This window comes from Micromonospora sp. WMMD729 (genome assembly GCF_049315225.1).
GTDB lineage: Bacteria > Actinomycetota > Actinomycetes > Mycobacteriales > Micromonosporaceae > Micromonospora.
On sequence record NZ_CP186059.1, the window covers coordinates 5,040,525 to 5,096,475 of the forward strand.

Below are 55,951 nucleotides of genomic sequence, written 5' to 3' on the forward strand. Positions count from 1 at the left end.
CACCCGGAACGGCGAGCAGGAGACGTAGTCCAGGCCGACGGAGTGGAAGAAGTGCACCGAGTCGGGGTCGCCGCCGTGCTCGCCGCAGACGCCGAGCTTCAACCCGGGGCGGGCCGCCCGGCCCTCCTCGGCGGCGATGCGTACCAGCCGTCCGACGCCGTCCCGGTCGATCGACTCGAACGGTGAGATGCCGAAGATGCCCAGCTCCAGGTACCGCCAGAAGAACGCGCCCTCGACGTCGTCGCGGGAGAAGCCCCAGCCCATCTGGGTCAGGTCGTTGGTGCCGAAGGAGAAGAACTCGGCGGCCTCGGCGATCTGGCCGGCGGTCAGCGCCGCCCGGGGTACCTCGATCATCGTGCCGATCAGCACCTCGACGCCGCTGTCCCCGACCACCTCGGCGATGATCTTCTCGGCCTCGGCGCGTACCGTCTCCAACTCCTGCACGGCCCCGACCAGCGGCACCATGATCTCCGGGCAGGCGACGCCGCCGGCGCGGACGACCGCGACGGCGGCCTCCGCGATGGCCCGGACCTGCATCGCGAACAGGCCGGGGATGACCAGGCCGAGGCGTACGCCCCGCAACCCGAGCATCGGGTTCTCCTCGTGCATTCGCCGGACGGCCGCCAGCAGCGCCTCCTCCTTGGCCACGTCCTCGCCACGTTCCTGGGCGACCGCGACGTTGACCGCGAGCTGTTCCAGCGGCGGCAGGAACTCGTGCAGCGGCGGGTCGATCAGCCGGACGGTGACCGGCAGCCCGTCCATCTCCCGGAAGATCTCCATGAAGTCGGCCCGCTGCAACGGCAGCAGCGCCGCCAACGCCGTCTCCCGCTCGTCGGCGTCGCGGGCCAGGATCAGCCGCTCCACCAGCTCCCGCCGGTCGCCGAGGAACATGTGCTCGGTGCGGCACAGGCCGATGCCCTCCGCGCCGAAGCGCCGGGCCCGGGCCGCGTCCGCGCCGGTGTCGGCGTTCGTGCGGACCGCCAGCCGCCGCTGTGCGTCGGCGTGCGTCATGATCCGGTGTACGGCCCGAACGAGGGGGTTGTCGACGTGCTCGGCGTCGAGGCTGCCCTCGAAGTACTGCACGACCTCGGACGGCATGACCGGCACCTCGCCCAGGTAGACCTTGCCGGTGGTGCCGTCGATGGACACGACGTCGCCCTCGTCGACGGTGTGCCCGGCCACCGTGAAGCGCTTCGCCGGGACGTTCACCTCGATCTCGTCGGCGCCGGAGACGCAGGTCTTGCCCATGCCCCGGGCCACCACCGCGGCGTGACTGGTCTTACCGCCCCGCGAGGTGAGGATGCCCTTCGCGGCGATCATGCCGTTCAGGTCGTCCGGGTTGGTCTCCCGGCGGACCAGGATCACCGACTCACCCTCGGCGGCCAGCTCGACGGCGCGGGCGGAGGTGAAGACCACCGTGCCGGACGCCGCGCCGGGTGACGCCCCGATGCCGGTGGCGACCGCCTCGAACTCGTGGTCGAGCTGGAAGCGGGGGAACATGAGCTGGGCGAGCTGTGCGCCGTTGACCCGGTGCAGCGCCTCGTCCAGGTCGATCAGGCCCTCGTCGACGAGCTGCCCGGCGATGACGAACGCGGCGGCGGCCGTCCGCTTGCCGACCCGGGTCTGCAACATCCACAGCTTGCCGCGCTCGATGGTGAACTCGATGTCGCACAGGTCCCGGTAGTGCTCCTCCAGCCGGGCCATGATCGACAACAGCTCGTCGTAGGAGGACTTGTCCAGCTGCTCCAACTCCTGCAACGGCACGGTGTTGCGGATGCCGGCGACCACGTCCTCACCCTGGGCGTTGGCCAGGTAGTCGCCGTAGATGCCCTGCGCGCCGCTGCCCGGGTCGCGGGTGAAGGCGACGCCGGTGCCCGAGTCGGGGCCGAGGTTGCCGAAGACCATGGTCACCACGTTGACCGCGGTGCCCAGGTCGGCCGGAATGCGCTCCTGCCGGCGGTAGAGAACCGCGCGCTCGGCGTTCCACGACTCGAAGACCGCCCGGATGGCCAGGTCGAGCTGCTCCCGCGGCTGCTGCGGGAACTCCCGGCCGGTGTGCTTGGCGAAGATCTTCTTGTACGCGTCGACCAGCCCGCGCAGGTCGTTCGCGTCCAGGTCCAGGTCGTTGTGCGTACCCTTGGCGCTCTTGATCTCGTCGAGGGCGTGCTCGAACTCCTCGCCCGGCACCTCGCAGACGGTCTTGCCGAACATCTGGATCAGCCGGCGGTACGAGTCCCAGGCGAACCTGTCGTTCTGACCCGCCTGCGCGGCGAGTCCCACCACGCTCTGGTCGTTGAGGCCGACATTGAGGACGGTCTCCATCATGCCGGGCATGGAGAACTTGGCCCCGGAGCGGACGGACACCAGCAGCGGGTCCTGCGGGTCGCCGAGGCGCTTGCCCATCTCGCGCTCCAGCGACTGGAGGTGCTCCTCAATCTGACCGGCCAGGCCGTCGGGCTCCCGACCGGTCGCGAGGTACGCCTGACACGCCTCGGTGGTGATGGTGAAACCGGGTGGCACGGGCAGGCCGAGGTTGGTCATCTCGGCGAGGTTGGCGCCCTTGCCCCCGAGCAGGTCCTTGAGCTCCTTGTTGCCCTCGGAGAAGTCGTAGACGTACTTGTGATCGTCGGTCTCTTGCGCTGCCACCAGAGCCTCCCACGCGCGCCGGATTGACACTTAACGAAGGTTCAGGGCGAAGGTTAAGCGAAGATCGGGTGGCCTGGGACCGGTCGGTGACAATTGGCACAGCCATCACGACTATCCGCGTTCGTACCGGTTTTTGGGAACGCTTCCACGAGCACGATCACGCAATTTCTCCGGTCCTCGTATTGTTGACGACACTGGTTCTGCCGAAGCTCGCTTTTGCCATATCCGACGCGAACTAACCCCTTCCGGAGCCTTCGTCGTGTCCTCCCTTCCGCTCTCCTCCCCCACCCCCGACCCCGCCGCCGAGCCGGTCGCGCTGCCCAGCCAGCACCAGCCGGAGGCCGGTGACCTGGCCGCGCTCGCGGCGCGGACGGCCGGTGCCGACCTGCTCGCCCCGCCGGTACGCCTCGACGACGTGGTGCCGGCGCCGGAGCGGGCCGAAGCGGACCCGACCGCGACGTTCACCCTCGACGGGGAGACCGCCATCCGGGTCACCGCCCACCCGGGCGCCCGGGAGGTGGCCGACCACCTGGCCGAGCTGCTCCGCCCGGCGACCGGGTTCCCGCTGCCCGTCACCGACACCCTCACGGCCGACCCGACCGGAACCCTGGCGCTCACCCTGGTCGGCACCACCCCGCCGCTCCCCGCCGCCGACCCCGAGCCCGCCGACCTCGGGGCGGAGGACTACCGGCTCGACGTGACCGCCACCGGGGTACGCGTCGTCGCCGACACCGCCACCGGCCTGTTCTACGGCGTCCAGACGCTCCGACAGCTCCTCCCGGCCGCCGTGGAGAGCCCCACCCCGGTGACCGCCCGTTGGGCGCTGCCCGGCGGGACGATCGTGGACCGACCCCGCTTCCCGTACCGGGGCGCGATGCTCGACGTGGCGCGACACTTCTTCGCCGTCGAGGACGTCCTGCGGGTGATCGACCACCTGGCCCGCTACAAGCTCAACCACCTGCACCTGCACCTCACCGACGACCAGGGCTGGCGCATCGCCGTCGACTCCTGGCCGAGGCTGGCCACCGTCGGCGGGGCGAGCGAGGTCGGCGGCGGTCCGGGCGGGCACTACACCACTGACGACTACCGGCGGATCGTCTCGTACGCGTCCGCCCGGCACGTCACCGTCGTCCCGGAGATCGACCTGCCCGGCCACACCAACGCGGCGCTCGTCGCGTACCCGCAGCTCGCACCGGACAAGGTCGCGCCCGCGCCGTACACCGGCACCGAGGTCGGCTTCAGCTACGTCGACCCGGCCGACGAGCGGACGTACGACTTCATCGCCGACGTGCTCGGCGAGGTCGCCGCCCTCACCCCGGGGCCGTGGCTGCACATCGGCGGCGACGAGGCGTTCAAGGTCAAGGGCAAGGTCTACACCGGTTTCGTGGAGCGCGCGCAACAGCTCGTCGCCGACAACGGCAAGACCGTGGTGGGCTGGCACCAGCTCGCCCCGGCCCCGCACCGCGACGGGCGGGTCCTGCAATGGTGGGGTACGGACACCGACGACCCCACCACCGCCGACGCCGTACGACGGGGCGCCCGGCTGATCGTCTCTCCCGGCAACCACGCGTACCTGGACATGAAGTACGCCGAGGACACCCCGATCGGACACGACTGGGCCGGCCTCATCGACGTACGCCGCGCGTACGACTGGGATCCGGGCACTCACGTCACCGACGTGCCCAGCACGGCCGTCCTGGGCGTCGAGGCCCCACTCTGGACCGAATCGGTCACCTCGCTGGCCGACATCGAGTTCCTGCTGCTCCCCCGGCTGCCCGCCATCGCCGAGCTGGGCTGGTCGCCCCGGGCGAAGCACGACTGGGCCGGCTTCCGGGACCGTCTGGCCGGGCACGGCCCACGCTGGTCCACCGCCGGGATCACCTTCCACCCCAGCCCCGAGATCCCCTGGCCGGCGACCCCCACCATCCCCCGCCAACACGGCGCATCCCAGGCGGACCCGACGACCCCCTGAAGGCGCGGCACCACCTGAGGTCGCCCAGCCGGGAGGCGCCCGGGGTCGCTGGCGGCGGCGCCTGGACGCCTGAGGTCGCCAGCCGGGGGCGTGATCGACTCGGGATCGCCGATGTCGGGGTATCCCGCACGCCCGGATACCCCGACATCGCCGACGTCGAGTCGATCACGCCTCGACCGACGACGGATGCCCCCATCGCCGGGTCGCGCAGATAGATCCACTCCAGGTCGGCGATCTGGGGGTGTCCCGGCTCGGGGATGCCCCCAGATCGGCGATCCGGTGACGATCACGCCGGTAAGCCTCGCGCGCGGCATCACGGATGCGAGGTCTGTCCCGTTCCGGCCGCCGGGTGCTGTGGTCGGCCACACCGTGCGGGCGGAATCGCGGGCCGGGCGGGGTCGTTATATCTGGCACGCCGCCGCGACCCCCGGCTCGACGGGTGGCCGCCGGGAACACCCGACGGGTCGGCGTCGTTACAAACCCCCGCACGGCCGAGCACCATGCTGGCTGGCCCGGGACGGAGTCGCCCCGGGAACACCCGCCAGGCCGCCGTCGTTACAACCCCGCACGGCCGAGCACCACCGGGCCGTCCCCCGGTCCCCGGCGCGGGAATGACCTGACGCCCCGGACCGTTGCACCACCTTCCGCGCAGACCCCTCTTGTCGGGTCGCCGGAGCAGATCCCCCTCACGAACTTTCCCCGCCCGGCACACCCCCCCGTGTGCCGCGCGCGTATCCCCCGATGAAGCAGAGGAGCACGCCATCATGCGTACCGATCTGATTCGTAAGACCGCCCTGACCGCCGCCGGCCTCGCCTTCGCCGGCGGCGCCATCGCCGGACCCGTCACCACCGCGTTCGCCGCCGAAAGCACCGCCAAGCCCGTGTCGCAGACCCAGACCGACCGCAAGGGTCACGGCGAGCGGCAGCTCGGCGTGCGGTACGAGGCCCAGCCGAACTTCTACTACTGCGGCCCCGCCGCGGCCCGTAACGCCCTGAGCGTGCAGGGCAAGGACATCAGCGTGGACGCCATGGCCAAGGAGATGGGCACCACCGAGGCCGGCACCAACAGCATCAACGACATCACCCCGGTCCTGAACAAGGAGACCGGCAAGACCGACGCCTACCACAGCGTCGAGATCAGCAGCCCCGACGCCGACGCCAAGCAGACCGACACGCTGCGCGCCGACATCATCCGCACCGTGGACAACGGTCGGGCCGTGGTCGCCAACATCGCCGGCACCAGCACCGACACCGACGGCAACACCCACTCCTTCGAGGGCGGGCACTACATCAGCGTCACCGGCTACCGCGACAACGGCAACATCGTCACCATCGCCGACTCCGCCGACCCGAACACCGCCTCCTACGACATCACCGTCGAGCACCTCGCCGACTGGATCGCCACCCGCGGCTACGCCACCAGCTGACCCGCACCACCACACCACCGACAAGGGCCGGACCCCACCACGGGGCCCGGCCCTTCAGCATGCCCAGATCACCGCGCCCCGCGCCCCGCGCCCCGCGCCCAAGATCCTCACAACATCACCGATACTGCTGCCTCGGACGCGCCGGAAGCAGCAACAACCCTGAAGTTGTGAGGATCTTGGCGCGGGGCGGTCGGGCGAGGGTCAGTTGGTGGTGCCACAGGTCCTTTGGAGCTGATGTCGTAGACGAATCAGCGTCCGCCCCCGGCTGAGACCAGGCGCGACCGAGGCGCGGCCAGGCGCGACCGAGGCGCGGCCAGGCGCGACCGAGGCGCGCGACCAAGGCGGCGACCTGGGGAGAAACAGGCCCGAGGCCCGTGCCCCACCCCGCCATCCACCGAAGACCGCGCGAGCGACATCGGCCCGGCAACGGCGGGAGGTGCCGTCAAGGGCCGAGCGGTGTCAGCCGCCGGAGTCGTCCATCTCCGCGCCCTCGGGGACGGTGTCGTCGTCCCGGCTGGCCAGCCAGCCGTCCGGCAGGGCGACCTTGCCCGGAGAGTTGGTACGGCCGCGCGGCTGACCCAGGGCGGTGACCGGGAACGGCTCGGTCGGGTCGAGCTTGCCCAGCAGGTCGTCGAGCTGGGCCAGGCTCTCGATCATCGCCAGCGAGCGGCGCAGTTCGCCGCCCACCGGGAAGCCCTTCAGGTACCAGGCGACGTGCTTACGGAAGTCGGTGCAGCCGTCCCGCTCACCTCGGGCCGGGTTGCGCGCGCCCGCCACGAACTGGTCCACCAGCAACTCGGCGTGCCGGCGCATGGTCACCGCCACCTCGCCGAGGGTGGGCAGCCGCCGCTCCGGGCAACCGGTGAAGGCGGCCTCCAGGTCGGCGAAGAGCCACGGCCGGCCGAGGCAGCCGCGACCCACCACCACGCCGTCGACGCCGGTGTGCGCGACCATCCGCAGCGCGTCGTCGGCCTCCCAGATGTCGCCGTTGCCGAGCACCGGCACATCGAGGGCCTGCTTCAGGGTGGCGATCGCGTCCCAGTCGGCGGTGCCCGAGTAGCGCTGCGAAGCCGTACGCCCGTGCAGGGCCACCGCGGCGACGCCGGCCTCCTGGGCGGCGAGCCCGGCCTCGACGTACGTCAGATGGTCGTCGTCGATGCCCTTGCGCATCTTGACCGTGACCGGCACTCCGGCGGGTGCGGCGGCATCCACCGCGGCCTTCACCAGGCGGGCGAAGAGCCGGCGCCGCCACGGCAGCGCCGCGCCGCCACCGCGCCGGGTCACCTTGGGAACCGGGCAGCCGAAGTTGAGGTCGATGTGGTCGGCCAGGTTGCGCTCGACGACGATCCGCACGGCGGCGGCGGTGATCTCCGGGTCGGTGCCGTAGAGCTGGAGGCTGCGGGGCTGCTCGTCGTCGCCGAAAGCGATCATGCGCAACGTCTTCGGGTTCCGCTCGACGAGCGCCCGGGTCGTGATCATCTCGCAGACGTAGATGCCGCCGCCCTGCTCCCGGCAGAGCCGGCGGAAGCCGACGTTCGTGATCCCGGCCATCGGCGCGAGCACCACCGGCGGTGACACCTGGTACGGCCCGAGGGTCAACGGGCGCAGCGCGGGCACGGTCGAGGCGGTCACCGCACAAGTGTACGGGGCCCCGACCGGCGCTTTCCGCGTCGGCCGGAGCCCCGTGCCCGGTGTCTCAGCAGCCGGGGAGGCGCTCGATCAGGTACCGCTCGACCTGGTCCAGGGAGACCCGCTCCTGACCCATGGTGTCCCGGTTCCGGACGGTCACGGCGTTGTCGTCCAGGGTGTCGAAGTCGACCGTCACGCAGAACGGGGTGCCGATCTCGTCCTGCCGGCGGTAGCGACGGCCGATCGCCTGCGAGTCGTCGAACTCCACCACCCAGCGCTTGCGCAGCAGCGCGGCGAGGTCCTTCGCCTTGGGCGACAGCGCCTCGTTGCGCGACAGCGGCAGCACCGCCACCTTGACCGGGGCCAGCCGCGGGTCGAACCGCATCACCGTGCGCTTGTCCACGCCGCCCTTGGTGTTCGGCGCCTCGTCCTCGTCGTACGCCTCGAGCAGGAAGGCGAGCACCGCGCGGGTCAGACCGGCGGCCGGCTCGATGACGTACGGCATCCAGCGCTCACCCTTGGTCTGGTCGAAGTACGACAGGTCGACGCCGGAGTGCTTGCTGTGCGTGGAGAGGTCGAAGTCGGTGCGGTTGGCGACGCCCTCCAGCTCGGCGAACTCGGTGCCGCCGAACTGGAACCGGTACTCGATGTCGACCGTGCGCTTCGAGTAGTGCGAGAGCTTGTCCTTCGGGTGCTCGTACAGGCGCAGGTTGTCCGCCGAGAGACCGAGGTCGAGGTACCAGTTCCAGCGCTCCTGGAGCCAGTACTCGTGCCACTGCTCGTCGGTGCCCGGCTCGACGAAGAACTCCATCTCCATCTGCTCGAACTCGCGGGTCCGGAAGATGAAGTTGCCCGGGGTGATCTCGTTACGGAACGACTTGCCGGTCTGCGCGATGCCGAACGGGGGCTTCTTGCGGGCGACCGTCTCGACGTTCTTGTAGTTGACGAAGATGCCCTGCGCGGTCTCCGGACGCAGGTAGTGCAGACCCTCGTCGCTCTCCACCGGGCCCAGGTACGTCTTCATCAGGCCGTTGAACATCTTCGGCTCGGTGAAGGTGCCCTTGTTGCCACAGTTGGGGCAGTTGACCTCGGCGAGCGAGGTGGGCGCGTGGCCGTGCTTGGCCTCGTACGCCTCCTCGATGTGGTCCGCCCGGAACCGCTTGTGGCAGAACTGGCACTCGGTGAGCGGGTCGACGAACTCGGCGATGTGGCCGGACGCCTCCCACACCTTGCGGGCCAGGATCACCGCGGAGTCGAGACCGACGACGTCGTCGCGCTGCTGGACCATGGTCTTCCACCACTGCCGGCGGACGTTCTCCTTCAGCTCCACGCCGAGCGGACCGTAGTCCCACGCCGACCGGGTGCCTCCGTAGATCTCGCTGGAGGGGAAGACGAAGCCTCGGCGCTTGGCGAGGCTGACGACGGCGTCAATACGGTCGGCTGGCATGTTTCCTCCTACGCCGGCTGGCGGTCGGCGGGGGCGAGATGTGGATGGAACGGTCGGTTCGGGACAACGGTACGACCACCGCCGCCCCGAGCCCAGCAGAATACCGGGGGCGGGTCAGCTCACCCCGCAGACCTCCATGCCGCCGGTCTGACCGTCCTGACCCAGGCTGACCTGCTGGCGCTCCCGGTCGCCGCCGGCCAGGGTCACGTCCACCGGAACGGTCAGGTTGGTGGTGTCCACCTCACCCACCCGGAAGGCGGTGACCTGCGGCTCGGCGGCCGCCCGCCGCTCGAACTCGGGGCGCGACTCACGCCGCTGCGCGTCGTCGCAGAGCTGCTCGTACGCCCGGCCGTAGTTGCGTTCGACGAGCGCCTGGTAGTAGTCGCCGGTCACCGTACGACCCTGCTCGCGTACCGCCTGCACGCCGCTCACGGCCAGGCCCACCACGGCCGTGCCTCCTCCACCGCAGCAGAGCAGCACGGCGAGGGCGCCGACGCCGAGGCCGATCCAGAGCCGGGTCCGGCGCCCTTCGGTGGGAGGCGCGGCGAACGGCGGAGCCACACCGGGACCGGGCGGCGGGGCGGGTGCGGTCATAGGAGCAGGGTAGTGCCCGACGGCTCAGCGGTAAGGACCTGCGGCCCGATCACTCTCGGCGACCACCACGGCTCCGCCCGGCGCGGCACTGGCCAGCGCCTCGTACGCGGACGGCTCGTCCACCGACTCGGCGAGCAGCGGCACCGCGCTCACCTTGACCTCGAACGCGCCCAGCGCCCGCCGATAGGTGCCGACCGACTCCCACTCGGTGACCAGCGACCAGTACCGGGGGTCGTCCAGGGCCCGGACCAGTTGGCCGCGCAGGTAGCCGGGGCAGGCGGCCAGCGCGGTGAGGGCGGCGTGCGCCCGTTCGGTGAAGCCGTCGGCGACATCGACGTCGACCACGAACCGGTTGGTCACCAGCACCGGGGGTTCCTCCTCGTAGAGTCTGTGGGATGCAGCGTACGCAGCGCCCCCTGCTGGCCCGGTTGGCCGGGGCGAACCCGACGTCGGTGTTCCTGCTCACCCTGGTGGTGGTGCTGGTGGCGTTCTTCACGCCGGGGGTGGTCGGCGGTCTGCTGACGCTGGCGCTCGCCGCCGCCCTGATCGCCCTGTTGGCGACCACCTGGCCGGTTCAGGCGCCGCAGACGAGGGTGGTCCGGCTGCTGATGCTGACCCTGCTGGTGACGGTGGGTCTGGCGAAGCTGCTCTGACATGCAAGCATGCGTTTTTGACAATCATTCTCATTACCACGGACAGTGGGGAACATGAGCAACCGCACCACGCCCCGCGTCCTGGCCGCCGCCGCTACCGCCCTGCTCGCCCTGGGCGCCGCCGCCGGCTGCTCCACCGGCGGCCCGGCCGGCGCCGATCCCCAACGGGTCGACGTGGTGGCCGCGTTCTACCCACTCCAGTTCGTCGCCGAGCGCGTCGGCGGCGACGCCGTCCGGGTGACCAACCTGGCCAAGCCCGGCGCCGAGCCGCACGACCTGGAGCTGAGCCCAAGCCAGGTCGGTGAGATCACCGAGGCCGAGCTGATCGTCTACCTCAAGGGCTTCCAGCCCGCGGTCGACGAGGCGATCGCGCAGGACGACGACGCCCCGGTGTTCGACGTGGCCGGCGTGCAGCCGCTTCTGGACGCCAGCGCCGGCGGCCACAACCACGAGGGCGAGGAGGAGGGCGAAAAGGGGCACGGGCACGCGAAGGACCCGCACGTCTGGCTCGACCCGATCAGGCTCGCCGGCATCGGCGACCAGCTCGCCCAGCGGCTCGGCACGGTCGACAAGGCCCACGCCGCCGACTACACGGCCCGCGCCGCCGCCCTGCGCGCCGACCTGACCACCCTCGACGGCGAGTTCACCAAGGGCCTGGCGACCTGCCAGCGGCGCGAGATCGTGACCAGCCACACCGCGTTCGGCTACCTGGCCGACCGCTACCGCCTCGAACAGGTCGGCATCACCGGGCTGAGCCCCGACGTCGAGCCCTCACCGCAACGCCTTGCCCAGGTGGTCGAGGAGGCGAAGGAGCACCAGGCCACCACGATCTTCTTCGAGGCGCTGGTCAGCCCGAAGGTCGCCGAGACCATCGCCGGTCAGGTCGGCGCGAAGACCGCGGTGCTCGATCCGATCGAAGGACTCGCTCCGGGCAGCGACGCCGACTATTTTTCGGTGATGCGTAGCAACCTGCAGACCCTGCGGACGGCGTTGAGCTGCTCGTGAGCACCAACGTCATCACCGTCGAGCACGGCGCGGTCGGCTACGACGGCCGCCCCGTGCTCAGGGACGTCTCGCTCACCGTGACCGCCGGAGAGGTGGTCGCGGTGCTGGGCGCCAACGGCTCCGGCAAGTCCACGCTGATCCGTACGATCCTCGGCCTGGTCCCGCTCAGCGGCGGCTCGATCACCCTCTTCGACCGGCCGTTGCGCCAGTTCCGCCAGTGGCAGCGCATCGGGTACGTCCCGCAGCGGCTCGGCGCCGGCGGCGGCGTACCCGCCACCGTGCGCGAGGTGGTGGCCTCCGGCCGGCTGGCCCGCCGGGGCATCCTGCGCCCGCCCGGCGCGGCCGACCGGGCCGCCGTCGACGCGGCGCTGCGGGCGGTCGGGCTCGCCGACCGGGCCACCGATCCGGTGTCCACCCTCTCCGGTGGTCAGCAGCAGCGCACCCTGATCGCCCGCGCGCTGGCCGGCCGGCCGGAGCTGCTGATCCTCGACGAGCCGACCGCCGGGGTGGACGCGGCCAGCCAGGAGGCGTTCGCGGGCGCGTTGCGCGACTTCGTCGCCGACGGCGGAACGGTGCTGCTGGTGGCCCACGAGCTGGGCCCACTGCGACCGGTGATCAGCCGGGCGGTCGTCGTCCACCAGGGCGGCATCTGTCACGACGGCACGGTCCCGGACCCGGCCGGCCACCACGCGGAGCCCGACCACGACCACGTGCACCCGCACGGTCCCGACGAGCCCGCCGGGCTGTGGAGCAACTGACCATGGAACTCTTCCAGTACCCCTACATGCAGCGTGCCCTGATCGGCGCGCTGGTGATCGGCCTGGCCGCCCCGGCGCTCGGCATCTACCTGGTGCAGCGCCGGCTGACGCTGATCGGCGACGGCATCGGGCACGTGGCGTTGACGGGTGTCGGCGCCGGCCTGCTGCTGAACCGCTCCCCGGTGCTGGTGGCGGTGATCGTCGCCACCGCCGGTGCGATCGCCATCGAGCTGGTGCGCGCCCGCGGACGTACCTCCGGCGATCTGGCCCTGGCCCTGCTCTTCTACGGCGGCATCGCCGGTGGCGTGCTGCTGGTCGGCCTCTCGGACGCGACAAGCGCCAACCTCAACGCCTACCTGTTCGGCTCGCTGCTCTCCACCTCGACCAGCGACCTGGTCACCGTCGGTGTGCTCGGTGCGGCGATCCTGATCACCATGATCGCCCTGCGGCCGGCGCTCTTCGCGATCAGCCACGACGAGGAGTACGCCCGGGTCTCCGGCCTGCCGGTACGCACGCTCAACCTGCTGATCGCGGTCACCACCGCGGTCACGGTGACCATCGCGATGCGGGCCGTCGGGGTGTTGCTGATCAGCGCGCTGATGGTGGTCCCGGTGGCCGCCGCCCAGCAGGTCACCCGGGGTTTCCGCAGCACGATGACCGCCGCCATGGCGCTCGGGTTCTTCGCCGCCGGCGCCGGCGTCTGGGTGGCCGCCACCGCCGACACCCCACCGGGAGCTTCGGTGGTGCTGCTGGCGATCGCCTCCTTCCTGGTGGTGGCCGTGGCCGGGGCGATCTGGCGGGCGATGCGTCGCCACACCGCGCCGGCGCCCGTACCGGCGGCGGAGCCGCACGAGGTCGTCCTGGACTGAACCCGATCGGCGGATGTCGGTGGTATTGGTTACCGTTGCAAGATGACCAGCGCAACGGGCTACGAGGGTTTCGACGGAGCCAGCGAACTGCTCCGAGCCTTGTCCGCGCCGATCCGGCTGGCCATCGTCAGCGAGCTGGCGGACGGCGAGCGGTGCGTGCACGAGCTGGTGGAGAAGCTGGGCGCCGCGCAACCGCTGGTCTCCCAGCACCTGCGGGTGCTGCGCGGCGCGGGCGTGGTGCGCGGCTCGCGACGGGGCCGGGAGATCGCCTACAGCCTGGTCGACGAGCACGTCGCGCACATCGTGGCGGACGCGGTCAGTCACGCCGGGGAGGGATCATGAGCGAGAGCGGCGCCGCGGTACGCAACACCCGTCAACGCTCGGCGGTGAGCGCGCTGCTCGGGGAGATGGACGGCTTCCACAGCGCCCAGGATCTGCACGCGATGCTCCGGCAGCGCGGCGAACGGGTCGGCCTGACCACCGTCTACCGCACCCTCCAGGGCCTGGCCGACGCGGGCGAGATCGACGTGATGCGCCCGCCCGGTGGCGAGCACCTCTACCGCCGGTGCAGCCAGGGGCACCACCACCACCTGGTCTGCCGGGCCTGCGGCCGGACGGTCGAGGTGGCCGGGCCGGCGGTGGAGAGCTGGGCCGACCGGGTCGCCGCCGAGCACGGGTACGCCGACGTCAGCCACACCCTGGAAATCTTCGGCACCTGCCCGACGTGCGTCCGCTGATGGGCCTCCGGTTCACGCCGGTCCATCCGGTGGGCAGCGACACGGCGCTGCGCGACTGGCAGCACATCCACAACTCGATCATCCCGACGGCACCCCTGTCGGTCGACGAGGTCGCCGCTCGCGCCCAACGCCACATCCTCGAGGTCGCGTACGCCGACGGGGTGGCGGTAGGCTGCTCGACCGTACGTCCCCCGGCACCCGACACCGCGACCGTGATCGCCCGGGTCCGGCCCGAGAGCCGCCGGCACGGCTACGGGGAGCAGATCTACCAGCGCGGACTGGACCGGGCCCGCGAGCTGGGCGCGCAGACCATCGAGACCGTCGTCCTGGCGTCCAACGACGACGGGCTGCGGTTCGCCCGTCAGCACGGCTTCGTCGAGATCGACCGGTACGTCCTGCCGGGTGACACCATCGCCTTCGTGGACCTGCGGCTCGCCTGATCGCAGGCTGGCTGCGCGTTGCCGGCCGAGCACCCGTATCGACGGGTGCCGGGCCGTCATCGTTCGTGGCACGCTGTCCGGCGTGAAGATCTACGCCGATCGGTTTCCGACCGCCGTCCGTCAGTTGCTCACCGACCTGCTCGTCGTCGTCTGGGTGTACGCCGCGATCCGCGCCGCCCTCTGGCTGCACGACCTGGTGCAGAAGCTCGCCGTACCCGGACAGAAGCTGGAGGGCGCGGGCGGTGGCCTCGCCGACAACCTCGCCGACGCCGGCGGCAAGGTACGCCGGGTGCCGCTGGTCGGTGACGAGCTGACCGCGCCCTTCCAGCGTGCCGCCGACGCCGCCCGAGGACTCGCCGACGCCGGCCGCGAGCAGCAGCACCTCGTCGACCAGCTCGCCCTCGCCCTCGCCATCGGGGTGCTGATCTTCCCGCTCGGGCTGGTGCTCGTCGGCTGGCTGCCACTGCGGCTGCGCTGGATGCGCCGCGCCGGCTCGGCCGCGAAGCTCGCCGCCGTACCGGCCGGACGGGACCTGCTGGCACTGCGCGCGCTGGCCACCCAGCCACTGGGCCGCCTCACCCGGATCGCGCCCGACGTCGCCGAAGCCTGGCGCCGCGGCGACGACGACACCGTCAACGCCCTGGCCGCCCTGGAACTACGCCACCTAGGCCTCCGCAACAAAACCCCCTAACCCCAAACCCCCGCCCCGACCCTCGCCCTCGCCTCGCCCCACCCCGCCATGCCCTGCCTTGCCTCGCCTCGCCCCGCCTTGCCGCGCCCCGCCATGCCCTGCCTCGCCTCGCCTCGTGGATCATGGACTTGTGGTGGGCGACAAAGCACCCCGTAAAACCCTAAAACAGGCACCACAACTCCATGATCCACGAGGCCGGGCGGCGACCGCCCCGCGATCTTGCACTTTCTGTGGTGACGTAAGGGGCAAAACGTCCTAAGTCGACAACCGAAAGTGCAAGATCGACGAGGACGGGGGCGTGGACGAGGGACGTGGGCAAGATCGACGAGGGCGAAGGGCTTGGGGTGTGTGGTGGCGTCTCGGGGGTGCGAGTGCAGGCCGTAAGGTCGTCGGGTGTTCTACTTCCTGGTCGTCATCGCCGTCCTGCTGCTCGGGTACGCCGCCGTGCTGGTCTCCTTCGTGCGGCGGGGCAAGAAGATTCCGCCCGCCGCGTACCTCGCGCTGGCCGTGCTCAACGGTCTGATCCTGGCGGGAGTGCTGGCCTGGGCGGTCGCCCGCTGACCTACGGCAACGCCACGCCTTACCCCGCGACGCCACACCCCGCCACGCGACACCCCGCCACGCCACGCGACACCCCGCCACGCCACGCGACAACCCGCCACGCCACGCGACAACCCGCCACACCCCGCCACGCCACGCGACACCCGCCACGGCCCGGCCGGCCCGGCCGCCCGGGCCGCCCCAAGATCGTGCTCGAACCAGGAAGTAGTGGCCTCGGGGTCGGAGGGATGCCACCGAATCCAGGATCGAGCGCGATCTTGCATCGCCCTCGAGCGCGATCTTGCACCGCTCTCGGGCATGGGCTTGCGTCAGGGTCGGACAGCGACCTCGCGCAGCGGCCCGTTACGGCTTCGGGGGGATGCGGCGGCGGACGTCCTCGGCGGCGGACGGGCCGGGCTGCCAGCGGGCCACCCAGGGCAGCTCGGCGGACGGGGTGACGACGCCCTCCTCCAGGCTCGCGTAGCGGCCGGCGAGGATGCGCTTGGCGGCGGCGGTGTCGACCGAGTCGGTGTTGTCCCAGAGGGCGGCGAACAGGGCGTCCACCCGGACCCGGGCCTGCCGGCAGAAGAGGTCGGCCAGCTCGACGTTCTCGGGCCGGGTGTCGCGCTCGGCGGTGGCCCGGACGCAGACGGCGGACATCGCGAACAGCTCCGCGCCGATGTCCACGATGCGCCCGAGGAACGCCTGCTTACGCTCCATCTTGCCCTGCCAGCGGGACATCGCGTAGAACGTCGAACGGGCCAGCTTGCGCGACGCGCGTTCCACCTGGCGCAGGTGGCCGGCGAGGGGGCCGAACTCGGCGTACCCGGATGGGCTCTGGCCCTTGCCGACCGTGAGGGTCGGCAGCCACCTCGCGTAGAACGCTCCCGCCCGGGCTCCGGCGCGGGCCTTGCGGCCGAGCCCCGCCTCCGGGTCGATGATGTCGCCGGCCACCGACAGGTGGGCGTCGACGGCCTCCCGGGCGATCAGCAGGTGCATGATCTCGGTGGAACCCTCGAAGATCCGGTTGATGCGCAGGTCCCGGAGCACCTGTTCGACGTTGGCCGGGCGTTCACCCCGGGCGGCGAGTGAGTCCGCGGTCTCGTAGCCGCGCCCGCCCCGGATCTGGACCAACTCGTCGGCGATCTTCCAGGCCATCTCGCTGGCGTAGAGCTTGACCAGCGCGGCCTCGATCCGGATGTCGTTGCGGTCGTCGTCGGCGAGCAGGCAGCACAGGTCGAGCATGGTCTCCATGCCGTACGTGGTGGCGGCGATGAAGGAGAGCTTCTGGGCGACGGCCTCGTGCTCGCCCACCGGGCGGCCCCACTGGACGCGGTCGGCGGCCCATCCCCGGGCCACGTTCAGCGCCCACTTGCCGGCACCCACGCACATGGCCGGAAGGGAGAGCCGGCCGGTGTTGAGCGTGGTCAGGGCGATCTTGAGCCCCTTGCCCTCGCCGCCGATGACGTTCTCGGCGGGCACGAACACGTCGTGGAAGCGGGTCAGACTGTTTTCCAGGCCGCGCAGGCCGACGAACTGGTTGCGCCGCTCCACGGTGATGCCGGCACTGTCGCCCTCCACCACGAACGCGGTGATACCGCCGCGTCGCCCCTCGGCGGCGGGTACCCGGGCCATCACCACCAGCAGGGTGGCCACGGTGCCGTTGGTGGCCCAGAGCTTCACCCCGTTGAGCCGGTAGCCGGTGCCGTCCTCGGTCGGCTCGGCGGTGGTGGCGAGTCGGGCCGGGTCGGAGCCGACGTCGGGCTCGGTGAGCAGGAACGCGGAGACCTCGCCGGCGGCGAGCCGGGGCAGGAAGCGCTGCTTCTGCTCGGCGGTGCCGAACATCTTCAACGGTTGCGGCACGCCGATCGACTGGTGGGCCGAGAGCAGCGCCCCGATCGCCGGGCTGACCGAGCCGGCCAGCATCAGCGCCCGGCAGTAGTGCAGGTTGCTCAGCCCCAGGCCGCCGTACTTCCGGTCGATCTTCATGCCGAACGCGCCGAGGTCGGCGAGGCCGTGGAAGACGGAGTCCGGGATGGACGCGTCCCGTTCGATGGCCGCGCCGTCCACCTCGGCGGTGACGAAGGCGCGGAGCCGGCCGAGGAAGTCCTCGGCGCGAGCCGCGTCGTCCGGGTCAGCGCGCGGCCACGGGTCGATGAGGTCGAGGCGGAACCGGCCGAGGAACAACTCCTTGCCGAAGCTGGGACGGTCCCAGGTGGACTCGCGGGCGGCCTCGGCGACCCGGCGAGCCTCCTTCTCGGAGACCTGCCCGGCCTCGGCGGGCAGCGGCGCGGCCGCGCCGGCGACGGGCGACCCAGCGGCGGGTAATCCAGCGGCAGCCGATCCAGCGGCAGGCCCGGCGGCGGATTCGGAATCGGGGCCGTCCGGTGCCGGTCGGCCGTCCTGTGTCGTGGTCACGGCTGCCCCCTCGAAACTCGGTGCGGCTGCTCGACGTGCGCGACTAACGCCACGCTACCCCTGGTTGTTACCCAGGGGTAGCGTCGCGTGAACATCGAGAGTGGTCAGCCGACGCTGAGCGTGTCCGGGTCGTCGTCCTCGTCGTCGATGTCGTCGTCACCCCAGTTGCGGCGGGCGAACGGCAGGATCACCCAGAAGACGAGGAACCAGATCCCGGCGAGCGCGCTCAGCACGAAGGCGATCGGCCGGTCCAGCACGAAGTCGGTGATCAGCAGCACCGCACTGACCATCGCGATCAGCATGAAGGCGAGGCCACCGGTCGCCATCCGGTGTGCGAACCGCACCAGTTCCGGCTTGCGTCCCTGGCGGAACAGCGCCCGGTGGAACGCCACCGGCGAAATGATCATCGCGGTGGCGGCGGCCGCGGCCAGCAGGGCGACGATGTAGACGTCGCGCTGGAACTCGCTGGTCCGGGTGAACCCGTTGCTGAACGGCAGGGTGAGCAGGAAGGCGAAGAGGATCTGCACGCCGGTCTGGGCGACCCGCAACTCCTGGAGCAGGTCGGCGAAGTTGCGCTGCCACCGTTGCTTCTCGGTCTCCTTGGACACCCGCTACCTCCGGTGAGACGGTACTGCCGGCGGTCCCGGCCGCCGGCAGAACGCCAATGCCCCACCCGGCCGAGCGCGAAACAGGTTCACGACACCTGCCGTTCACCGGGCGGAAACGTCAGGAACCGCGACGGATCCGACCCGCGTACCGGGCCTCCAGCGCGTTGTTGTGCGCGTCGCCGTCCGGGATGTTCGCCGACAGGTACACCGGGGGCTGCTCCCCCGCCGCGAGCAGCCGGGCCACCACCTCCACGGTGATCTGCTGGGCCAGCAGCGCGGCCGTGATCGAGGAGACCGCGCCGACCGCGCCCCCGCCCGGCAGCGGCAGCGTCGCGTCACCGTACGGGGCGCCGTTGTCGAGCACCACGTTGGCGAGGTCGGCCAGTTTGCGTCCGGACGGGTGGCGGGAGGTCATCCGGCCGGAGTGCTGTGCGGAGGTGATCGCCACCAGCTTGTGGCCCCGCTCCTTGACCAGCGTGGCGAACTCGACCATCGCGCCGTTGACCCCGGAGTTCGAGGCGAGCACGAAGACGTCGGTGGGTCGCACCGGGGCCAACTCGTAGAGCCGGTGCGCCACCGCCGGGTCCCGTTCCAGCAGCGGTCCGAGCAGGTCGGCCGGCTCACCGCCGAGCAGCACCAGGTCCCGCAGGGCGATCCGGTTGGTGGGCACCAGCCCGCCCGCCCGGCCGGCGATCTCCATGGCGAGGGCCTCCGAGTGCCCGGTGCCGAAGGCGTGCACCACCCCGTCGGCGCGTACCGCCTCGGCGATCAGGTCGGCGGCCCGACCCACCGCGTCGGCCTGGCTGGCGGCCACCCGGGCCATCGTCTCGGTCACCACGGCCAGGTAGTCCTCGGCGCTCACCGTCATACGTCCTCCGTCCGTCTGTTGCGGGCGAACCACCGCACCGCGAAGTCGACCGCCGCCCGCTGGCGTACCAACCTCGCCGTTCCGGCGCCCACCGGGCCGACGCGGACCACCGCGGTGTCGTCGAGGTCGCGGCCCAGTGCGCCGAAGTCGCTCGAATCGAGCCGGGCGTCCTGCCACCACACCCACTCGCGGCCCCCGTCGGCGGTCCGCACCGCCGCGCCCAGCCGTTCCCGCACGACGGTGGGACGGCGGTACTCGGCCAGGTGCAGCGAGGTGTTGACGCCATGGTCGACGCCGAGCAGCAGCACGTCGGCGTCCAGGTCGTAGAGCCGGGCCAGCGGTGAGACCTCGCCGAGCATGTCGGCCAGGGCGTGCCCGGCGACCACCCGCTCGGCCGCCGGGCCGAGCGCCGCGAACGACACCTGGGGGTGCGTGCTGCGCCGTGCCCCGGGCCAGCAGCGGACCGTCTCGGCGAGGACGCCCATGTACCGGCTCGGCGTGACCGCCGGGTCGAAGCCGGGCATCTCGGCGCGGATCAGCGGCCACCAGTCCACCGGCACCGGCGGGTTCCGCCACTGCGCGGGGTCGCTGTTGTCGGGGGTGTGGGTGGGCACCACGATCGTGCCGTCCGGGCCGAGCGCGTCCCGCAGGGCGAGCACCAGCGCCTGCGGCCCGCCGCAGACGTAACCCAGGCCGCGCATCCCGGCGTGCACGAGCACCGTCGATCCCGGGCGTACGCCCAGCAGCCGGAGTTGCGCGGCGATCGACCGGCGGGTGCCCGGCCCACCGGTGGGAACGGTCACCGCTCTCCCCCGCCCGGCACGGCTCAGGCCGTCCCGGCGGCCCGGGCCAGGACCGCCTCGGCCAGCGCGGCGGGCGCGGCGTCCGGAATCCAGTGGCTCACCCCGGCCAGGGGTACGAAGAGGTAGTCGCCGGTGACGTGGGCGGCGCACGCCTCGGCGGCGGTTCGGCCGATCGCGACGTCCCGGTCGCTCCACACGTAGCTGGTCGGTACGGGGACCGGGCCGACGGCGGCCAGGTCGGCGCGGGACATGGCCCGGTACCAGTTCAGGGCGGCGGTGAGCGCGCCCGGCTCACGCATCGGGTCGGCGTACCGGTTCACCCGGGCGGCGTCGCCCACCCCGCCGAGCAGCTTGCGCAGCGCCGTCGCGTGCCACGCCAACAGCACCTTCTCGGCCTTGTCCGGCTTGCGGAACAGCGCGATGTACGACGAGCGGGCCTTCTGCTGGGCGTCCGTGGCGAGCGCGTGCGCCATGGCCGCCGGATGCGGCACCGACACCGCGGTCAGCGTCCGGACCCGCTGCGGGTGCGCGGCGGCCACCGCCCAGGCCACGACCGCGCCCCAGTCGTGGCCGACGAGGTGCACGGCGTCCAGACCGAGCGCGTCGAGCACCGCCACGGCGTCGGCGACCAGTTCGGGGATGCGGTACCCCGCCACCTCGGCGGGGCGCGCGCCCGGCGAGTAGCCCCGCTGGTCCAGCGCGTACGTGCGCAGGCCGGCGTCGTGCAGCCGCGGCACGACCTCGTCCCACTCGCCGCTGTGCTGCGGAAAGCCGTGCAGCAGCAGGACGGGGTCGCCGTCGGACGGGCCGCCGGTGCGTACCTCGAATGTCAGACCCCGCGCCTCGACCTGCATGATCGTCAGCCTACCCAGCCGTGGTCGTGTCGGCCCGGATGCGCGGGCTCCGGGGACGCCCTGCTGGGCCGTTACCCCTGGTCGGTGCTAGCGTCAGCGAGACAACTTCACATCCGACAGGGGAGCGCACAGCGCTGAGAGTGCGGGCACGCCCGCAGACCCTCGAACCTGATCTGGGTAATGCCAGCGCAGGGAGTTCGGTCGACCTCCAGCCGCGCCGTGAGTCCGGTGCCACCGGACGCGCGGCGTGCGTCTTCTCCTGGTTCGTTCCACTGAACTGGGAGCACAGCATGGACAACACCACCAACCGTTGGCGCACGATCGACATCGTGGTCGCCTCGGTGATCGCGGTCGCCTTCGGCGTCATCTTCTGGGCCTGGGGCCTGGTCTGGAGCGCCACCGAGGGCGCGTTCGCCTTCTTCCCGCCGGCGCAGACGCTGATCTACGGCGTGTGGCTGATGCCGGCCGTGGTCGGCGGGCTGGTCATCCGCAAGCCCGGCGCGGCGCTCTACTGCGAGACGGTGGCGGCGGTCGTCTCCGCGCTGCTGGGCAGCCAGTGGGCCGGCACGGTCATCCCGCAGGGCATCGTGCAGGGCATCGGCGCCGAGCTGGCGTTCGCCGCCTTCCGCTACCGCTCGTACCGGCTGCCGACCGCCGTGCTGGCCGGCGCGCTCACCGGCCTCAGCGCGGCGCTGTTCGACTTCTTCGTCTGGAACAGCGAGACCGAGCTGCTCAACTACCGCATCCCGTACGCGCTGCTCACCATCGTCAGCGCCACGATCATCGCGGGCGTCGGCGGCTGGGCCCTGACGCGCGCCCTGGCCAACACCGGCGTCCTGGACCGCCTCCCGTCCGGCCGAACCCGCGCCCTGATCTAGAACCTGCCCTTACCTCGTTGATCAAGAGGTTGGCGTCACCGCGAGGCGGAATTCCGACGCGAACCTCTTGATCAACGACGATGGCGACCCGGGAGGAGGGGTGGTGGGGGTACTGCTGCGGGGATTTGGGTGGCGGCACGCCGGGCGGCGGGCGTGGGCGCTGCGCGGGGTGGATCTGCGGGTGGCGGACGGGGAGCGGGTGCTGCTGCTCGGGCCCTCGGGAGCCGGCAAGAGCACCCTGCTCGCCGCCCTCGCCGGGCTGCTGCCCGAGGACTCCGGCGAGCAGGAGGGCACCGTCGAGATCGACGGGCTCGACCCCCGCAAGGGCCGTGAGCGGGTCGGGATCGTCTTCCAGGACCCGCAGACCCAACTGGTGATGGCGCGCAGCGGCGACGACGTCGCGTTCGGGTTGGAGAACCGGGGCGTACCGACCGACGAGATCTGGCCGCGCGTCGACGAGGCGCTGCGCCGGGTCGGCTTCCCGTACCCCCGGGACCGCAACACGGCCGCCCTGTCCGGCGGCGAGCAGCAGCGCCTCGCCCTGGCCGGCGCGCTGGCCCTGCGGCCCGGCCTGCTGCTGCTCGACGAGCCCACCGCGAACCTCGACCCGGCCGGGGCCGCCCTGGTCCGGGACGCGGTGGCGGGCGCGCTGGACGCCGACACCACCCTGATCCTCGTCGAACACCGGGTCGCCGAGGCCTTGCCGCTGGTCGACCGGGTGGTCGTCCTGGAGCCCGGCGGCGGCGTCCGCGCGGACGGCCCACCCGCCACGGTCTTCGCCGCGCACGGCGACGCACTCGCCGCCGAGGGCGTCTGGGTGCCCGGTCACCCCATCGCGCCGCGCCGGGCCACCGCCGCCGCCGGCGACGTGTTGCTCACCGCCGACCGGCTCGGCCTGCCGTCGCGGCTGGGCCCCACCGATCTGACGGTACGCGCCGGAGAGGCCCTCGCCGTACGCGGACCGAACGGGGCCGGCAAGTCCACCCTGGCGCTGCTGCTCGGCGGACTGCTCAAACCGGGAACCGGCCGGGTGACCGCCTCCGCCGAACTGGCCGGTGCCCACCAGCGCACTCCCCCGCACCGCTGGCGCGCGCCCGTGCTGGCCCGCCGGATCGGGTCGGTCTTCCAGGACCCGGAGCACCAGTTCGTCACCGGCACCGTCTTCGACGAACTGGCGCTCGGCCCCCGCCGGACGGGTCAACCCGAGGCGGCCGTCAAGGAGACGGTGGCCGGGCTGCTCGAACGGTTGCGACTGACCCGGCTCGCGGCGGCCAACCCGTACACCCTCTCCGGCGGGGAGGCGCGACGCCTCAGCGTGGCGACAGCCCTGGCCACCGCGCCCCGCCTGCTGATCTGCGACGAACCCACCTTCGGCCAGGACCGGCGCACCTGGCGTGAGCTGGTCGACCTCTTCGCGGACCTGCGCGACGCCGGGCACGGCGTCGTGAGCGTCACCCACGACCCGGACTTCGTCGCGGCGCTCGCCGACCGCACCGTCACCCTGGAGCGGTCGTGAGGATGGTGGCGCGCGACCGACGCCTCGGAGCGGTGGTGAACGGGGTTGCGCGCGGCGACCGACGCCTCGGAGCGGTCGTGAACGGGGTTGCGCGGGGCGACCGACGCCTCGACGCCGGGCGGGAGGCACGCGGATGATCAGCATCGAACCGGTCGCCCGGCCCGGAGCGCCGCTGGCCCGGCGCAACCCGGTGGCGAAGCTCGCCGCCGCGCTGGTCTTCTCGTTCACCCTGCTGGCCACGCTCGACCCGGTGGCTCCCGCGATCGCCATCGCCGTCGAACTGGCCGTGCTGCCGCTGTTCGGCCTGCGCTACCGCGTGCTGGCCCAGCGGGCCCTGCCGTTGCTGCTCAGCGCCCTCGGCATCCTGGTCACCCTGGTGCTCTTCGCCGCCGACCAGTCCGGTCGCGTCCTGCTGCACGCCGGACCGGTGCTGGTGAGCACCGGCGTGCTGCTCACCGCGCTCGGCCTGGTGCTGCGGATCTTCGCGGTGGCGCTGCCCGGCGTGATCGTCTTCGCCACCACCGACCCGACCGATCTGGCGGACGCGTTGATCCAGAACGCGAAGGCGCCCGCCCGGTTCGCCGTCGGGGCGCTGGCCGCGTTCCGGCTGGTGCCGCTGCTCGGCCAGGAATGGCAGATGATCAGCATGGCCCGGCGCGCACGCGGCGTCGACGCGGGACGCAATCCCGTGGCCAAGCTACGACTCTTCGCGTCCACGGCGTTCGCGCTGCTGGTCGGGGCGATCCGTCGAGGTACCCGGCTGGCCGTCGCGATGGACGCCCGGGGCTTCGACGCCGGCACACCCCGTACCGTGGCCCGCCGACAGCGCTTCGGACTCGCCGACACGCTGCTGGTCGTCGGCGCGGCCGCGCTGGCCGGCGCGGCGCTGACGACGAGCATCCTGGCCGGAACCTTCCGCCCCCTGCTCGGCTGACACCGCCGCGCAGCATCACGGCCTGCGGGGCCACGGCGTGCCGGGCCACGACCCGGGCTTGGGCAGGGCCGGTGGACCGGTGGACCGGTGGACCGGTGGCAAGATCCGCGCAACTTCGGGGATGTAGTGGCTTCGCCAGCGTGGGAGGCCACTACATCCCCGACGTTGCTGTCACCGACCGGCACCCACGGGCCCGGACGGCTCGGTCAGCTACGCCGGAAGGCGTAGCGGCGGGTCTGGCCCGCCGGCTGACTGCGGCCACCGGCCGAGCGGCTGCCGCCCGTCGGCGGTCCGGCCGTGGGCGCGGACGGTCGCCTGGCCGGCGGCGGCAGGTCCTCCACCGCCGGCGCGTCGACCGCCGCCGGCACGTCGACCGGCAGTGCCACGTCGGTCGGGACAGCTCCGGGCCGCAGCGGCTCGACGGTCGCCGCCGGATCGACCAACGCCGCCAGCGGCGTGGGCTCGACCAAGGCCGCCGGCAGCGCCGACTCGCCCTCGGCAGCGGAGCCGGCCGGGCCGTGGTCGGCCGCCGGGACCTGTCCGGACGGGGTCATCTTCGGGGTACGGGACTTCTTCGGGTTACGCCTGGCGGGCATCCGGGCCTCCTTCGGTGCCGACCGTCCCGGCCGTTCCCGCGCTCCGGCGGTCGGTCGGATCGGCTGGTGACCGTCGCAGCGCGACGGTGGAGTGGAAGGGACTGCTCACCGGGATCGGGCGGCTGACGCCGTCGACGGCGCAGGGAAGACGCGCGACGCCCGGGAGCGCACGGACCGCGACGCGGGGCGGCGGACCGGCTCGGAAGGGGGCGTCAGTTACGCATGCCGAGACCCTAACCGCCGCCGGGGAGGACGCGCATCCGAATTACTGGCACGATCGGCACATGCTGATCGCGTTCTCGATCACCCCGCTGGGGGGCGGCGAATCCGTGGGCGACCTCGTCGCCGAGGCGGTACGGGTGGTCCGCGAGTCCGGACTGCCGAACCGGACCGACGCCATGTTCACCACCGTCGAGGGCGAGTGGGACGAGGTGATGGCGGTGGTCAAGCGGGCGGTCGACGTGGTGGCCGCGCAGGCGCCCCGGGTGAGTGTCGTCCTCAAAGCCGACGTCCGACCCGGGGTCACCGATGCGCTCACGGCGAAGGTGGCGCGGGTGGAGGAACGACTCGCCCAGGGGTGAGCGGCCGGTGTGACGACCGCGATGTACGTGGTGGACGGACGGCCCGCGACCAGGCGGTGACCCGCCGTGGGACGACCTGCCCGTGATGCCGGATGCCGCGATACCGTCGCAGAGACAGTTCGACGGCGAGAGGTGGCGGCACGAATGGCTCAGCAGGCGACAGCGCAGATCGGCGTGACCGGGCTGGCGGTGATGGGCCGCAACCTGGCCCGCAACCTGGCCCGCAACGGCTTCACCGTGGCGGTGCACAACCGGTCCCCGGAACGCACCCGCAGCCTCGTCGCGGAGCACGGCGACGAGGGCACCTTCGTGCCCGGTGAGACGATGGCCGACTTCGTGGCGTCGCTGGAGCGTCCCCGCGCGGTGATCGTGATGGTGAAGGCCGGCGCGCCCACCGACGCGGTCATCGACGAGTTGGTGCCGCTGCTGGACGAGGGCGACATCATCGTCGACTGTGGCAACGCCCACTTCGCCGACACCCGCCGTCGGGAGGAGTCGCTGCGGGCGCAGGGGCTGCACTTCAGCGGCACGGGCGTCTCCGGCGGCGAGGAGGGGGCGCTGCTCGGCCCGAGCATCATGCCGGGCGGTTCCGCCGAGTCGTACGCGAAGCTCGGGCCGATGTTCGAGAAGATCGCCGCCCAGGTGGACGGTGTGCCGTGCTGCACGCACGTCGGGCCGGACGGCGCCGGGCACTTCGTCAAGATGGTGCACAACGGCATCGAGTACGCCGACATGCAGCTCATCGCCGAGGCGTACGACCTGCTGCGGGCCGGGCTGAACGCCACCCCGGCGGAGATCGCGGAGATCTTCCGGGAGTGGAACAGCGGCGAGCTGGAGTCGTTCCTCATCGAGATCACCGCCGACGTGTTGGCGCACACCGACGCGGCGACCGGTCGCGCGTTCGTCGACATCGTGCAGGACCGGGCCGAGCAGAAGGGCACCGGCCGGTGGACCGTGCAGAGCGCCCTGGACCTGGGCATCCCGATCACCGGTATCGCCGAGGCGACGTTCGCGCGTTCGCTGTCCGGGCACGTCGACCAGCGCGAGGCGGCCCGCCGGGCGTTCCCGGACGCCGGTGAGAAGTGGCAGGTGGCCGACCGGGACGCGTTCGTCGAGGACGTCCGCCGGGCGCTGCTCGCTTCCAAGATCGTCGCGTACGCGCAGGGCTTCGACCACATCCGCGCCGGCAGCAGCGAGTACAACTGGGACATCGACCTGGGCGGCACGGCGACCATCTGGCGGGGTGGCTGCATCATCCGGGCCCGCTTCCTGAACCGCATCCGCGAGGCGTACGACGAGCAGCCCGACCTGCCGACGCTGCTGGTGGCGCCCTACTTCGCCGAGGCGGTCAGCGCGGGCGTGCCGAGCTGGCGGCGGGTGGTGGCCGACGCGGCGCAGGCGGGTGTGCCGACGCCGGCGTTCTCGTCGTCGCTGGCCTACTTCGACGCGCTGCGGGCCGAGCGGCTCCCCGCCGCGCTGATCCAGGGTCTGCGGGACAACTTCGGCGCGCACACCTACCAGCGGGTCGACCGCGAGGGCTCGTTCCACACCACCTGGGCCGGCGACAAGACCGAGTCCCCGGCGTAACGCCCACGGCCCACGGCAAGATCGTGCTCGAACCATGATGTAGTGGCCTCCGCAATGCAGGGAGGCCACTACATCCATGTTCGAGCACGATCATGAGGGCCCGGCGGACACTCAGGCCACCGTGGCGTGCATCTCCCAGACGAGGATCTCGGCCGGCTCGTCGGCGGTGACCCGTCGACCGCCGGTCATGGTGAGCCTCGCCGCGTCGCCGGTGCCGAGGGGGCCGCCGCCCTCCAGGGTGACCGTGCCGTCGGGCACGTACAGGTGCACGAAGGGCGCATCCGGGATGGTGACCTCGTCGCCGGGGCGGAGGCGGGCGGCGTGCAGGGTCGCGTACCGGTTGCGGATCCGGATGGCGGACGCGCCGTCGTAGCGGTCCATCCCGGAGGCGATCGGCACCAGGCCGCCGCGCAGCAACTCGTCCTCGATTTCCAACTGCTCGTAGCCGGGGTCGACACCCTGCTCGTCGGGGAGCACCCACATCTGCACGAAGTGCACCGGGTCGCTGTGCGGCTGCTGGTTGTTCAGGCGCCAGGCGTCGTTCTTCTCCGAGTGCAGGATGCCGGTGCCGGCGCTCATCCGCTGCGCCAGGCCCGGGTAGATGACCCCGGAGTGGCCGGTGGAGTCCTGGTGCACCAGCGAGCCCCGCAGCACCCAGGTGACGATCTCCATGTCCTGGTGCGGGTGGGTCTCGAAGCCGGCGCCCGGCCGGACCACGTCGTCGTTGTTGACCAGCAGCAGCCCGTGGTGGGTGTTGGCCGGGTCGTAGTGCCGGGAGAACGAGAAGGAGTGCTTGGAGTCCAGCCAGGAGATCCGGGTGGCGAAGCGGTCCTCGGCGCGGCGTACGTCGACCGCCGGGGCGGGTGCGGTCACCAGGCACGCTGCCCGGCGTCGGGGGTCGACGGCGCCCAGCTCAGGGCCGGCTCTCCGATGGCCAGTTCGGCGATCTCACCGGTACGCAGCGCGGGGGTGTGACCGAACTCGGCGCAGTGCTGCTCGGCGATCTCGGCGCAGATTTCGGCGACCTGCTCACAGATCGGGTCACCCAGGTCGGCCGCGTTCAACGCCATGATCATCTTGTACCGGAGATCCCGCACACCCACCCCCACCCGACAGTTTCCCGCTCCCCCTTCCGAACCCTACCGACCCCCACCCCGACAAGCCCCAAAATCCCCCACCCCCAGCCCACAGCCCTCAGCCCTCAGCCCTCAGCCCTCAGCCCTCAGCCCTCAGCCCTCAGCCCTCAGCCCTCAGCCCTCAGCCCTCAGCCCTCAGCCCTCAGCCCTCAGCCCTCAGCCCTCAGCCGCCGATCTTGCACTTATGGTGGTCGATCAGTCCACTTCCGCACCTTTCGTCGCCACCGAAAGTGCAAGATCGGCGGGACTAAGGGGCGGGGAGGGGGCGTGGGGAGGGGGTATGGGGAGGCGCCGCCTCGCACGGGTATGTGCGGGGCGGCGCCGGGTTGGGGAAGTGGGGTGGGTGGGGAGCGTTACCAGAATCGGCGGCGCTTGGCTTTCTGCGGGCGGATCAGGTCCGCACCCTTCGTCAGCAGCCGCGTCGCCCCGGAGGGACCACGCCGGGCCTCCAGGGTGTGGCTGAGCCGGCGCGCGCCGGCCGCGGCCAGTGGCACCGCGACGGCCATCACCGCCCACTGGGCAATGCGCTTCTGGATCATGTGGGTTCACCTCCGTCAGTGGCTCCTGACGCTTCTGGTACCCAGCGTGACGTGTGGGTAAGCCTCGTTCAGGCCGTCGGGGCCACCGGATTGGGCAGCGCGCCCCCGAAGCGCCGGTCCCGCTGGGCGTACAGCTCGCACGCGTACCAGAGGTGGCGGCGGTCGAAGTCCGGCCAGAGCGTGTCGAGGAAGACCAGCTCGGCGTACGCGGTCTGCCAGAGCAGGAAGTTGGAGATCCGTTCCTCGCCGGAGGGCCGCAGGAACAGGTCCACCTCCGGGATCTCCGGGTGGTAGAGGTATTTCGCGACGGTCTTCTCGGTGACCTTCGCCGGGTCCAGTCGACCGGCCGCCACGTCCCGGGCGATCGCGGCGGCGGCGTCGCCGATCTCGGCCTGCCCGCCGTAGTTGACGCAGAACTGCAGGGTGAGCGTGGAGTTGTCGCGGGACATCTCCTCGGCGGTCTGCAACTCGGAGATGACGCTCTTCCACAGCCGCCCCGGCCGCCCCGACCAGACCACCCGGACACCCAGGTCGACCAACTGGTCACGGCGTCGCCGGATGACGTCCCGGTTGAACCCCATCAGGAACCGGACCTCGTCCGGCGAGCGCCGCCAGTTCTCGGTGGAGAACGCGTACGCCGACAGGTAGGGGATGCCCATCTCGATCGCGCCCTCGATGGTGTCGAAGAGGCTGTGCTCCCCCGCCTCGTGGCCCTTGGTACGGGCCATCCCGCGCTCCTTGGCCCACCGACCGTTGCCGTCCATCACGATGGCCACGTGCTTCGGCACCGCCTCGCTGGGCAGCGCCGGCGGCCGGGCGCCGGACGGGTGGGGCGTCGGTGGCGTCGGCTCGCGCCGACCGGGCCTCGTCGATCGGATCACTCGGCTCTCTCCTTGCTCGTGCCGTCCGCTCCGGCCTCGGCGTCACCGCGCGGCCGGAGCATCGCAGCCCCGGCCTCCACGTCACCGCGCGGCCGGAGCATCCCCGCCCCACCGCCACCCGGCGGCGGGACCGTGCCGGCGACCGGGGTGCCCCGGTCTACCAGCGGCAGCGAGCGTAACGCGCGTTCCAGGTGCCACTGGAGGTGCGCCGCCACCAGGCCGCTGCACTCCCGGCGTACCCCGGTGTCGGTGGCATCGGCGACCACCCAGTCGCCGGTGGTCAGCGCGGACATCAGGTCGATGGTGGCCGGCGCGGGGTGGGCCGCCCCCGGCGGCCGGCAGTCCGGGCAGACCGCGCCGCCGGCCGGCACGGAGAACGCGCGGTGCCGCCCGGGGGTGCCGCAGACCGCGCAGGCGGTCAGCGCCGGCGCCCAGCCGGCGAGAGCCATCCCCCGCAGCAGGTACGCGTCGAGCACCAGGGTGGTGTCGTGCTCACCCCGGGACAGCGCTTTCAACGCCCCCACGGTGAGCTGGAACAACCGCAGCGACGGTTCCCGCTCGACGGGGGTCAGCCGCTCGGCGGTCTCGGCGATCGCGCTGGCCGCCGTGTAGCGGGGATAGTCGCCGAGGAACCGCTTGCCGTACAGGTCGATGCCCTCGACCTGGCTGACCGTGTGCAGCGAGCTGCCGTGGTTGCCCTTGGGGTCACCGGCGAGTTGCAGGTCGACGTGACCGAACGGCTCCAGCCGGGCGCCGAACTTGCTCGTGGTGCGCCGGACGCCGCGGGCCACCGCCCGCAGCCGACCGTGCCGGCGGGTGAGCAGGGTGATGATCCGGTCGGACTCGCCGAGTTTCTGCACACGCAGCACCACCGCGTCGTCGCGGTAGAGCTGTCGGCGGTACCCGGCCATCGGACCATTCTCCCTCGGGGTGTGAAATCAGGGTCGGTTCGGGGTGCGGGCGAGGATGAACCCCGATGCGCCGGGCCGACGACCGCCCGTAGCGTGCTGGCCATGGCACTGCACCAGACCACCGCCGCCCGTCGTCGCCGCGCCGCCGCGCCCGTCGCGTTGGGGTTGTCCACCGCCCTCATCCTGCTGGCCGGGTGCGACAACCTGTCGTTCCGCCGGCTCGACTACGACGACACCGAGCCGGTGAAGATCACCACCATCCGGGTGGACGGGGGCTCCGGGGACGTGATCATCCGAGGCGGCGGCCCGGCGGGCGAGGCGCGGATCAAGCGGGTGGTGCGCTACCAGGGCGGCGAACCCAAGGCCCGGTACGAGATCAGGGACAGCGAGTTGGTGTTGGACACCGACTGCGGCGACCGGTGCAGCGTCTCGTACGAGGTGACGGTTCCCGACGGGGTGAGCGTGCAGGGCGACAGCGGCTCGGGCGACGTCGAGCTGACCAAGGTGGGCGCGGTGAAGCTGCGACTGGGCTCGGGCGACGTGCGGGTCACCGAGGCCGCCGGGGCGCTCGACGTGGAGACCGGCTCGGGCAACATCGACCTGAGCGAGGCCGGTTCGACGGTACGGCTGCGGGCCGGCTCGGGTGACATCAGCGCCCGCCGCGTGACCGGCGCGACGGACGCCGAGGCCGGCTCCGGCAACGTGACCATCGAGATGGAGGCGCCGAACTCGGCGCGGGCGCACGCCTCCAGCGGCGACGTCACCCTGCTCGTACCGGCGGGCAGCTACCGGGTCCGCTCCAGCACGGGCTCCGGCGACGCGCGGATCACCGTGGCGGACGACCCGGCGGCGTCCCTGCTGCTCGACGGCTCGGCCAGCAGCGGAAACGTGACCATCAGCCAGCGGTGATCTCGACGGTCGCCGCCTCGCCGGCCCGCTGCGCCGGCACGACGGCCCGCCCCACGGTCGTACCGGCGCCGGGTCGGCCCGCCGGACCGTCTTCCGAGGGGGACGACGGACCGGTCGGGGGCGGCGAGCCGACCGGAATCAGCTCCGGACGGCGGCGGGCGGCGACGTCCTCGACCCAGCCGACGGCCAGGGTGACCAGACCGACCAGGGCGAAGACCAGCAGCACCCGTATTGCCAGTCCCACCGGATTCTGGTGGGACCAGCCGACCACGTCGACCAGCGGGGTGAGCGCCACCACGAACGGCATGTGCCAGAGGTAGATGGTGAGCGCCCGCCGGTTGACCACCGTCACCGCCCGGTCGGCCAGCCGGCTGCGCGACAGCCAGGCCACCCCGGCCGGTGCCCGGCCCAGGACGACCAGGATGAACGCGGCCGACCAGAGCGCGTTGCCGAGGGGGTTGTCGTTGAGGTCGTACCCGCGCGGCCCCGGGTGGGCGACGATCCAGGCGCCGCCCGCGACGGCGAGGGCCAGCGCCAGCGGGTACAGCACCCGGCCGGTGAGCCGGCGCAGCATCCCGGCGTGGTGGGCGAAGCCCAGCAGCCACGCGCCGAAGTACAACCCGAAGTCGCGGACCACCGCCGGCGCCGGGTAGATGCCCACCTCGATGGTCACCAGCAGCAGGTACGGGGCGAGCAGGGTGGGCAGCGGGGCCCGCCGGAACAGCCAGAACGCGACCGGTGAGGCGAGCACGAACCAGAGGTAGTCGCGCAGGTACCAGATGACGCTCAGCGCCAGGGCGCCCCAGCCGTTGGCCGACGGGTCGGCGATCGGGAACAGCCACAGCAACACCCGTGGCGACAGCGCCAACCCGGTGAACAGCATGGCCGGTACGAAGACCACCGCCACCACCCACAGCGACGGCAACAGCCGGCGCAGCCGACGGCCGACCGCCACCGGACCGGACCGGGTGAGCGAGGCGGCCATCAGCGAGCCGGCCAGCGCGAACATCACCGACATGGCGGGGAACACCAGGGTGAGGGTGGCCCACCCGGTGACGTGATAGACGACGACTCGAACGATGGCCAGGAAACGGAGCAGATCGAGGTATCTGTTGCGCATCAGCCTGCATCTGGATCGGGGGCGCGGGGTGCTCCCTCCCCTACCCGGCCCGACCCACGAGCCAAACGGCGCCTTTAGAAACCCAGCTTGCGCAGCTGCCGCGGATCGCGCTGCCAGTCCTTCGCGACCCGCACGTGCAGGTCCAGGTAGACCCGGGAGCCGAGCAGCTCCTCGATCTGCCGGCGGGCCGTGGTGCCGACCTCCTTGAGCCGGCTGGCCCGGTGGCCCAGCACGATCGCCTTCTGGCTGGGACGCTCCACGTACACGTCGGCGTAGATCTTCATGAGCTGACCCTCGGGGATCATCTCCTCCACCACCACGGCGATGGAGTGCGGCAGCTCGTCGCGGACACCCTCCAGGGCCGCCTCCCGGATCAGCTCCGCGACCAGCACCTGCTCCGGGTCGTCGGTCAGCATGTCGTCCGGGTAGAGCTGCGGCGACGGCGGCAGGTAGTTCGTCATCACGTCGACGAGCGTGTCCACCTGGTGCCCGGAGACCGCGCTCACCGGGACGATCTCGGCGAACTCCCCCAGCTCACTGACCGCGAGCAACTGCTCGGCCAGCCGGCGCTTGTCCACCAGGTCGGTCTTGGTGACCACGGCCAGCACGGTGGCCTTCAGCTCGGCCAGCTCGCCGGTGATGAACCGGTCGCCGCGACCCACCGGCTCGTCCGCCGGGATGCACAGGCCGATCACGTCGACCTCGGTCCAGGTGGACCGGACCAGGTCGTTGAGGCGTTCGCCGAGCAGCGTACGAGGTCGGTGCAGGCCCGGCGTGTCCACCAGGACCAGCTGCGACTCCGGGCGGTGCAGCACCGCCCGGATGACGTGCCGGGTGGTCTGCGGCTTGTTCGAGGTGATCGCGATCTTGGTGCCGACGATCGCGTTGGTCAGGGTGGACTTGCCCGCGTTGGGTCGGCCGACGAAACAGCCGAACCCGGCCCGGTACGGCCGGGCCTCCGGCTCGCGCACCGGGCTCACTCGGTCACCGTGCCGAGGACCGTGCCGTCCGGGGCGGCCACGTGGATCGGCGCGTCCGCCGCGAGGTCACGCACCACGGCGTGCCCCGCGCCGTCAAGCGTCGACGCCTCGGTCACCACGGCCGCCGCCTCCAGCCGGCTCGCCCCGGCGGCGACCGCCGAGGCCACCGCCAACTGCAGCGCGGTGAGGGTCAGCGAGGGCAGCGCCACGCTCGCCGCCGCGTACGTCCGACCGTCCTGGTCCCGGACCGCGGCACCTTCCACGGCACCGACCCGCGCGCGGGCGCCCCGAGCCAGGACGACGAGCTTGCCGTCCTCGGCGCTCAGCGGTGCCGGCGCACCGGGGGTGGGCCGGGCGGTGGGCGCGGCGGGGGTCTCAGGCATCGGCGGCTTGCCTCTCGTCGTCTCGGTGGTGATCGGGGTTGCCCCCGTTGCCGGCGTGGTCGCCACGCCCGGCGGTGTCCTGCTTGTCGCCCGACTCCACCCTGCTGACCAGGACGGTGTCGATCCGGTTGCGCCGGCCCGTGGTGCCCTCGGCGACCAGCCGGAGACCGGCCACCTCGGCCTGCGCCCCGGGGATCGGCACCCGCCCCAGTGACTGGGCGAGCAGGCCACCGACCGTCTCCACCTCGTCGGTGGGCAGGTCGGTGTCGAACAGCTCGCCCAGGTTCTCCACCGGGAGGCGGGCCGTGACCCGTACCGAGGAGTCCGCGAGGCGTTCGACCGGCGGGCGTTCGACATCGTACTCGTCGGTGATCTCACCGACGATCTCCTCCAGGATGTCCTCGATGGTGACGAGGCCACCGGTGCCGCCGTACTCGTCGACCACGATGACCAGGTGGTTGCGGGCCGCCTGCATCTCCGACAGCAGGTCGTCGACCGGCTTGGACTCCGGAACGAAGGTCGCCGGACGCATCAGCTCGGCCACCGGCAACTGCTCGGCCGCCGGGTCGCCGCCCCGCGAGCGGCGGATCAGGTCCTTGAGGTAGAGCACCCCGAGCACGTCGTCGACGCTCTCACCGATCACCGGGATGCGGGAGAAGCCCGAGCGCAGGAAGAGCACCAGCGCCTGGGCGAGGGTCTTGCCCTCCTCGATCCACACCATCTCGGTGCGCGGCACCATCACCTCGCGGGCGATCGTGTCGCCGAGCGCGAAGACCGAGTGGATCATCTGACGCTCGCCGTGCTCCACCACGCCACGCTGCTCGGCCAGGTCGACCAGCTCCCGCAGCTCCACCTGGCTGGCGAACGGCCCCTCGCGGAAACCGCGCCCCGGGGTGACCGCGTTGCCGATCAGGATGAGCAGCGACGCGAGCGGGTTGAGCGCGCGACCCAGCCAGCGGACCAGCGGCGCGACCGCCCGGCCCACGGCGTACGCGTGCTGCCGGCCGATGGTGCGCGGGGCGACACCGACCACCACGAAGCTGACCACGGTCATCGCGCCCGCGGTGACCAGCGCAGCCCGCCAACCCGCGCCGAAGCTGTCCACCGCGACCAACGCCACCAGCGTGGTGGCGGTCAGCTCGGCGAGCAGACGCAGCAACAGCAGCAGGTTGAGGTGCCGGACGACGTCCCCGGCCACGGCCTGGAGGGTACGGGCGCCGCGTACGCCGTCCCGGGCCAGTTCGGCGGCCCGGGCCGGCGAGACCGCGGCGAGCGCCGCCTCGGTCATCGCGATCACACCGGCCAGCACCACCAGGCCGGCCGCGAAGACAATCAGTTGCAGGTCGGGAAGGCCGGCCGTGGGGCCGACCGCGAGTAACACGGGAGTGGACATCACGGGGTACGGGTCGACCGCCAGCTCGCCAGCAGTCGAGCCTGGAGGGCGAACATCTCCCGCTCCTCCTCCGGCTCCGCGTGGTCGTACCCGAGCAGGTGCAGCACCCCGTGCACGGTGAGCAGGTGCAGCTCGTCGGCCGGGGCGTGCCCGGCGGTCGCGGCCTGCTTGGCCGCGACCTCGGGGCAGAGCACGATGTCGCCGAGCAGGGCCGGCTCGCCGCCGGCCGGGGCGGTCTCGCCCGGGCCGTGGTCGACGCTGCCCTCGTCCATCGGGAAGGCGAGGACGTCGGTCGGGCCGTCCCCACCCATCCAGCGGTGGTTCAGCTCGGTCATGTAGTCGATGTCGACCAGCAGCACGGACAGCTCGGCGAGGGGGTTGACCCCCATCTCGTCGAGGGCGTGCCGGGCGACGGCGAGCACGGCGTCGGTGTCGACCTCGACACCGGACTCGTTGGCGATCTCGATGGACAACTGCTTTCCTCTGCTTTAGCGGCGGCGGCCGGCCCGGCCGCCCTGGGCGGGTCGCCCGGGTACGGCATGGACGCCCTGCGCCTGCTGGTTCTCCCGCTCGGCGTCCCAGCGGGCGTACGCGTCGACGATCTCCCCAACCAGCCGGTGGCGCACCACGTCGGAGCTGGACAACTGGGCGAAGTGCACGTCGTCGACGCCTCCCAGGATCTCCCGGACGACCCGCAGCCCGCTGCTCGTCCCGCCGGGAAGGTCCACCTGGGTGATGTCACCCGTCACGACGATCTTGGAGTTGAAGCCGAGCCGGGTGAGGAACATCTTCATCTGCTCGGGCGTGGTGTTCTGCGCCTCGTCCAGGATGATGAACGCGTCATTGAGCGTCCGGCCCCGCATGTACGCCAGCGGGGCGACCTCGATCGTCCCGGCGGCCATCAGCTTCGGGATCGACTCCGGGTCGAGCATGTCGTGCAGCGCGTCGTAGAGCGGGCGCAGGTACGGGTCGATCTTCTCGTTGAGCGTGCCGGGCAGGAAGCCCAGCCGCTCGCCGGCCTCGACCGCCGGCCGGGTCAGGATGATCCGGTTGACCTGCTTCGCCTGGAGCGCCTGGACGGCCTTCGCCATGGCCAGGTACGTCTTGCCCGTACCGGCCGGGCCGATGCCGAACACGATGGTGTGCGTGTCGATCGCGTCGACGTACCGCTTCTGCCCGAGCGTCTTCGGGCGGATGGTGCGCCCACGGCGGGAGAGGATGTCGAGGGTCAGGACCTCGGCGGGCCGCTCGGCGCTGCCCTGCTCGAGCATGCCGACGGTACGCCGGACGGCGTCAGTGGTCAGGGTCTCGCCTTTCTCGATGAGTTCGAGCAGCTCACTGAAGACCCGCTCGGCGAGGGCGTTGTCGGCGGGGGCGCCGGTGATGGTGATCTCGTTGCCGCGGACGTGCACGTCGCTGGCGACCGAGCGTTCGACGAGGCGCAGGATCTCGTCACCCGCGCCCAGCAGATTGACCATGATCTTGGGGTCGGGCACGGTGATCCTGGTCTGCACCCGGGGCGGGCCGGGAGGTGGGGTGCCAGTCATAGGTCGGGCCGAGGGGCCCTGCGCACCTGCTCTCGATCTCGGCGCCGGCCCGGTTGGCACGGCGTGCGGACGTTACACCCATCGTATCGGTTCAACGCGGGCCGCATCGCGCCCATTTCCGCTGGCCGCGATCAACTACCGACCCGGAAGTCGTACCTGTCGAAGGTCTCCTGGTGGCGGGTGAACCGGTAGGTGGCCCAGTGCATCCGGACCACCGTCCGAGTCTCGTCGCGGGTCAGCCGGAGCAGTTCGCCGACCTCCCGGCCGGAGACCGTGCGGAACACGTCCGGCCGGTCCGGCAGCGGTGCGAAGACCGCCGGCGGGCGGCCCGGCGGGTCGCCCGCGCCCTGCGCCCGCAGCGCGCCGTCGCGCCAGGAGAAGACGTACTCGAAACCCTCGCCCCACCAGCGGCCGAGCATCCCCCGGAGGGCCGCCGGGGCGGGTTCGCCGGGCTTCCACGGCGTGATGTCGGCCGGGTCGTGCGCGACCGCCTCGGTGAGCAGCCGGTGCGGCAGGTCGAACAGCTCGGTCGCGGTACCGGACGAGCCGAGCACCGCGGCGCCCATCGCTCCGGCGGTGCCGTCGCCGCCCCGGCGGCCGTACACCCCGGCGAGGAATCCGGGCATCGCCCCGTCGTGCCCCACGTGCACCACCCGTTCGCCCTGCGGGACGAGGATCAGGCCGAGCCCGAAGCCGGCGGCCCAGAGCGTCTCGTCGGTGGTGGTCGACGGCCAGCGCATCTCGTCCAGCGTGGTCGGGGTGAGGACCGCGCCGGCCGGGTCGAGCGCCGCCGGGTCGGCGAGGAACGCCGCCCAGCGGGCCATGTCGGTCGCGGTGCTCCAGAGCTGGGCGGCCGGGCCGACCGCGCCGAAGTCGGTGGGCGGCTCCGGGTGCGCCTCGTCGGAGTACGCGTCGACCAGGAACCCGGTGGCCGCCGAGGGGCGCGGGGTCACGGTCGTGTCGGACAGCCCCAGCGGGGTCAGGACCCGCTCGGCCAGCACCTCCGCCCAACTGCCGCCGCGCAGCCGACCGACCAGCAGGCCGAGTACGGCCATCCCGAGGTTGGAGTAGTGGAAACGTCGCCCCTGCGGCAGCACCCGCTCGGCCCGGCCCAGCTCGGCCACCAGCCGGGCGCCGTCCGGCGCGTCGAGGGTGTCCCAGACGTCACCGAACGGTTCGCGTTGCAGGCCGGCGGTGTGCGAGAGCAGCCGGCGTACGGTCAGCTCGCCGTGCGCCGGCAGGTCCAGGTGCCGACCCACCGAGTCGTCCAGGTCCAGCAGCCCGTCGTCGCGGCACTGGAGGGTGAGCACCGCCGTGAAGGTCTTGGTGACCGAGCCGATCCGGAACTGGGTGTCCGACCCCAGCGCGCTGTCGGTGCCGGTGCTGCCGACGGTGCAGCTCCAGAGAGGGCGGTCGGCCCGGTGCAGCGCCGCCGACACCGCCGGAACGCGGGCGTCGGCCTGCACCCGGCGCACCAGCCGGTCCAACCGGGGGTACGCGTCGCTGCCGGCCGTCACGTCAGGTCCCGGGCGAGCATGGGGCCGAGCGGCGCACCGCCGAGCAGGTGGGCGTGCGCGTGGAACACCTCCTGCCCGCCGTACGCCCCGGTGTTGAACATCAGCCGGAACCCGTCGCCGAGCAGCCCCTCGTCCTCGGCCACCGCGGCGGCCGTGGCCAGCACCGCCCCGGCCAGCGCCGGGTCACCCTCGGCCAGGGTGGCGACGTCGGCGTAGTGCTCCTTCGGAATGACCAGGACGTGCACCGGGGCCTTCGGGTCGATGTCGCGGAAGGCGAGCGTGGTGTCGGTCTCGCGGACCACGGTGGCCGGGATCTCCCCGGCGACGATGCGGCAGAACAGGCAGTCGGATCCCATCGGGGCAGTGTAAGGACGGCAGACGCGGCTCAGGCAGGATGGCCGGCATGACGGATCGGGCGGTTCTGGTGACGGGGTCCTCGCGCGGCATCGGCCGGGCGGTGGTGGAGGCGTTCGCCGCCGGTGGGGACCGGGTGGCGATCCACCACCGCGACTCCGCCGAGGCGGCCGAGAAGCTGCGTGCCGGGCTGCCCGGGTCGGGGCACGTGGTGGTCCGCGCCGACCTCACCGACCCCGAGGCGGTCCGCAGCATGGTCGACCGGGCCGCCGAGCAGCTCGGTGGCCTGGACGTGCTGGTCAACAACGCGGGCACGTACGGCGACCGGGACGTTCCGCACCCGATCTTCGGCACCTCGTACGACGAGTGGCAGGCACGCTGGCGGCAGGTGCTGGAGACCAACCTGACCGGTGCCGGGAACGTGATCTGGTGCGCCGCCCAGCACCTGCGCGAGCGGGGTGGCCGGATCGTCAACGTGTCGTCCCGGGGCGCGGCGATCCGGGCGCAGAGCCCCTTCGACCGGGTGGCCCGGCCCGAGGAGATCGCCGCCGCGGTGCACTGGCTGGCCTCGCCCGAGGCGGAGTGGGCGTCCGGAACGATCGTCGACCTGAACGGCGCTTCGTACCTGCGCAGCTGACCGGGGGCGACAGGGCCGTCCGGGCCGGCGCAGCCCGGCGGGTCGGCAGGGCCCCCTCCGGGTCACTCATCGGATCCTTTGCTCTGCTTCAACCACCGCAACACTCAAGGGCCGAAACTGTTGCCTCCGTTGAAGCAGAGCAAAGGACGCGGACGAGGTTGCCGGTGCCGGACACGACGGCCCGATGCGGCAGCCGGACACGACCGCCGGACACGTCAGCTTGCCGCGACCGACGGTCGGGCTACCAGCGGCCGAGGCGGGTGGCGAGGACGCTGAGCGCGGCCACGCCGGCCGTAGAGGTCCGCAGCACCTCCGGCCCGAGGCGTACCGGCCGGCCGCCGGCCTCGCGGAAGGCGGTCAGCTCGGCCGGGGCGATGCCACCCTCCGGGCCGACGACGAGGACGATCTCCCCGGCCGACGGCAGGTCGACGCCGGTCAGCGGCTCGTGGGCCTCCTCGTGCAGCACGTACCCGGCGGCGGCGCCGGCGATCCGGCGGGCGACCGTGGCGGTGGACTCGTCGGGCGCGCCGGCCACGACCGGCAACCACGGCCGACGGGCCTGCTTCGCGGCCTCGCGGGCGGTGGCGACCCACTTCTCCCGGGCGCGTACGCCCCGGTCGCCGCGCCACTGGGTGACCGAGCGCGACGCCGCCCAGGGGACGATCTCGTCCACCCCGACCTCGGTCATCGCCTGCACGGCCAGCTCGCCCCGGTCACCCTTGGCGATGCCCTGCACGGTGACGATCCGGGGTACCGGCGCGTCCGCGTACCCCCGGGAGGTGACGGTGGCCTCCAGGCTGCCCCGGCCGACGGCGGTTACCACGGCGGCGGCCGTGCCACCCCGGCCGTCGGCGAGCAGCAGCTCCTCACCGACCCGCAGCCGCTGCACGGTGGCCGCGTGGTGCCCCTCGGGGCCGTCGAGCGTCACCGCGTCGCCGGTGGGCAGCGCGTCGACGAGGAACAGCGGCGCCGACACGTCAGGCGTGGCCGTTGAACGCGTCGCGCATCCGGGAGAAGAAGCCGCCCTGCTTGGTCAGCTCGGCGACCTCCTCGCCCCGGGTCTTGGCGAAGTCGCGCAGCATCTTCTCCTGGTCGGGGTCGAGCTTGGTGGGCGTCCGGACGTCCAGGTGCACGTAGAGGTCGCCCCGGCCGGTGCCGCGCAGGTGCGGTACGCCCCGGGCGCGCAGGCGCAGCGTGCTGGCCGGCTGGGTGCCGGCCTTGACGTCGACGGTCTCCTCGCTGTCCAGCGTCTTGATGGTGAGTCGGGTGCCCAGCGCGGCGGCGGTCATCGGCACGGTGACCCGGCAGTGCAGGTCGTCGCCCTTGCGGGAGTAGACGTCGTGCGGACGCTCGTGGATCTCCACGTAGAGGTCACCGGCGGTGCCACCGCCCGGGCCGACCTCACCCTGCTGGGCCAGCCGGATCCGCATGCCGTCCTCGACGCCGGCCGGAATCTTCACGGTCAGCGAGCGGCGGGTACGCACCCGGCCGTCGCCGGCGCAGGTCGGGCAGGGGTGCGGGATGGTGGTGCCGTAGCCCTGGCAGACGGTGCACGGCCGGGCCGACACCACCTGACCGAGGAAGGTGCGCTGCACGGACTGCACCTCGCCCCGACCGCCGCACGCCTCGCAGGTGGCCAGGTGGGTGCCGGCCGCCGTGCCGGCGCCCGAACAGGTGGTGCAGAGCACAGCGGTGTCGACGGTGATCGGGGCCTCGACGCCGAACGCCGTCTCGTGCAGGTCCAGTTCGAGGCGCAGGATGGCGTCCGCGCCCGGCCGGGTCCGGGGACGCGGTCCACGGCCGGCGCCGCCACCGGCGCCACCGAAGAACGCGTCCATGATGTCCTGGAAACCGACGAACGGGCCTGCGCCGCCGGGACCACCCGGGCCGCCCGCGCCCCCGCCGCCCGGGGCGAGCGGGTCACCGCCCAGGTCGACGATCTGCCGCTTCCGGTCGTCCGAGAGGACCTCGTACGCGGCGTTGATGTCCTTGAACTTCTCCTGGGCCTCCGGGTCCGGATTGACGTCCGGGTGGAACTGGCGTGCCAGCTTGCGGTAGGCGCGCTTGATCTCGTCATCGGAGGCTTCCCGGCTGACACCGAGGATGCCGTAGTAGTCCCTGGCCACTGCGTTCCGTGTCCTCATGTTCGTCTCGCGTTGCGCCGACCGGCGGCCGCAGCCGGCCGTCGGCCCTGACTGGTCAGTTCTGGGCCAGCAGCTCGCCCACGTAGCGTGCCACGGCGCGCACCATGGCGATATTGCCGGGGTAGTCCATCCGGGTGGGGCCCAGCACCCCCAGGCCGCCCACGATGGTGGCGCCCGGGCCGTACCCGGTGCTGACCACCGAGGCGGCACGCAGGTTGTCGAATTCGTTCTCGTCGCCGATCAGCACCCGGGTCGTGCTGGGCTCGGTCTCGCCGATGAGCTTGAGGAGCACGACCTCCTCCTCCAACGCCTCCAGGATGGGCCGCAGCGAACCCTGGAAGTCGAGCAGCCCGCCCCGGGTCAGGTTGGCGGTGCCGGCCAGGGCGATGCGTTCCTCGTGCCGCTCGACAAGCGTCTCCAACAGGACGGTGGAGAGCGTGGTCATGGCCGGGCGCAGCGCGACCGGCGCCTCCTCCACCAACGCCTGCACCAGGGGAGGCGTGTCCGACAGGCGCTCGCCCGCCAGCTTCTCGTTGACCAGGCGACGCAGGTCGGTGACGTCGTCGGCGGGCACCGGACCGGGCAGCTCCACCAGCCGCTGCTCCACCCGGCCGGTGTCGGCGATCATGACGAGCATCAGCCGGGTGGTGGAGATCGGCACCAGCTCCAGGTGGCGCACCGAGGAGCGGGCCAGGCTCGGGTACTGCACGACGGCCACCTGCCGGGTCAACTGCGCGAGCAGCCGTACGGTGCGGTGCACCACGTCGTCGAGGTCGACGGCCCCGACCAGGAAGCGCTCGATGGCCCGGCGTTCGGCCGGGCTGAGCGGCTTGACCCGGGACAACCGGTCGACGAAGAGGCGGTAGCCGCGGTCGGTGGGCACCCGGCCGGCGCTGGTGTGCGGCTGCCGGATGTAGCCCTCCTCCTCCAGCACGGCCATGTCGTTGCGGACCGTCGCCGGGGAGACACCGAGCTGGTGCCGCTCGACAAGCGCCTTGCTGCCGACCGGCTCCTGAGTCGAGACGTAGTCCTCGACGATGGCGCGGAGCACGGCGAGCTTGCGGTCGTCCAGACCCATCCTCCGCACCTCCTGTCGCACGTCGGCCGCCGGCCCACCCGGGCCGACGGACCGTCCTGGCACTCGACTGTAACGAGTGCCAGTCTACGTCGGCGGACCCGCCGACGCGATGATCAACGACGGCCCGTGCCACCTCGCGCGGGCCGATCGGCCCGGGCGAGAGGGCGATGTCGCTCTGGTGCGGCGTTGCTCACGGCACCTACCGTGACAACCATGACTGAACCACCTCGCCCTCCCGGCGCGGGAGACCCCGGCGCCTACCCGCCGGAACCGAATCTCCCCGGCTCGTCCTCGTCGGCCGAGCCGCCCACCGCACCACTGTCCGGGGCACCCGGCCCGGGCGGCTATCCCCCGGCCGGTGGCTATCCGCCGCCCACCGGTGACCAACCGCCGTCGGGCGGCTACCCTCCGCCCGGTGGCTACCCCCCGCCGGGCGGTTACCCGCCGGGTGGCCCGACCGGCGGGTATCCGACCGGCGGCGCCTTCGGTGGCCCCGGTGGCGGCTACGCCAACAACGAGGACAAGACCTGGGCGCTCGTCGCGCACTTCGGTGGCGCGGCCGGCGCGATCATCAGCGGTGGCGTGCTGGGCTGGATCGCCCCGCTGGTGGCGCTGCTGGCCCGGGGCAGCCAGTCCCCGACCGTCCGGGCGCACGCCGTGTCGGCGCTCAACTTCCAGCTCATCTGGTCGATCGTCGGCCTGGTCGGTTGGGTGTTGTCCTGCATCCTGATCGGTTTCATCGGCGTCGCGGCGGCCATCATCCTCGGGGCCGTGTGCGGCATCCTGGCCGGTATCAAGGCCAACGAGGGGCAGCTCTACCGCTACCCGCTGTCCGCCAACTTCATCAAGTGATCCGGGCCGGCCGCTCCCCCGGCCGGTCCGGCACACCGCCGCCGGCCGGGTGGGGTGTCCGGCTCAGGGCAGCAGGTCGCGTACGACCGCGTCGGCGAGCAGCCGGCCGCGCAGGGTGAGCACCGCCCGTCCGGCGGCGTACCGCTCGGCGTCCAGCAGGCCGTCGGCGAGGGCTCGCGCGGCACCGGCCCGGCCGGCGTCGTCGAGCACCCCCAGCGGCAGCCCACTGGCGAGCCGCAGCCGGAGCATCACGTCCTCCATGTGCGCCTCGTCCGTGGTGAGCACCTCGCGGGCCAGGCCGGGTGACGCGCCGGCGGCCAGCCGCTGGGCGTACGTCGTGGGGTGCTTCACGTTCCACCAGCGCACCCCGCCGACGTGGCTGTGCGCGCCCGGCCCGAGGCCCCACCAGTCGGCGCCGGTCCAGTAGAGCAGGTTGTGCCGGCACCGGGCCTGGTCGGTGCGGGCCCAGTTGGACACCTCGTACCAGGAGAGGCCGGCCGCGTCGAGGGCGGCCTCCGCGGCCAGGTAGCGGTCCGCCGCCACGTCGTCACTGGGGTACGGCACCTCGCCGCGCTTCATCCGGGCGGCGAGCCGGGTGCCGTCCTCCACGATGAGGGCGTACGCGCTGACGTGGTCGACCCCGGCGGCGACGACCTGCTCCAGTGTCCCGGCGAAGTCCTCGGCCCGCTCCCCCGGCGTGCCGTAGATCAGGTCCAGGTTGACGTGGTCGAACCCGGCCTCGCGCGCCTCGGAGGCGGCGGCGGTGGCCCGGCCGGCGCTGTGCGTGCGGTCGAGGATCGCCAGCACCCCCGGGGAGGCGGACTGCATGCCCAGCGAGATCCGGGTGTAGCCGGCCGCCCGCAGCCGCCGCAGCGATTCCGGGGTGACCGACTCGGGGTTGGCCTCGGTGGTCACCTCGACGTCGGCGGCCAGCCCCCAGGTGCGGTCGATGCCGTCGAGGATCCGGGCCAGGTCGTCGGCGGGCAGCAGGGTGGGCGTGCCGCCACCGACGAAGACGGTGTCGACCCGGGGCGGCGGGCTGTCGCCGAGCACCCGGGCGGCGAGCGCCAGCTCGGCCAGCACGGTGTCGGCGTACGCCTCGCGGCTCGCGCCCCCGCCCAGCTCGGCGGCCGTGTACGTGTTGAAGTCGCAGTAGCCGCAGCGACTGGCGCAGAACGGTACGTGGACGTACACGCCGAAGCCGCGTGCGCCGACCGCCGTGGTGGCGGTGGCGGGCAGCGAACCGTCGACGGGGACGGTCTCACCATCTGGAAGGACGCCGGGCATGGCCACTAGTGTGCCCGGCATGACCTCTCCCGACGTGCTCGTGCGGGTCGCCACGGCCCGCGGGGTGACCACCCTCACCCTGGACAGCCCGCACAACCGCAACGCGCTCTCCACCGCGCTGATGACCCAACTGCTGGCCGGGCTGGCCGACGCGGTGGCCGACGACCGGGTCCGGGTGATCGTGCTCGACCACACCGGGCCGGTCTTCTGCTCCGGCGCGGACCTGAAGGAGACCGCCGCGGCGTACGCCAGCGGCACCGTGCCCGCCGGCATGCTGGGCGACGTGCTGGCGGCGCTCTGGGAGTGCCCGAAGCCGGTGCTGGCCCGGGTCGCCGGGCCCGCGCGGGCCGGCGGACTGGGCCTGGTCGCCGCCGCCGATCTGGCGGTCTGCGCCGACGAGGCGACGTTCGCGTTCACCGAGGTCCGCATCGGGGTGATCCCGGCGGTGATCTCGGCGACAGTGCTGCCCCGGCTGCACCCCCGCGCCGCCGCCGAGCTGTACCTGACCGGGAACACCTTCGACGGGCGGCGGGCCGCCGAGGTCGGCCTGGTGACGGCCTCGGTGCCGGCCCAGGAGCTGGACGACGTGGTGCGGGGCTACTGCGACTCCCTGGTCCGGGGCGCGCCCGGCGCGCTGGCCGGCACAAAGGATCTGCTGCGCCGGCCGGGCACCGCCGAGCTGCGCGCTGAGCTGGCCCGCCTGTCCGCGCTCTCGACCGGCTACTTCCTCTCCGACGAGGGCCGCGAAGGGGTCCTGGCGTTCCGGGAGAAGAGGCCGGCGCGGTGGGTTGCCGCTCTGGACGGTGGTTCGGCTGATCACGCCGGGTAGGACCGGGGGCGTCGCCCGGTCGCGGTGATCGCCGGGCTGCCGGGTGCCCATGCCCTCCCGCACGTCCTTTGCTCTGCTTCACCGGACGCAACACTCGAGGGCTTCAAGTGTTGCGTCCGGTGAAGCAGAGCAAAGGTTCTCGATGAGGGCCGGGCCCCGCCCGGAAGGGGCGGGGCCCCGGCGCGGCAGTGCCCCGAGGTCGGTCACCACGCGCTCGCGCCGCCGTCGACCGCGTAATTGGCGCCGGTGATGTACGACGCCCGGTCGGAGGCGAGGAAGACCACCAGTTCGGCGACCTCCTCGGGGCGGGCGAACCGCTTCAGCATCGTCTTCGCGGTGATCGCGTTCCGGGCCTCCTGGTTGTCCCCCAGGTCGCGGTCACTGGCCGGGGTGAGGATGGGCCCGGGACTGACCGCCACCGCCCGGATGCCGTGCGGCGCCCCTTCGAGCGCGAGCTGCCGGGTCATGCCGATGACGCCGGCGTTCGCCGCGGTGTGGCCCACCATCGGCGGGACGTGACCCGCGATCATCCCGGCCATCGAGGCGGCGTTGATGATGACGCCGCCGCCGCGCCGCACCAGGTGCGGCCAGGCGAACTTCGACACCAGGTACGGGATGTCGAGTTCACCGGCGATCGTGTACCGCCAGTCCTCGACCGAGAAGTCCGGCAGCGGGCCGAACCGCAGCGCGGCCGCGTTGTTGTAGACCACGTCGAGCCCGCCGTAGGCGGCCACGGCGTCCTCGACCAGCTGGCGGACCTGTTCCGGGTCGGTCAGGTCGACGGGCGCGATGCTCGTCATCTCCCCACCGGCGGCGCGGACGAGGTCGACCGTCTCGGTGTTGCCGTCGACCTGGATGTCGGCCCCGACCACCTTGGCGCCCTCGCGGGCGAAGGTCAGCGCCGCGACGCGCCCCAGACCGCCGCCGGTGCCGGTCACCAGCACCACCTTGCCGTCAAGCGTTCCCATCGCACTCCTCCTCGCTCCGCACGTCCGATTGACGTGTCAATCGGGAAAAGCCCGTGACCAGGCAATATCTTCCGCCGATTGACGGCGGGTGACGTGGCAGACACGATCTCCAGCGGCAGGTGAGTTCGGCGCGGGAGCGGGAACGTCCCGATCCGTACGCGACGGCTGAGCGGAGCCCGAACCGGTCGAACGACCCGGACGACGCCGACGGGGACGTACGCTTGTCGAACTGTCGATCAGGAGGTGTGGGTGCGAACTCGGGCAGCCGTGGCGGGCGGAGTGGTGCTCATCCTCGTCGCCGTGATCGCGATCTGGCTCGTCCTCAAGCGGGTCGGGGACGAACTGCGGCTGCCGCTGGCGGGGCGCACCTGCACGGTCCAGGCCGACGGCCGGGTGGTCCTGGACGTCGAGCAGATGGCGAACGCGGCGACCATCGCGGCGATCGGCGTCCAGCGCGGCATGCCCGAGCGCGCCGTGGTGGTCGCGCTGGCCACCGCGTACCAGGAGTCGGGGCTGCGCAACCTCGACCACGGTGACCGCGACTCGCTCGGACTGTTCCAGCAGCGCCCGAGCAAGGGCTGGGGCACGCCGGAACAGATCCGCGACCCCCGGTACGCGACGAACAGGTTCTACAAGGCGCTCAAGAAGGTGCGCGGCTGGGAGAAGATGCGGGTCACCGACGCCGCCCAGCGGGTGCAGCGCTCGGCGTTCCCCGAGGCGTACCAGAAGTGGGCCGACGACTCCGAGGTGCTCACCAAGGCCCTGCTCGGCGACGCCGGCGAAGCGGTGGCGTGCACGGTGGGGCGTACCCCGGTGATGCACGGCGCGGCGGCGGCCGCGCAGTTGACCCGCAACCTGGCGCTGGACTGGGGTGTGTCGAACGCCGACGAGGCCAGCCAGACCGGGCTGGCGGTGGCCGCGCAGGACCAGCGCGACGGCTGGCGGTACGCGCACTGGTTGGTCTCGCACGCCCAGGACCACGGGGTGAAGCGGGTCCGCTTCGGCGACCTGGAGTGGACCGCCCGCAACGGCACCTGGGGCCGGGTGACCGGCGCGCAGGGCCCCGCCGGCCAGGTGGTGGCCGAGGTCTTCGCCGAGGGCTGACCGAACCCGGATCTCTTAACCGGCAGTGACCGCACAATCGGACAAACATCCGTAAACCTGGCCGGCGACCACGTAGATGTGACTCCCCGCACTGGTTCCGCTGCACGCGGTCCGGCCCCGGGCCGTACGGCCGCCGCTCGCCCTCCCGCCGCCCCGGCACGCGCGTTACGATCGGCGGCCTGTGCCAGAAATGGTTTCACCTCATGGGGAGGGGTACGACGCGGTGTTCGATTACGGCGACCGGACCGGCTACGAACCGATCAGCGACACTGACCGCAAGGAGTTCCACGAGCAGGGCTTCCTCCTGCTGCGCAACGTCCTGACGGAGGACCACCGGGCGGCGCTGGAGGCGGCGGTCGACCGCGTCTACGCGGAGGAGCAGGCCAAGGGCACCACCAAGAAGGACGGCACCCTGCACCTGCTGGGCTTCCTGGAGCGCGACGAGCTCTTCGGCGAGCTGCTCACCCACCCGATCGCCTTCCCCTACATGTGGGGGCTGGCCGGCTGGAACATCTACACCCACCACAACCACCTGGACGTCACCCCGCCGGCCGCCGAGCCGGAGAAGCCGTACTGGGGTTGGCACCAGGACGGGTACCGGCAGAACTCCGACCCGGAGACCATGGACCCGAACCTGCCGCGCCCGATGTTCTCGCTGAAGGTCGCGTACGTGCTGTCCGACCTGTCGGAGACCGGCCGGGGCGCCACCAAGGTCATCCCGGGCAGCCACCTGTGGAACTCGCTGGACCGGCCCAAGGACCTCAGCGTGCACAATCCGGACCCGGAGGGCACGGTGGAGATCACCGCCAACCCGGGCGACGCGTTCATCTTCGACCGCCGGCAGTGGCACTCGCGCTCGACGAACCTGTCGACCATCACCCGCAAGATGCTCTTCGTCGGCTACACCTACCGGTGGATCCGTCCGCTGGACGAGCTGCACCCCGACGTGAACGGCGAGTGGTACCGCAACCGCACGCCCGTGCAGCGCCAGCTGATCGGTGAGGGCACCCACACCGCCAACTACTGGGGCATCAACTGGGACGGGTACGTCGACGACGAGATCCCGCTGCGCAAGGAGCTCAAGGAGCGCGGTCTGCTCGACCGCAGCATCCCCTGGCTGCGCTGACGTACAGCTGGGAGGAAGGCCCTCGGTTCGCCGGGGGCCTTCCTCGTACTTCAGCCGCGACCGGCGAGGCGGCGGCGGACCTTCTCCCGGATCGGCTCCGGCAGGTCGGGTGCCTCCAGCAGTCGGGGCAGCAGCTCCGGCTCCAGGCTGGTGGCCCGGAACACCTCGCCGATGGTCACCCCGTGCGCGGGCCGCTCGACCACCTCGACCGGGTCCCCCGCGCCCACCTCGCCCTCGCGCAGCACCCGCAGGTACGCCCCCGGGGCAGCCCGGACGGTGAACCGCTTGATCAGATCCGGTACGCCCCAGAACCCGGCGAACGTGGTGCAGGGCGTCCGCGGCTTGGTGACCTGGAGCAGGGCGGACCCGATCTGCCACTGCTCGCCGATCACCGCCCCGGTCACGTCGACCGCGTACGTGGTCAGGTTCTCCCCGAAACCCCCCGGCCCGATGCCGCGGCCGAGTTCGGCGGACCACCAGGCCGCGTCCTCCTCGGCGTAGGCGTACACCGCCTGGTCGGGGCCACCGTGCACGGCACGCTCGCCGATGAAGTCACCGGCCAGGCCCTCCGTCAGCAGCGACACCGGCACGTCCACCGGACGCTTGTCGATGCCGCTGCGACCGCTCGCGTCGCCGGCCCACTGCGCCTCGGTCACGATGCCGAGGTTCACCGCTGCCACCCTGCCCGTCATGCCGGCAGCCTAGCGGTGACCCGTCCCGACGAGCCCCGTGTGGTCAGCCCTTGACGGCGCCGGCCACCAGGCCGGAGACCATCTTCCGCTGCACCAGCAGGAAGAAGATGATGACCGGCAGGGTGAACAGCGTGGAGGCGGCCATGACCGGCCCCCAGTTGGTGTCGTCGCGGCCGAAGAAGAAGGTCATCGCCACGGGCAGGGTGTAGCGCCCCTGGTCGTTGATGAACGTCAACGCGAAGATCAGCTCGTTCCACGCGGTGATGAAGGAGAAGATGCTGGTGGCGACCAGACCGGGCGCGACGAGCGGGAACAGCACCCGGCGGAAGGTCTGGGCCCGGCTCGCGCCGTCGATCGCCGCCGCCTCCTCCAGTTCCTTGGGCACGGCCGCGACGAACCCGCGCAGCATCCACACCGCGAACGGCAGCGAGAAGCCGAGGTACGTGAGGATCAGGCTGGGCAGGGTGTTGTAGAGCCCGAGCCGCTGGATCATCAGGAACAGCGGGATGACCAGCGCCTCCAACGGGATCATCTGCACGATCAGCAGCATGATCAGGAAGCTGGTCCGGAGCTTGAACCGGAACCGGGCCACCGCCGTCGCGGCGAGCAGCGCGACCAGACCACTGAGCACCACTGTGGACACCGCGACGATCGCGCTGTTCACGAAGAAGTCGAGGAAGGTCACCCCGGGGATCAGGTTGCCGGTGAGGATCTCCCGGTAGTGCGCCAGCGTCGGATGGGTCGGCACCGGCTGCGGGGTGGACGAGAAGATCTCGCTGCTCGGCTTCAGCGACGTCGAGATCATCCAGTAGACCGGGAACGCCGCGAAGAGCGCGACCAGCAGCCCGGCGGCGTTGAGGGCGACCTTCTTCACGACTCGTCCTCCTGCTTGAGCACCATCCGGACGTAGAAGCCGGTGACCACGAGCAGGATCAGCGTGAGGATCACCGCGATGGCCGCGCCGAGTCCGTACTTCGGCGGCGGCGAGAATGCCTCGGCGTACGAGTAGATGGAGAGCATGAACGTCGGCCGGTCCTGGGTGCCACCGGCCAGCACGAACTGCTGGGTGAAGACCTTGAAGTCCCAGATGGTGGAGAGCACGATCAGGATCCCGAAGACCGGACGCAACAGCGGGAAGGTGATCTTCCAGAAGACCCGCCACGGGCTCGCGCCGTCCACCCGCGCCGCCTCGTGCAGCTCACTCGGCACGCTCTTGAGGCCGGCGAGCACGCTCACCGCGATGAACGGGAACGAGTGCCAGACGACCACCAGGGTGAGGATGGCGAAGAACAGCAGGGGCGAGTTGAACCAGCCGTAGCCGGTCCAGTCGCTGCGACCGAACAGGGCGTTCGAGAACCCGTCCGGCAGCGCGTTGAACAGCCAGGTGACCAGGCCGCTCGTGTCGTCGAAGATCCACTTCCAGACGATCGTGCCGGTCAGCGCCGGGGTGGCCCAGGCGAGCATCACGCAACTGGCCACGAAGGTCGCCATCTTGCGGCCGAGCCGGTTGAGCAGCAGGCCGACCAGGGTGCCCAGCACCATCGTGAGCAGCACGTTCGCCGCGGCGAACAGCACCGTGTTGCGCAGGACGGTCAGGAAGAACGGATCCGAGAGGATGTCGGTGTAGTTGCCGAGCCCCACCCACGGCCACTCCCGGTCGCCGCGCAGCTGCCGGACGCTGTTGAGCCGGTAGAAGGACATCGCCACCACCTGACCGAGCGGCCAGAGCAGCAGCACCCCGATGATGACGAGTGCGGGCAGGAGCAACAGGTAGGGCAGGCGGTCGACCCGGCGACGCCGCCGCGCGGGGTTCTCCCGCGCGGCGGACGTCTCCGGCACCTCGGTCAGCGTGGTCACTTGGAGTTGAGGATGCTTTCCATCTCACCGGCCGCGTCGGCGGTAGCCTTCTCGACCGTCTTCTGACCCTTCATGACCGAGCTGTTCATCGCCTGGGTCACCGTCTTCGTCCGGCTGACCTCCACCCACTTCGGGGTGAGCGGCGTGAGCTTGGTGTTCTGCATGGTGGTGGCGAAGGCGCCCATCACCTTGTCGTTGGCGTACGTGTCGCTGGCGACCAGATCCTTGTAGACGGGGAAGAACCCGAGGCTGCTCGCGAAGCTCTGCGCGTTCTTCTTGTTCAGCAGCACGGTCAGGTAGTCCCAGGCCAGGTCCTGCCGCTCGCTGTCCTTCCAGATCGCCACGTCCGAACCACCGGCGAAACCGGGCGCGGCCTTGCCGTCCGGGCCGGGGATCGGGAACGTACCCCAGACCTTCTCGATCTCGGGGTTGTCCTTCTTGATGGCGGCCTGCTGCCAGCTACCGGCGAACGCCATGGCGGCCTTGCCGGTGGCGAACTGCGTCCGCGCGTCGATCTCGTTCCAACCGGCGGCGGCCGGCGGGGCGACCTTGTGGACGGTGACCAGGTCGGTCCAGTACTTGACGGCCCGCTGCGCCTCCGGCGTCGAGTAGCCGGACTTCCACGTACCCCCCTGGTTGGTGGCGATCTCCGCGCCCGCGCCCCAGAGGAAGGAGTAGAAGGGCAGCTCGGAGTTGCCCGGCAGCGCGATGCCGTAGGTGCCCTTCTTCTTCGCCTGCACAGCCTTGGCGACGGTCACCAGGTCGTCCCACGTCTTCGGCGGCTGCACACCCGCCTCGGCGAACCAGTCGGTGCGGTAGTAGATCGCCCGCACCCCCGCGTACCAGGGGACGCCGTACTGCTTGCCGTCGAGCTGCGCGTTGCGCACCAGGTCGGGCAGCAGGTCCTTGCCGTCCGCCCAGCCGCCCATCCGACCGCTCACGTCGGCGAGCGCCTCCTGCGCGGCCCAGCCCTGGGTCTCGGTGTTGCCCAGCTCGGTGATGTCCGGGCCCTCACCGCCGGCGAGCGCGGCCTGGAACTTTTTCGGCGCCTCCAGCCAGGGGATGTACTGCACCACCACGTCGGTGTCGGGGTGCTTCTGCCGGAACTCGGTCTCCACGCTGTCGAGGAAGGCGTTCTGGGCGTCGCCGCCCTCGCCCATCATCCAGACCGTGAGCTTGCTGTCGTCGGTCGCTTCCTCGCCGGAGCCCCCACAACCGCCCATCACCATGGCCACCGAGGCCACCACGGCGGTGACCGGGGCCAGCCGCTTCCACCTGTTCACGCCACATCTCCCCTCGCGCCGCCTGGAACTAACCTTCTCCGCCGCACCTTAGTACGAAGAAATCCTTTACGACAGTGGGCGGGCAGGCCGAAGCCTGGCGACCGTATCGCAGGTCGCCGACGCGAGGAGCCCGTGGAACCGGGCCGAATCCGGGCAGGATGCCACGAAAGAGCGCCCGGCCAGCCGGCCGGGCGCTCTTTTCGGGTCCTGCGGTGATGCCAGGTTGTTACCGGGTGACGCGGCGGCGGCCACCCACACCGGCCACCAGCGCGACCGCGATCGCCGCGACCACGACCTGCACCAGCAACTCCGTCCAGTCCACGCCAGCGGTCTCGGTCGCGATACCCATCGCCCGCGCCAGCACGGTGCCCAGCAGAGCCGCACCGATACCGATCAGCAGGTGCAACCAGATCGGCATGTTCTGGCGGCCCGGAACAACCAGGCGGCCGAGCGCCCCGACGATGAGACCAACAACGATGGCAGTGATGATGCCCCACACGGTGAGCTCCACGGTCGCCCTCCTTCAAAGAATGTCTGACACACAATGTGTGCTTCCTGTCGTGACCGCTAAGTTCCCGACCCACCAAAAATCCAAACCGCTTTGAACGCCCAGACGATCACGACTTGGTGAACACAGGCACGTACCCCCGCGCCCCGGGCCCACGCCCCACACCCCGCCGATCTTGCACTTTGTGTTGTCGGTAGGAGTGGGATGCCCCCGTATGTCGCAGCAGCAAGTGCAAGACGCTTCTATGTCGGTGGTGATCGGTTCGGCTGGTTGCCGTTAGGTTCGGCGTCGATGATCGCTTGGGTGACTCATTGCCGATCCGGCCGCTCGGAGTGCGGGCGTGCCTTGTGCAAGACCTGTCCCCAGGTGGTCGTCGGCGCCGGCCCGGCCCACCTTGCTGGCCTGATCAGAAGCCTGCCCGTGCGAGCACACGTGGCCCATCACAGATTTGCCGCCGAGGTGACTGCATCCCGAGCCGACGCCGACTGTCCCAGTCGTGTCTGGCAAAGGGAGCAACAACTGAGATGGCACAGATCGTAGAGCGGGTCACGGATCGCTATGACGTGGTGGTGGGGGTGGATACCCACACCGACACGCACACCGCGGCGGTGCTCGACCGGTTCGGAGCGGTGCTGGCGCAGGTCACCGTGTCCACCGACCCGGACGGGTTGAGCCAGCTGCTGGCCTTCGCCGCCACGCACACCCCATCGCACGGGCGCCGGTTATGGGCGGTGGAGGGCACCCGGGCGCACGGTCAGGGGCTGTGCCGACTGTTGAGCGCTGCCGGTGAACCGGTCTGCGAGGCACCCAAACCCGTCGCGGCGACCCGCCGCCGGGGCGGCAAGTCCGACCAACTGGACGCGGTCGCCGCCGCCCACGCCGTGCTGGCACTGTCCACCGACCGCATCACGGCACCCCGCAGCGACGGACCACGCGAGGCGCTGCGTCTGCTGCTGGTCTGCCGCCGCCACCACAGCGACACGCGCACCGCCACGGTCAACCTGGTCAAAGCGCTGATCCTGACCGCCGACGACGCCCTACGCCACGCCATACAAGGGCTCAGCACCACCCACCAGATCGCCCGTCTGGCCGCCCTCGACCTGCCCGACAACACCCACCCGCCCACCGAGGAACACACCCGCCGCCGCGAACTGGCCACCCTCGCCCGTCACATCCACACCCTCGACGCCGCACTGACCGACAACCACCGACGCCTACGCACCCTCGTCACCGAACTCTGCCCACCCCTGCTCGACCAACCCGGAATCGGACCCGTCACCGCCGCCATCGCCCTCACCACCTGGTCACACCCCGGCCGCGTCCGATCAGAAGCCGCCTACGCCACCCTCGCCGGCGCCGCCCCCATACCCGTGGCCAGCGGCCGCACCGACCGACACCGCCTCAACCGCGGCGGCGACAGAACCCTCAACAGCGCCCTGCACACCATCGCCCTGACCCGCCGCCGCATCCACCCCGAAACCCGCGACTACATCAACCGCCGCCGCGCCCAAGGCCGCACCACCAAAGAAATCAACCGCTGCCTCAAGCGCTACATCGCCCGACAGCTCTACCGCATCATCACCACCCACCACCGCACCGCCACTTGACAACCCCACTCACAGATCGGCGCAGGTGGGGTGAGCCACGGCCGGGGACCACCAGGACCAGGGTCGGGCACGATCTTGCGCGGGACGGGGGCCGGGCCCGCGGGCGCGCGACGCCTCGGCGATCCGGGTTCCGCAAAGCACCGAGGGCGCTCGGCCTGATGGCCGAGCGCCCTTCGAAAGTGTTGCGGTGCTACAGGTGTGCGGTGTTACCGGGTGACGCGGCGGCGGCCACCCACACCGGCCACCAACGCGACCGCGATCGCCGCGACCACGACCTGCACCAGCAACTCCGTCCAGTCCACACCAGCGGTCTCGGTCGCGATACCCATCGCCCGCGCCAGCACGGTGCCCAGCAGAGCCGCACCGATACCGATCAGCAGGTGCAACCAGATCGGCATGTTCTGCCGACCCGGAACAACCAGGCGGCCGAGCGCCCCGACGATGAGACCAACAACGATGGCAGTGATGATGCCCCACACGGTGAGCTCCACGGTCGCCCTCCTTCAAAGAATGTCTGACACACAATGTGTGCTTCCTGTCGTGACCGCTAAGTTCCCGACCCACCAAAAATCCAAACCGACTCACCCGCACAAGAAGTCGCCGGCGTCGATGCCGGACGGCTGCGTCGGTTGGTCCGGTGTCACGTCCACACAGGTCAGACAACATGTTGCCCACAGCAACAACCCGACCCCCACCTCCAAAAAAAATCCCCACCCTGCCCCGGTGATCAAGAGGTTCGCGTCAGGATCCGGGCTTCGGATGACGCGAACCTCTTGATCACCGGGGGGAGCGGGTGGGGTGGGGTGGGGTGGGGTGGGCCGGAGGGCCGGGGGGCCGGGGGCCGGGGTTACTTCTTGCCGGTGGGTTTGGCGTCGCCGGAGTCGGAGGAGAGGGCGGCGATGAAGGCCTCCTGGGGGACCTCCACCCGGCCGACCATCTTCATCCGCTTCTTGCCCTCCTTCTGCTTCTCCAGCAGCTTGCGCTTACGGCTGATGTCACCGCCGTAGCACTTGGCGAGCACGTCCTTGCGGATCGCGCGGATGGTCTCCCGGGCGATCACCCGGCTGCCGATGGCCGCCTGGATGGGCACCTCGAACTGCTGGCGCGGGATCAGGGTGCGCAGCTTGGCGGCGATAGTGACGCCGTAGTTGTACGCCTTGTCCTTGTGCACGATGGCGCTGAACGCGTCCACCGGCTCGCCGTGCAGGAGGATGTCCACCTTCACCAGGTCGGACGCCTGCTCGCCGGAGGGCTCGTA

At 71.8% G+C, this 55,951-nt stretch carries 59 protein-coding genes and 1 riboswitch (2 of these 60 only partly in view); of the genes, 23 read left to right on the plus strand and 36 right to left on the minus strand.

What is annotated here, in order from left to right:
• Positions 1-2,646, minus strand: partial view of a pyruvate, phosphate dikinase gene (gene ppdK, locus ACN263_RS22945; RefSeq protein ID WP_422736411.1) — the 5' portion only. The gene continues 63 nt to the left of window position 1, outside the view; the window shows 2,646 of its 2,709 coding nt (coding positions 1-2,646); its start codon is at positions 2,644-2,646; its stop codon lies beyond the left edge, outside the window.
• Between the two features lie 259 nt (positions 2,647-2,905).
• On the opposite strand from ppdK, the gene ACN263_RS22950 reads away from it, so the two are divergent.
• Both ACN263_RS22950 and ACN263_RS22955 read left to right on the plus strand, forming a co-directional pair.
• Positions 2,906-4,618, plus strand: a complete 1,713-nt coding sequence (locus ACN263_RS22950; protein ID WP_422736412.1) for a beta-N-acetylhexosaminidase — start codon at positions 2,906-2,908, stop codon at positions 4,616-4,618.
• Between the two features lie 764 nt (positions 4,619-5,382).
• Positions 5,383-6,045, plus strand: coding sequence for a C39 family peptidase (locus tag ACN263_RS22955; RefSeq protein ID WP_422736413.1), 663 nt, complete (start codon positions 5,383-5,385; stop codon positions 6,043-6,045).
• Positions 6,046-6,504: 459 nt separating this feature from the next.
• Here the strand turns inward: ACN263_RS22955 and dusB are convergent, their stop codons facing one another.
• The 4 genes from dusB to ACN263_RS22975 all read right to left on the minus strand — a co-directional run bounded on the left by dusB (position 6,505) and on the right by ACN263_RS22975 (position 10,081).
• On the minus strand, positions 6,505-7,677 hold the full coding sequence (gene dusB / locus ACN263_RS22960) for a tRNA dihydrouridine synthase DusB (protein WP_422736414.1): 1,173 nt from the start codon (positions 7,675-7,677) through the stop codon (positions 6,505-6,507).
• Positions 7,678-7,741: 64 nt separating this feature from the next.
• On the minus strand, positions 7,742-9,121 hold the full coding sequence (locus ACN263_RS22965; RefSeq protein ID WP_422736415.1) for a glycine--tRNA ligase: 1,380 nt from the start codon (positions 9,119-9,121) through the stop codon (positions 7,742-7,744).
• A gap of 114 nt (positions 9,122-9,235) precedes the next feature.
• Positions 9,236-9,715, minus strand: a complete 480-nt coding sequence (locus ACN263_RS22970) for a hypothetical protein (RefSeq protein WP_422736416.1) — start codon at positions 9,713-9,715, stop codon at positions 9,236-9,238.
• A 24-nt stretch (positions 9,716-9,739) separates the two neighbouring features.
• Positions 9,740-10,081 carry an antibiotic biosynthesis monooxygenase family protein gene (locus ACN263_RS22975; RefSeq protein ID WP_007463893.1) on the minus strand — a complete coding sequence of 114 codons (342 nt, stop codon included), beginning with the start codon at positions 10,079-10,081 and terminating at the stop codon, positions 9,740-9,742.
• 29 nt (positions 10,082-10,110) lie between these two features.
• Here ACN263_RS22975 and ACN263_RS22980 point away from each other — a divergent pair, with 29 nt between their 5' ends.
• The 9 genes from ACN263_RS22980 to ACN263_RS23020 all read left to right on the plus strand — a co-directional run bounded on the left by ACN263_RS22980 (position 10,111) and on the right by ACN263_RS23020 (position 15,429).
• Positions 10,111-10,368, plus strand: a complete 258-nt coding sequence (locus ACN263_RS22980) for a hypothetical protein (protein ID WP_421472643.1) — start codon at positions 10,111-10,113, stop codon at positions 10,366-10,368.
• Positions 10,369-10,422: 54 nt separating this feature from the next.
• The gene (locus ACN263_RS22985; RefSeq protein WP_422736417.1) at positions 10,423-11,373 is read left to right on the plus strand and encodes a metal ABC transporter substrate-binding protein; all 951 of its coding nucleotides are present in this window, start codon (positions 10,423-10,425) and stop codon (positions 11,371-11,373) included.
• Positions 11,370-12,131 carry a metal ABC transporter ATP-binding protein gene (locus ACN263_RS22990; protein ID WP_422736418.1) on the plus strand — a complete coding sequence of 254 codons (762 nt, stop codon included), beginning with the start codon at positions 11,370-11,372 and terminating at the stop codon, positions 12,129-12,131. Before ACN263_RS22985 ends, ACN263_RS22990 begins: the two co-directional genes overlap by 4 nt.
• 2 nt (positions 12,132-12,133) lie before the next feature.
• Positions 12,134-13,000, plus strand: a complete 867-nt coding sequence (locus tag ACN263_RS22995; protein WP_422736419.1) for a metal ABC transporter permease — start codon at positions 12,134-12,136, stop codon at positions 12,998-13,000.
• A gap of 42 nt (positions 13,001-13,042) precedes the next feature.
• On the plus strand, positions 13,043-13,342 hold the full coding sequence (locus ACN263_RS23000; RefSeq protein ID WP_282257156.1) for an ArsR/SmtB family transcription factor: 300 nt from the start codon (positions 13,043-13,045) through the stop codon (positions 13,340-13,342).
• Positions 13,339-13,737 carry a Fur family transcriptional regulator gene (locus ACN263_RS23005; protein ID WP_422736420.1) on the plus strand — a complete coding sequence of 133 codons (399 nt, stop codon included), beginning with the start codon at positions 13,339-13,341 and terminating at the stop codon, positions 13,735-13,737. Before ACN263_RS23000 ends, ACN263_RS23005 begins: the two co-directional genes overlap by 4 nt.
• Positions 13,737-14,177: a GNAT family N-acetyltransferase gene (locus ACN263_RS23010; RefSeq protein WP_422736421.1), complete on the plus strand. Its 441-nt coding sequence runs from the start codon at positions 13,737-13,739 to the stop codon at positions 14,175-14,177. Before ACN263_RS23005 ends, ACN263_RS23010 begins: the two co-directional genes overlap by 1 nt.
• 82 nt (positions 14,178-14,259) lie before the next feature.
• Positions 14,260-14,868: a hypothetical protein gene (locus ACN263_RS23015; RefSeq protein ID WP_422736422.1), complete on the plus strand. Its 609-nt coding sequence runs from the start codon at positions 14,260-14,262 to the stop codon at positions 14,866-14,868.
• Positions 14,869-15,261: 393 nt separating this feature from the next.
• Complete coding sequence (locus ACN263_RS23020; RefSeq protein ID WP_421472651.1) at positions 15,262-15,429, plus strand: hypothetical protein; 168 nt, start codon at positions 15,262-15,264, stop codon at positions 15,427-15,429.
• 342 nt (positions 15,430-15,771) lie between these two features.
• Here ACN263_RS23020 and ACN263_RS23025 read toward each other — a convergent pair whose 3' ends face one another.
• The 5 genes from ACN263_RS23025 to ACN263_RS23045 form a co-directional block, all read right to left on the minus strand.
• Positions 15,772-17,826: an acyl-CoA dehydrogenase family protein gene (locus ACN263_RS23025; protein ID WP_422736423.1), complete on the minus strand. Its 2,055-nt coding sequence runs from the start codon at positions 17,824-17,826 to the stop codon at positions 15,772-15,774.
• Positions 17,827-17,930: 104 nt separating this feature from the next.
• Entirely contained in the window at positions 17,931-18,434 is a 504-nt protein-coding gene (locus ACN263_RS23030) for a DUF6328 family protein (RefSeq protein WP_422736424.1), read from the minus strand.
• A gap of 118 nt (positions 18,435-18,552) precedes the next feature.
• Positions 18,553-19,302: a sugar isomerase domain-containing protein gene (locus tag ACN263_RS23035; protein ID WP_422736425.1), complete on the minus strand. Its 750-nt coding sequence runs from the start codon at positions 19,300-19,302 to the stop codon at positions 18,553-18,555.
• The gene (locus tag ACN263_RS23040) at positions 19,299-20,105 is read right to left on the minus strand and encodes an aminoglycoside N(3)-acetyltransferase (protein WP_422736426.1); all 807 of its coding nucleotides are present in this window, start codon (positions 20,103-20,105) and stop codon (positions 19,299-19,301) included. Before ACN263_RS23040 ends, ACN263_RS23035 begins: the two co-directional genes overlap by 4 nt.
• Before the next feature lie 23 nt (positions 20,106-20,128).
• Complete coding sequence (locus ACN263_RS23045; protein WP_422736427.1) at positions 20,129-20,959, minus strand: alpha/beta fold hydrolase; 831 nt, start codon at positions 20,957-20,959, stop codon at positions 20,129-20,131.
• 108 nt (positions 20,960-21,067) lie between these two features.
• Positions 21,068-21,172, plus strand: a riboswitch (TPP riboswitch).
• 77 nt (positions 21,173-21,249) lie between these two features.
• On the opposite strand from ACN263_RS23045, the gene ACN263_RS23050 reads away from it, so the two are divergent.
• The 3 genes from ACN263_RS23050 to ACN263_RS23060 all read left to right on the plus strand — a co-directional run bounded on the left by ACN263_RS23050 (position 21,250) and on the right by ACN263_RS23060 (position 24,287).
• Complete coding sequence (locus tag ACN263_RS23050; protein WP_422736428.1) at positions 21,250-21,837, plus strand: ECF transporter S component; 588 nt, start codon at positions 21,250-21,252, stop codon at positions 21,835-21,837.
• 100 nt (positions 21,838-21,937) lie between these two features.
• Positions 21,938-23,353 carry an ABC transporter ATP-binding protein gene (locus tag ACN263_RS23055; RefSeq protein ID WP_422736429.1) on the plus strand — a complete coding sequence of 472 codons (1,416 nt, stop codon included), beginning with the start codon at positions 21,938-21,940 and terminating at the stop codon, positions 23,351-23,353.
• Positions 23,354-23,486: 133 nt separating this feature from the next.
• On the plus strand, positions 23,487-24,287 hold the full coding sequence (locus tag ACN263_RS23060) for an energy-coupling factor transporter transmembrane component T family protein (protein ID WP_422736430.1): 801 nt from the start codon (positions 23,487-23,489) through the stop codon (positions 24,285-24,287).
• A gap of 206 nt (positions 24,288-24,493) precedes the next feature.
• Here the strand turns inward: ACN263_RS23060 and ACN263_RS23065 are convergent, their stop codons facing one another.
• Positions 24,494-24,883, minus strand: coding sequence for a hypothetical protein (locus ACN263_RS23065; RefSeq protein ID WP_422736431.1), 390 nt, complete (start codon positions 24,881-24,883; stop codon positions 24,494-24,496).
• A gap of 284 nt (positions 24,884-25,167) precedes the next feature.
• Here ACN263_RS23065 and ACN263_RS23070 point away from each other — a divergent pair, with 284 nt between their 5' ends.
• Together ACN263_RS23070 and gndA are read left to right on the plus strand one after the other, a co-directional pair.
• Positions 25,168-25,464, plus strand: a complete 297-nt coding sequence (locus ACN263_RS23070; RefSeq protein ID WP_422736432.1) for an MTH1187 family thiamine-binding protein — start codon at positions 25,168-25,170, stop codon at positions 25,462-25,464.
• 144 nt (positions 25,465-25,608) lie between these two features.
• Positions 25,609-27,051 carry an NADP-dependent phosphogluconate dehydrogenase gene (gene gndA, locus ACN263_RS23075; RefSeq protein ID WP_422736433.1) on the plus strand — a complete coding sequence of 481 codons (1,443 nt, stop codon included), beginning with the start codon at positions 25,609-25,611 and terminating at the stop codon, positions 27,049-27,051.
• Positions 27,052-27,162: 111 nt separating this feature from the next.
• Here gndA and ACN263_RS23080 read toward each other — a convergent pair whose 3' ends face one another.
• The 5 genes from ACN263_RS23080 to recO all read right to left on the minus strand — a co-directional run bounded on the left by ACN263_RS23080 (position 27,163) and on the right by recO (position 30,518).
• The gene (locus tag ACN263_RS23080; protein WP_422736434.1) at positions 27,163-27,924 is read right to left on the minus strand and encodes a pirin family protein; all 762 of its coding nucleotides are present in this window, start codon (positions 27,922-27,924) and stop codon (positions 27,163-27,165) included.
• On the minus strand, positions 27,921-28,121 hold the full coding sequence (locus ACN263_RS23085; protein ID WP_422736435.1) for a thioredoxin reductase: 201 nt from the start codon (positions 28,119-28,121) through the stop codon (positions 27,921-27,923). The genes ACN263_RS23080 and ACN263_RS23085 overlap by 4 nt, the downstream gene beginning before the upstream one ends.
• A 419-nt stretch (positions 28,122-28,540) precedes the next feature.
• Entirely contained in the window at positions 28,541-28,726 is a 186-nt protein-coding gene (locus ACN263_RS23090) for a hypothetical protein (RefSeq protein WP_334630275.1), read from the minus strand.
• A 68-nt stretch (positions 28,727-28,794) separates the two neighbouring features.
• Positions 28,795-29,607 (minus strand): isoprenyl transferase, encoded by an 813-nt coding sequence (locus ACN263_RS23095; RefSeq protein ID WP_422736436.1) that lies wholly within the window; start codon positions 29,605-29,607, stop codon positions 28,795-28,797.
• Positions 29,604-30,518, minus strand: a complete 915-nt coding sequence (gene recO, locus ACN263_RS23100) for a DNA repair protein RecO (RefSeq protein ID WP_422736437.1) — start codon at positions 30,516-30,518, stop codon at positions 29,604-29,606. Before recO ends, ACN263_RS23095 begins: the two co-directional genes overlap by 4 nt.
• Before the next feature lie 102 nt (positions 30,519-30,620).
• Between recO and ACN263_RS23105 the strand changes: the two genes are divergently transcribed.
• A complete protein-coding gene (locus ACN263_RS23105) occupies positions 30,621-31,427 on the plus strand; it encodes a DUF4097 family beta strand repeat-containing protein (RefSeq protein WP_422736438.1) in 807 nt (268 codons plus the stop codon).
• Here ACN263_RS23105 and ACN263_RS23110 read toward each other — a convergent pair.
• The 8 genes from ACN263_RS23110 to ACN263_RS23145 form a co-directional block, all read right to left on the minus strand.
• Positions 31,414-32,547 (minus strand): acyltransferase family protein, encoded by a 1,134-nt coding sequence (locus ACN263_RS23110; RefSeq protein WP_422736439.1) that lies wholly within the window; start codon positions 32,545-32,547, stop codon positions 31,414-31,416. The genes ACN263_RS23105 and ACN263_RS23110 overlap by 14 nt on opposite strands.
• A 74-nt stretch (positions 32,548-32,621) precedes the next feature.
• The gene (gene era, locus ACN263_RS23115) at positions 32,622-33,518 is read right to left on the minus strand and encodes a GTPase Era (RefSeq protein WP_422740788.1); all 897 of its coding nucleotides are present in this window, start codon (positions 33,516-33,518) and stop codon (positions 32,622-32,624) included.
• Positions 33,519-33,523: 5 nt separating this feature from the next.
• Complete coding sequence (locus ACN263_RS23120; protein ID WP_355625161.1) at positions 33,524-33,910, minus strand: cytidine deaminase; 387 nt, start codon at positions 33,908-33,910, stop codon at positions 33,524-33,526.
• A complete protein-coding gene (locus tag ACN263_RS23125) occupies positions 33,903-35,327 on the minus strand; it encodes a hemolysin family protein (RefSeq protein ID WP_422740789.1) in 1,425 nt (474 codons plus the stop codon). Before ACN263_RS23125 ends, ACN263_RS23120 begins: the two co-directional genes overlap by 8 nt.
• Complete coding sequence (gene ybeY / locus ACN263_RS23130; RefSeq protein ID WP_422736440.1) at positions 35,303-35,776, minus strand: rRNA maturation RNase YbeY; 474 nt, start codon at positions 35,774-35,776, stop codon at positions 35,303-35,305. The genes ACN263_RS23125 and ybeY overlap by 25 nt, the downstream gene beginning before the upstream one ends.
• A gap of 15 nt (positions 35,777-35,791) precedes the next feature.
• Positions 35,792-36,850 (minus strand): PhoH family protein, encoded by a 1,059-nt coding sequence (locus ACN263_RS23135; RefSeq protein ID WP_422736441.1) that lies wholly within the window; start codon positions 36,848-36,850, stop codon positions 35,792-35,794.
• Between the two features lie 131 nt (positions 36,851-36,981).
• Positions 36,982-38,367 (minus strand): serine hydrolase domain-containing protein, encoded by a 1,386-nt coding sequence (locus ACN263_RS23140; RefSeq protein ID WP_422736442.1) that lies wholly within the window; start codon positions 38,365-38,367, stop codon positions 36,982-36,984.
• A complete protein-coding gene (locus ACN263_RS23145; RefSeq protein WP_355244131.1) occupies positions 38,364-38,723 on the minus strand; it encodes a histidine triad nucleotide-binding protein in 360 nt (119 codons plus the stop codon). The genes ACN263_RS23140 and ACN263_RS23145 overlap by 4 nt, the downstream gene beginning before the upstream one ends.
• Positions 38,724-38,770: 47 nt before the next feature.
• Between ACN263_RS23145 and ACN263_RS23150 the strand changes: the two genes are divergently transcribed.
• Complete coding sequence (locus ACN263_RS23150) at positions 38,771-39,358, plus strand: SDR family NAD(P)-dependent oxidoreductase (protein ID WP_422736443.1); 588 nt, start codon at positions 38,771-38,773, stop codon at positions 39,356-39,358.
• 241 nt (positions 39,359-39,599) lie between these two features.
• On the opposite strand, the gene ACN263_RS23155 is transcribed toward ACN263_RS23150, so the two are convergent.
• The 3 genes from ACN263_RS23155 to hrcA all read right to left on the minus strand — a co-directional run bounded on the left by ACN263_RS23155 (position 39,600) and on the right by hrcA (position 42,580).
• Complete coding sequence (locus ACN263_RS23155) at positions 39,600-40,334, minus strand: 16S rRNA (uracil(1498)-N(3))-methyltransferase (protein ID WP_422736444.1); 735 nt, start codon at positions 40,332-40,334, stop codon at positions 39,600-39,602.
• 1 nt (position 40,335) lies between these two features.
• Complete coding sequence (dnaJ, locus tag ACN263_RS23160) at positions 40,336-41,484, minus strand: molecular chaperone DnaJ (RefSeq protein WP_422740790.1); 1,149 nt, start codon at positions 41,482-41,484, stop codon at positions 40,336-40,338.
• A gap of 73 nt (positions 41,485-41,557) precedes the next feature.
• Positions 41,558-42,580, minus strand: coding sequence for a heat-inducible transcriptional repressor HrcA (hrcA, locus tag ACN263_RS23165; RefSeq protein WP_422736445.1), 1,023 nt, complete (start codon positions 42,578-42,580; stop codon positions 41,558-41,560).
• A 213-nt stretch (positions 42,581-42,793) separates the two neighbouring features.
• Between hrcA and ACN263_RS23170 the strand changes: the two genes are divergently transcribed.
• Positions 42,794-43,432, plus strand: coding sequence for a DUF4870 domain-containing protein (locus tag ACN263_RS23170; protein WP_422736446.1), 639 nt, complete (start codon positions 42,794-42,796; stop codon positions 43,430-43,432).
• 63 nt (positions 43,433-43,495) lie between these two features.
• Here ACN263_RS23170 and hemW read toward each other — a convergent pair whose 3' ends face one another.
• On the minus strand, positions 43,496-44,719 hold the full coding sequence (gene hemW / locus ACN263_RS23175) for a radical SAM family heme chaperone HemW (RefSeq protein ID WP_422740791.1): 1,224 nt from the start codon (positions 44,717-44,719) through the stop codon (positions 43,496-43,498).
• 19 nt (positions 44,720-44,738) lie between these two features.
• On the opposite strand from hemW, the gene ACN263_RS23180 reads away from it, so the two are divergent.
• Positions 44,739-45,548, plus strand: a complete 810-nt coding sequence (locus tag ACN263_RS23180) for an enoyl-CoA hydratase-related protein (RefSeq protein ID WP_422736447.1) — start codon at positions 44,739-44,741, stop codon at positions 45,546-45,548.
• A 203-nt stretch (positions 45,549-45,751) separates the two neighbouring features.
• Here ACN263_RS23180 and ACN263_RS23185 read toward each other — a convergent pair whose 3' ends face one another.
• A complete protein-coding gene (locus ACN263_RS23185; RefSeq protein WP_422736448.1) occupies positions 45,752-46,516 on the minus strand; it encodes an SDR family NAD(P)-dependent oxidoreductase in 765 nt (254 codons plus the stop codon).
• A 249-nt stretch (positions 46,517-46,765) separates the two neighbouring features.
• Between ACN263_RS23185 and ACN263_RS23190 the strand changes: the two genes are divergently transcribed.
• Both ACN263_RS23190 and ACN263_RS23195 read left to right on the plus strand, forming a co-directional pair.
• The gene (locus ACN263_RS23190) at positions 46,766-47,620 is read left to right on the plus strand and encodes a hypothetical protein (protein WP_422736449.1); all 855 of its coding nucleotides are present in this window, start codon (positions 46,766-46,768) and stop codon (positions 47,618-47,620) included.
• Positions 47,621-47,843: 223 nt separating this feature from the next.
• Positions 47,844-48,746 carry a phytanoyl-CoA dioxygenase family protein gene (locus ACN263_RS23195; RefSeq protein ID WP_203149028.1) on the plus strand — a complete coding sequence of 301 codons (903 nt, stop codon included), beginning with the start codon at positions 47,844-47,846 and terminating at the stop codon, positions 48,744-48,746.
• A 50-nt stretch (positions 48,747-48,796) separates the two neighbouring features.
• Here the strand turns inward: ACN263_RS23195 and ACN263_RS23200 are convergent, their stop codons facing one another.
• The 5 genes from ACN263_RS23200 to ACN263_RS23220 all read right to left on the minus strand — a co-directional run bounded on the left by ACN263_RS23200 (position 48,797) and on the right by ACN263_RS23220 (position 53,089).
• Positions 48,797-49,438: an MOSC domain-containing protein gene (locus tag ACN263_RS23200; RefSeq protein ID WP_422736450.1), complete on the minus strand. Its 642-nt coding sequence runs from the start codon at positions 49,436-49,438 to the stop codon at positions 48,797-48,799.
• A gap of 43 nt (positions 49,439-49,481) precedes the next feature.
• Complete coding sequence (locus ACN263_RS23205; protein ID WP_422736451.1) at positions 49,482-50,312, minus strand: carbohydrate ABC transporter permease; 831 nt, start codon at positions 50,310-50,312, stop codon at positions 49,482-49,484.
• Positions 50,309-51,295, minus strand: coding sequence for a carbohydrate ABC transporter permease (locus tag ACN263_RS23210; RefSeq protein ID WP_355053197.1), 987 nt, complete (start codon positions 51,293-51,295; stop codon positions 50,309-50,311). The genes ACN263_RS23205 and ACN263_RS23210 overlap by 4 nt, the downstream gene beginning before the upstream one ends.
• Positions 51,292-52,578, minus strand: a complete 1,287-nt coding sequence (locus tag ACN263_RS23215) for a sugar ABC transporter substrate-binding protein (RefSeq protein ID WP_422736452.1) — start codon at positions 52,576-52,578, stop codon at positions 51,292-51,294. The genes ACN263_RS23210 and ACN263_RS23215 overlap by 4 nt, the downstream gene beginning before the upstream one ends.
• Positions 52,579-52,804: 226 nt before the next feature.
• Positions 52,805-53,089, minus strand: a complete 285-nt coding sequence (locus ACN263_RS23220; protein WP_422736453.1) for a GlsB/YeaQ/YmgE family stress response membrane protein — start codon at positions 53,087-53,089, stop codon at positions 52,805-52,807.
• 521 nt (positions 53,090-53,610) lie between these two features.
• Here ACN263_RS23220 and ACN263_RS23225 point away from each other — a divergent pair.
• Positions 53,611-54,693: an IS110 family transposase gene (locus ACN263_RS23225; RefSeq protein ID WP_422736454.1), complete on the plus strand. Its 1,083-nt coding sequence runs from the start codon at positions 53,611-53,613 to the stop codon at positions 54,691-54,693.
• 206 nt (positions 54,694-54,899) lie between these two features.
• On the opposite strand, the gene ACN263_RS23230 is transcribed toward ACN263_RS23225, so the two are convergent.
• Positions 54,900-55,184 (minus strand): GlsB/YeaQ/YmgE family stress response membrane protein, encoded by a 285-nt coding sequence (locus ACN263_RS23230; RefSeq protein WP_422736453.1) that lies wholly within the window; start codon positions 55,182-55,184, stop codon positions 54,900-54,902.
• A gap of 356 nt (positions 55,185-55,540) precedes the next feature.
• Positions 55,541-55,951, minus strand: partial view of a translation elongation factor 4 gene (gene lepA, locus ACN263_RS23235; protein ID WP_422736455.1) — the final stretch only. The gene runs 1,467 nt beyond the window's last position; only the last 411 of its 1,878 coding nucleotides appear in the window; its start codon lies beyond the right edge, outside the window; the stop codon is at positions 55,541-55,543.

Coding starts and splice junctions, on each gene's coding strand:
- ACN263_RS22955 (WP_422736413.1), top strand. CDS start 5,383: ATGCGTACCGATCTGATTCGTAAGACCGCCCTGACCGCCGCCGGCCTC.
- ACN263_RS23135 (WP_422736441.1), bottom strand. CDS start 36,850: ATGACTGGCACCCCACCTCCCGGCCCGCCCCGGGTGCAGACCAGGATC.
- ACN263_RS23170 (WP_422736446.1), top strand. CDS start 42,794: ATGACTGAACCACCTCGCCCTCCCGGCGCGGGAGACCCCGGCGCCTAC.
- ACN263_RS23105 (WP_422736438.1), top strand. CDS start 30,621: ATGGCACTGCACCAGACCACCGCCGCCCGTCGTCGCCGCGCCGCCGCG.
- gndA (WP_422736433.1), top strand. CDS start 25,609: ATGGCTCAGCAGGCGACAGCGCAGATCGGCGTGACCGGGCTGGCGGTG.
- ACN263_RS23035 (WP_422736425.1), bottom strand. CDS start 19,302: ATGACGGTGAGCGCCGAGGACTACCTGGCCGTGGTGACCGAGACGATG.
- ACN263_RS23110 (WP_422736439.1), bottom strand. CDS start 32,547: ATGCGCAACAGATACCTCGATCTGCTCCGTTTCCTGGCCATCGTTCGA.
- ACN263_RS22995 (WP_422736419.1), top strand. CDS start 12,134: ATGGAACTCTTCCAGTACCCCTACATGCAGCGTGCCCTGATCGGCGCG.
- ACN263_RS22985 (WP_422736417.1), top strand. CDS start 10,423: ATGAGCAACCGCACCACGCCCCGCGTCCTGGCCGCCGCCGCTACCGCC.
- ACN263_RS23225 (WP_422736454.1), top strand. CDS start 53,611: ATGGCACAGATCGTAGAGCGGGTCACGGATCGCTATGACGTGGTGGTG.
- ACN263_RS23150 (WP_422736443.1), top strand. CDS start 38,771: ATGACGGATCGGGCGGTTCTGGTGACGGGGTCCTCGCGCGGCATCGGC.
- hrcA (WP_422736445.1), bottom strand. CDS start 42,580: ATGGGTCTGGACGACCGCAAGCTCGCCGTGCTCCGCGCCATCGTCGAG.
- ACN263_RS23010 (WP_422736421.1), top strand. CDS start 13,737: ATGGGCCTCCGGTTCACGCCGGTCCATCCGGTGGGCAGCGACACGGCG.
- ACN263_RS23065 (WP_422736431.1), bottom strand. CDS start 24,883: ATGCCCGCCAGGCGTAACCCGAAGAAGTCCCGTACCCCGAAGATGACC.
- ACN263_RS23180 (WP_422736447.1), top strand. CDS start 44,739: ATGACCTCTCCCGACGTGCTCGTGCGGGTCGCCACGGCCCGCGGGGTG.
- ACN263_RS23145 (WP_355244131.1), bottom strand. CDS start 38,723: ATGGGATCCGACTGCCTGTTCTGCCGCATCGTCGCCGGGGAGATCCCG.
- ACN263_RS23200 (WP_422736450.1), bottom strand. CDS start 49,438: ATGACGGGCAGGGTGGCAGCGGTGAACCTCGGCATCGTGACCGAGGCG.
- hemW (WP_422740791.1), bottom strand. CDS start 44,719: ATGCCCGGCGTCCTTCCAGATGGTGAGACCGTCCCCGTCGACGGTTCG.
- recO (WP_422736437.1), bottom strand. CDS start 30,518: ATGGCCGGGTACCGCCGACAGCTCTACCGCGACGACGCGGTGGTGCTG.
- ACN263_RS22980 (WP_421472643.1), top strand. CDS start 10,111: ATGCAGCGTACGCAGCGCCCCCTGCTGGCCCGGTTGGCCGGGGCGAAC.
- ACN263_RS23185 (WP_422736448.1), bottom strand. CDS start 46,516: ATGGGAACGCTTGACGGCAAGGTGGTGCTGGTGACCGGCACCGGCGGC.
- ACN263_RS23050 (WP_422736428.1), top strand. CDS start 21,250: ATGGACAACACCACCAACCGTTGGCGCACGATCGACATCGTGGTCGCC.
- ACN263_RS23005 (WP_422736420.1), top strand. CDS start 13,339: ATGAGCGAGAGCGGCGCCGCGGTACGCAACACCCGTCAACGCTCGGCG.
- ACN263_RS23090 (WP_334630275.1), bottom strand. CDS start 28,726: ATGATCCAGAAGCGCATTGCCCAGTGGGCGGTGATGGCCGTCGCGGTG.
- ACN263_RS23060 (WP_422736430.1), top strand. CDS start 23,487: ATGATCAGCATCGAACCGGTCGCCCGGCCCGGAGCGCCGCTGGCCCGG.
- ACN263_RS23120 (WP_355625161.1), bottom strand. CDS start 33,910: ATGCCTGAGACCCCCGCCGCGCCCACCGCCCGGCCCACCCCCGGTGCG.
- ACN263_RS23085 (WP_422736435.1), bottom strand. CDS start 28,121: ATGGCGTTGAACGCGGCCGACCTGGGTGACCCGATCTGTGAGCAGGTC.
- ACN263_RS23000 (WP_282257156.1), top strand. CDS start 13,043: ATGACCAGCGCAACGGGCTACGAGGGTTTCGACGGAGCCAGCGAACTG.
- ACN263_RS23070 (WP_422736432.1), top strand. CDS start 25,168: ATGCTGATCGCGTTCTCGATCACCCCGCTGGGGGGCGGCGAATCCGTG.
- ACN263_RS22970 (WP_422736416.1), bottom strand. CDS start 9,715: ATGACCGCACCCGCCCCGCCGCCCGGTCCCGGTGTGGCTCCGCCGTTC.
- ACN263_RS22965 (WP_422736415.1), bottom strand. CDS start 9,121: ATGCCAGCCGACCGTATTGACGCCGTCGTCAGCCTCGCCAAGCGCCGA.
- ACN263_RS23045 (WP_422736427.1), bottom strand. CDS start 20,959: ATGCAGGTCGAGGCGCGGGGTCTGACATTCGAGGTACGCACCGGCGGC.